At 34.2% G+C, this 57,671-nt stretch carries 60 protein-coding genes (2 of these 60 cut by a window edge); 48 read left to right on the top strand and 12 right to left on the bottom strand.

Features of this window, described 5'->3' with window-relative positions; all coding sequences use genetic code 11:
* Positions 1 to 6,256: the 5' portion of an alpha-2-macroglobulin family protein gene (locus tag IEV10_RS13250; RefSeq protein ID WP_188375217.1), read on the bottom strand. The gene continues 170 nt to the left of window position 1, outside the view; only the first 6,256 of its 6,426 coding nucleotides appear in the window; the start codon lies at positions 6,254 to 6,256; the stop codon falls past the left edge of the window.
* A gap of 174 nt (positions 6,257 to 6,430) precedes the next feature.
* On the opposite strand from IEV10_RS13250, the gene IEV10_RS13245 reads away from it, so the two are divergent.
* The 7 genes from IEV10_RS13245 to IEV10_RS13215 all read left to right on the top strand — a co-directional run bounded on the left by IEV10_RS13245 (position 6,431) and on the right by IEV10_RS13215 (position 16,647).
* Entirely contained in the window at positions 6,431 to 7,384 is a 954-nt protein-coding gene (locus IEV10_RS13245; protein ID WP_188375216.1) for a tetratricopeptide repeat protein, read from the top strand.
* Positions 7,385 to 7,496: 112 nt separating this feature from the next.
* Positions 7,497 to 8,171 carry a TetR/AcrR family transcriptional regulator gene (locus IEV10_RS13240; protein ID WP_188375215.1) on the top strand — a complete coding sequence of 225 codons (675 nt, stop codon included), beginning with the start codon at positions 7,497 to 7,499 and terminating at the stop codon, positions 8,169 to 8,171.
* A 5-nt stretch (positions 8,172 to 8,176) separates the two neighbouring features.
* A complete protein-coding gene (locus tag IEV10_RS13235; protein WP_188375214.1) occupies positions 8,177 to 9,838 on the top strand; it encodes a peptidase domain-containing ABC transporter in 1,662 nt (553 codons plus the stop codon).
* A 9-nt stretch (positions 9,839 to 9,847) separates the two neighbouring features.
* Positions 9,848 to 11,197: an HlyD family secretion protein gene (locus tag IEV10_RS13230; protein ID WP_188375213.1), complete on the top strand. Its 1,350-nt coding sequence runs from the start codon at positions 9,848 to 9,850 to the stop codon at positions 11,195 to 11,197.
* 3 nt (positions 11,198 to 11,200) lie between these two features.
* Positions 11,201 to 12,604 (top strand): TolC family protein, encoded by a 1,404-nt coding sequence (locus tag IEV10_RS13225; protein WP_188375212.1) that lies wholly within the window; start codon positions 11,201 to 11,203, stop codon positions 12,602 to 12,604.
* A gap of 66 nt (positions 12,605 to 12,670) precedes the next feature.
* Positions 12,671 to 14,023 (top strand): UDP-N-acetylmuramate--L-alanine ligase, encoded by a 1,353-nt coding sequence (locus tag IEV10_RS13220; protein WP_188375211.1) that lies wholly within the window; start codon positions 12,671 to 12,673, stop codon positions 14,021 to 14,023.
* 257 nt (positions 14,024 to 14,280) lie between these two features.
* Positions 14,281 to 16,647, top strand: a complete 2,367-nt coding sequence (locus IEV10_RS13215) for an NACHT domain-containing protein (RefSeq protein ID WP_229719720.1) — start codon at positions 14,281 to 14,283, stop codon at positions 16,645 to 16,647.
* A gap of 33 nt (positions 16,648 to 16,680) precedes the next feature.
* Here IEV10_RS13215 and IEV10_RS13210 read toward each other — a convergent pair whose 3' ends face one another.
* Genes IEV10_RS13210 through IEV10_RS13195 form a run of 4 tightly spaced genes read right to left on the bottom strand, consistent with a single transcriptional unit; the run spans position 16,681 to position 20,247 of the window.
* On the bottom strand, positions 16,681 to 18,525 hold the full coding sequence (locus IEV10_RS13210; RefSeq protein WP_188375209.1) for a PLP-dependent transferase: 1,845 nt from the start codon (positions 18,523 to 18,525) through the stop codon (positions 16,681 to 16,683).
* Positions 18,526 to 18,561: 36 nt separating this feature from the next.
* Positions 18,562 to 19,167, bottom strand: coding sequence for a hypothetical protein (locus IEV10_RS13205; RefSeq protein WP_188375208.1), 606 nt, complete (start codon positions 19,165 to 19,167; stop codon positions 18,562 to 18,564).
* Positions 19,168 to 19,187: 20 nt separating this feature from the next.
* A complete protein-coding gene (locus tag IEV10_RS13200) occupies positions 19,188 to 19,784 on the bottom strand; it encodes an FMN-binding negative transcriptional regulator (RefSeq protein ID WP_188375207.1) in 597 nt (198 codons plus the stop codon).
* A 19-nt stretch (positions 19,785 to 19,803) separates the two neighbouring features.
* Positions 19,804 to 20,247, bottom strand: coding sequence for a DUF1569 domain-containing protein (locus IEV10_RS13195; protein WP_188375206.1), 444 nt, complete (start codon positions 20,245 to 20,247; stop codon positions 19,804 to 19,806).
* A gap of 52 nt (positions 20,248 to 20,299) precedes the next feature.
* Here IEV10_RS13195 and radC point away from each other — a divergent pair, with 52 nt between their 5' ends.
* From radC to IEV10_RS13175, 4 genes are read left to right on the top strand one after another with little or no spacing between them, the layout of a single operon-like run.
* Positions 20,300 to 20,998, top strand: a complete 699-nt coding sequence (gene radC / locus IEV10_RS13190; protein ID WP_188375205.1) for a RadC family protein — start codon at positions 20,300 to 20,302, stop codon at positions 20,996 to 20,998.
* A 3-nt stretch (positions 20,999 to 21,001) separates the two neighbouring features.
* Positions 21,002 to 22,300 carry a polysaccharide deacetylase family protein gene (locus IEV10_RS13185; RefSeq protein WP_188375204.1) on the top strand — a complete coding sequence of 433 codons (1,299 nt, stop codon included), beginning with the start codon at positions 21,002 to 21,004 and terminating at the stop codon, positions 22,298 to 22,300.
* Complete coding sequence (locus IEV10_RS13180; RefSeq protein ID WP_188375203.1) at positions 22,293 to 22,979, top strand: YjjG family noncanonical pyrimidine nucleotidase; 687 nt, start codon at positions 22,293 to 22,295, stop codon at positions 22,977 to 22,979. The genes IEV10_RS13185 and IEV10_RS13180 overlap by 8 nt, the downstream gene beginning before the upstream one ends.
* A 51-nt stretch (positions 22,980 to 23,030) precedes the next feature.
* The gene (locus IEV10_RS13175) at positions 23,031 to 23,909 is read left to right on the top strand and encodes a cell envelope integrity TolA family protein (protein WP_188375202.1); all 879 of its coding nucleotides are present in this window, start codon (positions 23,031 to 23,033) and stop codon (positions 23,907 to 23,909) included.
* Here IEV10_RS13175 and IEV10_RS13170 read toward each other — a convergent pair.
* The 5 genes from IEV10_RS13170 to IEV10_RS13150 all read right to left on the bottom strand — a co-directional run bounded on the left by IEV10_RS13170 (position 23,906) and on the right by IEV10_RS13150 (position 31,721).
* Positions 23,906 to 25,183, bottom strand: coding sequence for a replication-associated recombination protein A (locus tag IEV10_RS13170; protein ID WP_188375201.1), 1,278 nt, complete (start codon positions 25,181 to 25,183; stop codon positions 23,906 to 23,908). The genes IEV10_RS13175 and IEV10_RS13170 overlap by 4 nt on opposite strands.
* A gap of 66 nt (positions 25,184 to 25,249) precedes the next feature.
* Positions 25,250 to 26,260 carry a hypothetical protein gene (locus IEV10_RS13165; RefSeq protein ID WP_188375200.1) on the bottom strand — a complete coding sequence of 337 codons (1,011 nt, stop codon included), beginning with the start codon at positions 26,258 to 26,260 and terminating at the stop codon, positions 25,250 to 25,252.
* An 11-nt stretch (positions 26,261 to 26,271) separates the two neighbouring features.
* Complete coding sequence (locus tag IEV10_RS13160; RefSeq protein ID WP_188375199.1) at positions 26,272 to 27,078, bottom strand: hypothetical protein; 807 nt, start codon at positions 27,076 to 27,078, stop codon at positions 26,272 to 26,274.
* Positions 27,079 to 27,086: 8 nt separating this feature from the next.
* Positions 27,087 to 28,604, bottom strand: coding sequence for a SusD/RagB family nutrient-binding outer membrane lipoprotein (locus tag IEV10_RS13155; RefSeq protein ID WP_188375198.1), 1,518 nt, complete (start codon positions 28,602 to 28,604; stop codon positions 27,087 to 27,089).
* A gap of 6 nt (positions 28,605 to 28,610) precedes the next feature.
* The gene (locus tag IEV10_RS13150; RefSeq protein WP_188375197.1) at positions 28,611 to 31,721 is read right to left on the bottom strand and encodes a SusC/RagA family TonB-linked outer membrane protein; all 3,111 of its coding nucleotides are present in this window, start codon (positions 31,719 to 31,721) and stop codon (positions 28,611 to 28,613) included.
* Between the two features lie 226 nt (positions 31,722 to 31,947).
* Here IEV10_RS13150 and IEV10_RS13145 point away from each other — a divergent pair, with 226 nt between their 5' ends.
* Positions 31,948 to 32,673, top strand: a complete 726-nt coding sequence (locus IEV10_RS13145) for a rhomboid family intramembrane serine protease (RefSeq protein WP_188375196.1) — start codon at positions 31,948 to 31,950, stop codon at positions 32,671 to 32,673.
* A gap of 5 nt (positions 32,674 to 32,678) precedes the next feature.
* On the opposite strand, the gene rlmB is transcribed toward IEV10_RS13145, so the two are convergent.
* Together rlmB and IEV10_RS13135 are read right to left on the bottom strand one after the other, a co-directional pair.
* The gene (rlmB, locus tag IEV10_RS13140) at positions 32,679 to 33,413 is read right to left on the bottom strand and encodes a 23S rRNA (guanosine(2251)-2'-O)-methyltransferase RlmB (RefSeq protein ID WP_188375195.1); all 735 of its coding nucleotides are present in this window, start codon (positions 33,411 to 33,413) and stop codon (positions 32,679 to 32,681) included.
* Positions 33,414 to 33,435: 22 nt separating this feature from the next.
* Positions 33,436 to 35,124, bottom strand: coding sequence for a POTRA domain-containing protein (locus IEV10_RS13135; RefSeq protein ID WP_229719719.1), 1,689 nt, complete (start codon positions 35,122 to 35,124; stop codon positions 33,436 to 33,438).
* Between the two features lie 181 nt (positions 35,125 to 35,305).
* Between IEV10_RS13135 and rpsL the strand changes: the two genes are divergently transcribed.
* The 36 genes from rpsL to IEV10_RS12955 form a co-directional block, all read left to right on the top strand.
* On the top strand, positions 35,306 to 35,680 hold the full coding sequence (gene rpsL / locus IEV10_RS13130) for a 30S ribosomal protein S12 (RefSeq protein WP_008269190.1): 375 nt from the start codon (positions 35,306 to 35,308) through the stop codon (positions 35,678 to 35,680).
* Positions 35,681 to 35,702: 22 nt separating this feature from the next.
* Complete coding sequence (gene rpsG, locus IEV10_RS13125; protein ID WP_188375194.1) at positions 35,703 to 36,179, top strand: 30S ribosomal protein S7; 477 nt, start codon at positions 35,703 to 35,705, stop codon at positions 36,177 to 36,179.
* A gap of 6 nt (positions 36,180 to 36,185) precedes the next feature.
* Positions 36,186 to 38,312, top strand: a complete 2,127-nt coding sequence (gene fusA, locus IEV10_RS13120) for an elongation factor G (RefSeq protein ID WP_188375193.1) — start codon at positions 36,186 to 36,188, stop codon at positions 38,310 to 38,312.
* 12 nt (positions 38,313 to 38,324) lie between these two features.
* Positions 38,325 to 38,630: a 30S ribosomal protein S10 gene (gene rpsJ, locus IEV10_RS13115; RefSeq protein WP_007650482.1), complete on the top strand. Its 306-nt coding sequence runs from the start codon at positions 38,325 to 38,327 to the stop codon at positions 38,628 to 38,630.
* 120 nt (positions 38,631 to 38,750) lie between these two features.
* The gene (gene rplC / locus IEV10_RS13110) at positions 38,751 to 39,368 is read left to right on the top strand and encodes a 50S ribosomal protein L3 (RefSeq protein ID WP_188375192.1); all 618 of its coding nucleotides are present in this window, start codon (positions 38,751 to 38,753) and stop codon (positions 39,366 to 39,368) included.
* Positions 39,368 to 39,997: a 50S ribosomal protein L4 gene (gene rplD / locus IEV10_RS13105; RefSeq protein ID WP_188375191.1), complete on the top strand. Its 630-nt coding sequence runs from the start codon at positions 39,368 to 39,370 to the stop codon at positions 39,995 to 39,997. Before rplC ends, rplD begins: the two co-directional genes overlap by 1 nt.
* A 6-nt stretch (positions 39,998 to 40,003) precedes the next feature.
* A complete protein-coding gene (rplW, locus tag IEV10_RS13100) occupies positions 40,004 to 40,294 on the top strand; it encodes a 50S ribosomal protein L23 (protein ID WP_188375190.1) in 291 nt (96 codons plus the stop codon).
* A gap of 10 nt (positions 40,295 to 40,304) precedes the next feature.
* Positions 40,305 to 41,132: a 50S ribosomal protein L2 gene (gene rplB, locus IEV10_RS13095; RefSeq protein WP_188375189.1), complete on the top strand. Its 828-nt coding sequence runs from the start codon at positions 40,305 to 40,307 to the stop codon at positions 41,130 to 41,132.
* A 13-nt stretch (positions 41,133 to 41,145) separates the two neighbouring features.
* The gene (gene rpsS, locus IEV10_RS13090) at positions 41,146 to 41,424 is read left to right on the top strand and encodes a 30S ribosomal protein S19 (protein ID WP_008269180.1); all 279 of its coding nucleotides are present in this window, start codon (positions 41,146 to 41,148) and stop codon (positions 41,422 to 41,424) included.
* A 5-nt stretch (positions 41,425 to 41,429) separates the two neighbouring features.
* Positions 41,430 to 41,837, top strand: a complete 408-nt coding sequence (gene rplV, locus IEV10_RS13085; protein WP_188375188.1) for a 50S ribosomal protein L22 — start codon at positions 41,430 to 41,432, stop codon at positions 41,835 to 41,837.
* 9 nt (positions 41,838 to 41,846) lie between these two features.
* Positions 41,847 to 42,569 (top strand): 30S ribosomal protein S3, encoded by a 723-nt coding sequence (rpsC, locus tag IEV10_RS13080; RefSeq protein ID WP_073085356.1) that lies wholly within the window; start codon positions 41,847 to 41,849, stop codon positions 42,567 to 42,569.
* Between the two features lie 22 nt (positions 42,570 to 42,591).
* Positions 42,592 to 43,011, top strand: coding sequence for a 50S ribosomal protein L16 (rplP, locus tag IEV10_RS13075; RefSeq protein WP_188375187.1), 420 nt, complete (start codon positions 42,592 to 42,594; stop codon positions 43,009 to 43,011).
* A gap of 11 nt (positions 43,012 to 43,022) precedes the next feature.
* On the top strand, positions 43,023 to 43,211 hold the full coding sequence (gene rpmC, locus IEV10_RS13070) for a 50S ribosomal protein L29 (RefSeq protein WP_188375186.1): 189 nt from the start codon (positions 43,023 to 43,025) through the stop codon (positions 43,209 to 43,211).
* A 17-nt stretch (positions 43,212 to 43,228) separates the two neighbouring features.
* Positions 43,229 to 43,486 carry a 30S ribosomal protein S17 gene (gene rpsQ, locus IEV10_RS13065; protein ID WP_006988541.1) on the top strand — a complete coding sequence of 86 codons (258 nt, stop codon included), beginning with the start codon at positions 43,229 to 43,231 and terminating at the stop codon, positions 43,484 to 43,486.
* 2 nt (positions 43,487 to 43,488) lie between these two features.
* Positions 43,489 to 43,857, top strand: a complete 369-nt coding sequence (gene rplN, locus IEV10_RS13060; protein ID WP_188375185.1) for a 50S ribosomal protein L14 — start codon at positions 43,489 to 43,491, stop codon at positions 43,855 to 43,857.
* A 13-nt stretch (positions 43,858 to 43,870) separates the two neighbouring features.
* Positions 43,871 to 44,182, top strand: coding sequence for a 50S ribosomal protein L24 (rplX, locus tag IEV10_RS13055; RefSeq protein ID WP_188375184.1), 312 nt, complete (start codon positions 43,871 to 43,873; stop codon positions 44,180 to 44,182).
* 2 nt (positions 44,183 to 44,184) lie between these two features.
* A complete protein-coding gene (gene rplE, locus IEV10_RS13050) occupies positions 44,185 to 44,736 on the top strand; it encodes a 50S ribosomal protein L5 (protein ID WP_188375183.1) in 552 nt (183 codons plus the stop codon).
* A 2-nt stretch (positions 44,737 to 44,738) separates the two neighbouring features.
* Positions 44,739 to 45,008 (top strand): 30S ribosomal protein S14, encoded by a 270-nt coding sequence (gene rpsN, locus IEV10_RS13045; RefSeq protein WP_188375182.1) that lies wholly within the window; start codon positions 44,739 to 44,741, stop codon positions 45,006 to 45,008.
* An 81-nt stretch (positions 45,009 to 45,089) separates the two neighbouring features.
* The gene (gene rpsH / locus IEV10_RS13040; protein WP_188375181.1) at positions 45,090 to 45,488 is read left to right on the top strand and encodes a 30S ribosomal protein S8; all 399 of its coding nucleotides are present in this window, start codon (positions 45,090 to 45,092) and stop codon (positions 45,486 to 45,488) included.
* Positions 45,489 to 45,501: 13 nt separating this feature from the next.
* A complete protein-coding gene (rplF, locus tag IEV10_RS13035; RefSeq protein ID WP_188375180.1) occupies positions 45,502 to 46,044 on the top strand; it encodes a 50S ribosomal protein L6 in 543 nt (180 codons plus the stop codon).
* A 10-nt stretch (positions 46,045 to 46,054) separates the two neighbouring features.
* The gene (rplR, locus tag IEV10_RS13030; RefSeq protein ID WP_188375179.1) at positions 46,055 to 46,411 is read left to right on the top strand and encodes a 50S ribosomal protein L18; all 357 of its coding nucleotides are present in this window, start codon (positions 46,055 to 46,057) and stop codon (positions 46,409 to 46,411) included.
* Between the two features lie 6 nt (positions 46,412 to 46,417).
* Complete coding sequence (gene rpsE, locus IEV10_RS13025) at positions 46,418 to 46,942, top strand: 30S ribosomal protein S5 (protein WP_188375178.1); 525 nt, start codon at positions 46,418 to 46,420, stop codon at positions 46,940 to 46,942.
* 13 nt (positions 46,943 to 46,955) lie between these two features.
* Positions 46,956 to 47,135, top strand: a complete 180-nt coding sequence (gene rpmD, locus IEV10_RS13020; protein WP_188375177.1) for a 50S ribosomal protein L30 — start codon at positions 46,956 to 46,958, stop codon at positions 47,133 to 47,135.
* Positions 47,136 to 47,151: 16 nt separating this feature from the next.
* Positions 47,152 to 47,604 (top strand): 50S ribosomal protein L15, encoded by a 453-nt coding sequence (gene rplO, locus IEV10_RS13015; protein WP_188375176.1) that lies wholly within the window; start codon positions 47,152 to 47,154, stop codon positions 47,602 to 47,604.
* An 11-nt stretch (positions 47,605 to 47,615) separates the two neighbouring features.
* Positions 47,616 to 48,962: a preprotein translocase subunit SecY gene (gene secY, locus IEV10_RS13010; RefSeq protein WP_188375175.1), complete on the top strand. Its 1,347-nt coding sequence runs from the start codon at positions 47,616 to 47,618 to the stop codon at positions 48,960 to 48,962.
* A gap of 10 nt (positions 48,963 to 48,972) precedes the next feature.
* Entirely contained in the window at positions 48,973 to 49,188 is a 216-nt protein-coding gene (gene infA / locus IEV10_RS13005) for a translation initiation factor IF-1 (RefSeq protein ID WP_007094967.1), read from the top strand.
* Between the two features lie 25 nt (positions 49,189 to 49,213).
* Positions 49,214 to 49,330, top strand: coding sequence for a type B 50S ribosomal protein L36 (gene ykgO, locus IEV10_RS13000; protein ID WP_008269159.1), 117 nt, complete (start codon positions 49,214 to 49,216; stop codon positions 49,328 to 49,330).
* Positions 49,331 to 49,434: 104 nt separating this feature from the next.
* Positions 49,435 to 49,809: a 30S ribosomal protein S13 gene (gene rpsM, locus IEV10_RS12995; RefSeq protein WP_188375174.1), complete on the top strand. Its 375-nt coding sequence runs from the start codon at positions 49,435 to 49,437 to the stop codon at positions 49,807 to 49,809.
* Positions 49,810 to 49,911: 102 nt separating this feature from the next.
* Positions 49,912 to 50,295, top strand: coding sequence for a 30S ribosomal protein S11 (gene rpsK / locus IEV10_RS12990; RefSeq protein WP_188375173.1), 384 nt, complete (start codon positions 49,912 to 49,914; stop codon positions 50,293 to 50,295).
* 191 nt (positions 50,296 to 50,486) lie between these two features.
* Positions 50,487 to 51,092 carry a 30S ribosomal protein S4 gene (gene rpsD / locus IEV10_RS12985; RefSeq protein WP_188375172.1) on the top strand — a complete coding sequence of 202 codons (606 nt, stop codon included), beginning with the start codon at positions 50,487 to 50,489 and terminating at the stop codon, positions 51,090 to 51,092.
* Between the two features lie 101 nt (positions 51,093 to 51,193).
* Positions 51,194 to 52,186: a DNA-directed RNA polymerase subunit alpha gene (locus tag IEV10_RS12980; RefSeq protein ID WP_087491748.1), complete on the top strand. Its 993-nt coding sequence runs from the start codon at positions 51,194 to 51,196 to the stop codon at positions 52,184 to 52,186.
* Positions 52,187 to 52,248: 62 nt separating this feature from the next.
* Positions 52,249 to 52,722, top strand: a complete 474-nt coding sequence (gene rplQ, locus IEV10_RS12975; RefSeq protein ID WP_188375171.1) for a 50S ribosomal protein L17 — start codon at positions 52,249 to 52,251, stop codon at positions 52,720 to 52,722.
* A 191-nt stretch (positions 52,723 to 52,913) separates the two neighbouring features.
* A complete protein-coding gene (carA, locus tag IEV10_RS12970; RefSeq protein ID WP_188375170.1) occupies positions 52,914 to 54,014 on the top strand; it encodes a glutamine-hydrolyzing carbamoyl-phosphate synthase small subunit in 1,101 nt (366 codons plus the stop codon).
* Positions 54,015 to 54,164: 150 nt separating this feature from the next.
* Positions 54,165 to 55,457 carry a phosphopyruvate hydratase gene (gene eno, locus IEV10_RS12965; RefSeq protein ID WP_188375169.1) on the top strand — a complete coding sequence of 431 codons (1,293 nt, stop codon included), beginning with the start codon at positions 54,165 to 54,167 and terminating at the stop codon, positions 55,455 to 55,457.
* Between the two features lie 179 nt (positions 55,458 to 55,636).
* Positions 55,637 to 56,923 carry a citrate synthase gene (locus IEV10_RS12960; protein WP_188375168.1) on the top strand — a complete coding sequence of 429 codons (1,287 nt, stop codon included), beginning with the start codon at positions 55,637 to 55,639 and terminating at the stop codon, positions 56,921 to 56,923.
* 69 nt (positions 56,924 to 56,992) lie between these two features.
* Positions 56,993 to 57,671: the 5' portion of a dimethylarginine dimethylaminohydrolase family protein gene (locus tag IEV10_RS12955; protein WP_188375167.1), read on the top strand. Its footprint extends 233 nt past the window's final position; only the first 679 of its 912 coding nucleotides appear in the window; the start codon lies at positions 56,993 to 56,995; the stop codon falls past the right edge of the window.

The following is a 57,671-nucleotide window of genomic DNA, read 5'->3' as shown; positions in this document are numbered from 1 at the left end:
CATCTTTTGTGCTCTCATAGTAACCTAAACCATCTTGCCACTTGTATTGCGATAGCACGTTGATAGGTTCAAAACCAGCGGCACGCATATCTTTAAGATGTAAGAATTCCATATCGCGATCACTTCGCAATTCTATCCTAACTTTAACCAAATCACCAACATTGAGTTTGGTGTCTTCTGTGATTTCTGAAATCTCTTCACCACGATCTGTATTTGTTTTTAAGAATAGTTTTTTCTCTAGTTTTAGTGGTGTTTCTGCTGAGGTTATTTTATCTAAATCTTCAAAATATTGCCAGTACATGGCACCCCAAGCGATACCTTCTCCTTTTTTAGATAGCGTGACTTTTGCTTGTTCAGCTTTTACATCATTTCCATTCCAAGAGGTTTTGAAATAGCCTGTGCCGGCTTCAACCTTTACATTTTCTAATTTTGAAGGTGTAATAACTTCATTTCCAACAGTCACATCTACAGCTTCTGTGACATCTAGCCATTCACTACCTTGAAGTAGCAAGGCATAAACTGCTTCAGCAGTCGCTTTAGTTGTTTCCCATTTATTGGTTTGCTTATTTTTAAGTAACCATATCTTAAGGTTGTCAATCGTTTCAGTATCGTTTTCAATTTCTGAAAAGGCTTCAATTAATAGTGCTTGTGTTTCTATTGGCGCTTGATGCCAATACCAAGATGCTGTATTGGCTTTCCAATACATACCCAATTCGTCTGAAGTAATACTATTCTCTTTTAAAGACTTCAGGATTTTACTAGAGGTTTTACTATCATTACTTCTATGCATAATTAATGCCATTAGACCTTTGGCATATAGTGAGCGACTCAACCAATACTTATGAATTTGACTTTTGTAGTAATCCATTATTTTGTTAACCTCATTAGAAGTTGTAATGTCTGGATAAAAACTACGCACATATAAATAGTGCATTTGTGTGTAGGATAAATGGTCTTTGTCTAAATCTACTTTAGAGCTATATTTTTTAAGGTTCTTATATTCTTTTACAAATTCTTTGTCCAAGTATTGAATGGCTTTTTCAACCATTTGAGATTTCTCGTCGCTTTGCGCTGTCGTAATGACTCCAAGTTGTTTTAAGTGGCCAAACCCAGAAATAATATGTTGGGTGATGTATCTATTATCTCTTCCACCATTAAACCAAGGCCAAGCACCAGAACTGTATTGATTGTTCTTTAGTTTGAGGATAGACGATTGTAACTCATTATTCATCTTGTTTAAATCGAATAATAGCGCTATGCGTTTTTTCTGCTCAATTTCGGATTGTGCATCACGGAGCCAAGGTGTTTCTTCTATTAATAATGATTTTAGCTCCTGGTTTTTTTCTAAACTAGAAATAAGTGCGTCAGTAGATTTCCATTGATTAAAGACAGCTTCAATTTTTGGATGAGACTTGGTAATGTGTTGTGCCAAAGCATTGGCGTAATAACGACTAAATGTTTGCTCACTACAGTCATAGGGATATTCCATTAAATAAGGCAACGCTTGCACAGCATACCAAGCGGGATTAGATGTAATTTCTAAAGTAAGCTTGTGATTTTTTAATGTGGTAGAAGTTGAAGACGCTAACTTATCTAAAGTAAATGTCTTTGTCTGATTAGAGCGCACCCACATTGGTAAGGTTTCCGTCACTAATAGTCTATTGGTTAATACAGGTAAGACGTTTTGTTCACCGTCGCTAAACTGAGTTTCATTTTCAAAATCGACACTTATTGCAGTGATTTTATATTGTATAGCTTGAAGATTATCAGGGATTTCTAATTTCCATGAAACTTGGGTGTTACCTTTTGCATCGACAGTAAACTCTTTTTCTATTAACTCTGTCATTAACGTGTAGCTTCGATTCTCTTCACCCTTTATTATTTGAATGATTTGTTTTCCAGTGACAGCATCAGTAAGCTCAAGTCGGGCAATACCTGGTAGTTTTTTATCTGTAAGATTAGCAATTTTAGTGCTAATTACAATCTCATCGCCTTGACGTAAAAAGCGAGGGGCGTTAGGTAACACCATTAATTCTTTTTGAGTCACAGCTTCGTATTGCGCTGTTGCACTCTCTAGAGTTTTGGTATGTGCTAATAACTGCAGTTTCCATTTAGTCAACGCTTCTGGCGCTTTAAAATTAAAACTCACATTACCGTCTTTATCCGTTTGCAACTGTGGAAAGAAAAACGCTGTTTCTTGAAGGTTTTTTCGGATTTGAACTAAAGCTTTTTTGGGGTTTATATTTGAATCTGATACTGAATTATTTCCAGTAACGTCTATCTCGCGAACAGGACCAGCAATATTCATTGCAAATGGAGCTTCTAAATCAACTTCTTCTTCAGCTTCTAGCATAGCATCAACCCTAACACTGCTAACAGAAGACTTTTTTCTTTTGCTTGTAGCATAACCAGTTATTACAACTTCATCTAAAGCTGCATCATTATTTGCAAGTATTACTCGTAAAAAATTGTTTTTGTCAACCCTGTATTCAATGGTTTTCATTCCTATAAAAGAGAATACGAGTACATTACCTTTCTTAGCTTCAATTTTAAACTCCCCATCAAAGTTTGTGGTTGTACCTGTTGTTGTTCCTTTTAGTAATATGTTTACTCCAGGTAATGCTTCACCTGTATACTCTGTAATAACTCCTTTTATTGTATCTCCTTTTATTGATGCATCAATTGATGCTGATACCTTAGATTCGATAGATTTTACGGCATTATAATAGTAACGACGCGATAATCTTTCGTTTCCAAAATAAAATCCAAACCAATTCCATGTATCAAAACCTTGATAAGTATAACTCTTGGTTGTCCTAAAATAATTTGCGTTTCTAAAATTGACTACACCATAACTTTGGGCGCCATTTTTATTAATTCTTGAGTAATAATTTGGTCTGTTGATAGGTGAGAAGCTCCAATCATGAGCTCTAAACTCATCTAAGGAAGCGTCGTACATGCTAGCTAAAACCTCTGCAGTTACTTTATCACTTTTTGGGCCTTTAATCTTGAAGCTCCATGTTTCGTCTTGTCCTGGTTGTAACTTATCTCTAAACGTATTAGTTTCAACTTGTAAATCTTTTTTGGGATAGGGGACATTTATGGTAACCGCACCTGATTTTAAATAATTTGCTTTAGAAAAACTGTAATGTACCACAAAACCTCCAACATCTTCTTTGTTAACTGGGATTTGTATTTGTTTTTTAGAATCACTTAATTCAAAGACTTGGGTTTCTACAATTTCGCCATGTTTTTCTGTGGTAATTGTAATATGACTATCTTTTATGGGTGTTCCAAAAGTGAGTTTAGCTATATCTCCAGCTTGGTACTCTGTCTTATCTATACTTACATCAAAGAGTTTGTTATCTGCCACTGTCTTGTCAGTGTCAGAATATAGAAATGTGTATGCCTGATCTTTTACATCTTCACCAAATTTATCTTTGGTCTCTAAAATGATAATATAAGTGCCAGATTTCCAATTTTTTATGCGTTTTATGACTATGTTTTTTGATACCTCAGTATCAAAATTGGTTTTGAAAATTTCTTTTCCTCTTTCCCAGTTTTGAGGATGGTTTTCGTTATTGTATGCCCAATTTGGAAATAGCTTTTTAAACTCAGATTTACTTAAGCTTTTATAATCTGGCGCAGACCATGGCCTTGGTCGTAATATATATTCGGGATGTTGAAGTTTGTATATTTTCAATGTTCCTTTTGCAGGGATAAACTCGCCGTTGAGGTTTTGGGTGCTAATACTTAGTTCTGTCTTTTTTTCAGATTTGTCAATTCGCTCTGGAGCTATTACACTAGCTGTTAGTGCATGATAACCTATACGTACAGTTGTACTTGTGCTTCGAGTTTCACCATTAATATCGGTAACTTCTGCTGTGATTTCGTAAGTAAAAATAGGTAGACTGTCTTTATCTGCTTTTTCGTCAGGGATAGCTTTAAAAGTGATTTCAAATTCGCCTTTGTTGTCTGTTTTTAATTCACCAAACGAAATCTCTTGGGCAGTAGAATTATAACTTGGTCTTCTCCAGTAATGCCAACGCGGAAACTGCACATTTCGTTTTACACGATAGACCACTTTCGCATCTGTGATATTACTTCCGGCAAAGGCAATAGCGTTTCCTTTTACAGTAACACTATCATTGACTTTATAGGTTTCTGTAACTGGTGAAAATTGTGTTTCAAATTTTGGACGTTTGTATTCTTCTACAGCAAAGTAGTGCGAAGAAAACCCTAAAACTTCTGAGATTGTATGTATTGAAAACTCTCCATTGAGGCCACTATTTGGTATAATAAATTCGCCATGAAAAGACCCATATTCGTTGGTTAAAAATTTAAGTTCTTCTAGTTTTTGACCATTAACATCGTATAATTCAGCATTAATAGTTTCATTAGATGCAACACTTGTTTTTTTATTCTCAGTTTTAGTAGCAATTCCTTTAAAATAAATAGTCTGACCAGGCCTATAGATGCTTCTATCTGTGATTATAAAAGTTCTATAAGTAATTTTCTTAGAATTATTTTCTCTATGGCGTCTGTTGATATAAGAGTGCCCAAATTCGGCAGTCTCCTTACCATAACGTACTGTTGTTACTACGTTATAGTGACTATTGTTAGTTTTAGAGAAAACGAAACGACCAAGATGATCTGTGGTAAAACTGGCTTTTCGTCTAGCATTTCTATCATAAGATATTGAATAAGATACTTCCACATCGGCACCAACAATAGGTTGTCCATTATTTCTATTGATAACTTGATAGCTAACTTTGTCTTTCTCTTGAGCCTCTAATAGTGCCATATTAGTCACTTGGATATGTGTGGTTGAAAAAACACCACGCTTGGTATGAGCAGCAATAAGAAATAATCCGTTTTCTAAAGCAGGAAGTACAATTTCTATACTATGGTTTTGGTAATCTTTTTCGTCTTTTAGTTGGCTTGTAAAAGATTTCTGAGGTTTAAGTTTTTTTAGAAATTTAGATTTGTCATCTTCACTATATAGTTTATTAAACTTTCTAAGTTTTGATTTACTAATCTTATAAATTTTAAAATCTAGAGTTTGAAGGTTTTTGTAATTCACTAAAATCAGAGAAGGCTTATTAAGTGGAATATGATTCTCAGTTTTGAGTCTCAGCATAGGATTGAGGATTTGCTCTCTTAATACATCACATTTTTGAGCACCATCACTATTAGGAAATTTCGTTATTGTGGCCTCACATATCTCTAAGGCATTTTTAATATTCCATCTCAAATCGTTTTCACTTTCTTCAGAGCTGGCAATGTACCTTTGACCAAGTTCTTGAAGTTGTTTGGCAATTTGGAAACTGTATAAACTAGAATTCTCATGGGAGTTTATTTTTTCTAACTCTTTAGAATAGGTGTCTACAAGTTTAGTTTCTACATTACTAAAAGTTGCATTTTGTTTTATAAAATTTAAACGCTTGATATTAGTTGAGATATAGGCTTTAGAAGTTTTATCTTTTTGATGAAAACGCAAAATATTTTGAAAGATTTTTAGCGCATTCAACTGAAGGTTGATAGAATCTTTTGAACTAATGTTTAAGTGCATAAACTCATCTGCAGATGCTATATATTTTGGCTGATTAATACTAAATTTATATACAGGCTGGTGAATACCATTTTCACTACTTTGATAAAATTCTAATGCGTTATGACTTAAAAAATCAAAAAGTGTTGGCCTATATAATTTAGAGTTCTCAACTTCATTTAGAAGTATCATGTACTTTTCTAAAGGCTCTTGCTGAAGTAATAATCCATTTTGCAAAGATTGTTTATAGTAGTGGTGAATTTCTGTAAATAAGGTTTGTAAATCCCATGTCCTAAAATCATCTCCGATACGTTCATCGGTTTTTGACCGATTTAAAAATATATAACGGTTATTATTATAATATTGCCAATAGAGTTTTGCTAATAAATTTTCTAAAATACGTTTAGTAACTATATCCTGTGATGCAATTTCTGTTTTAAAATTAGTTACGATTTTTAATTGCGCATCTTCTTCGAGAATTTGTAAGTATTTACTTTGGTATATTAGAGCTTTTACAATCTGTACAGAATTGTTTTTAGCTTTTGCTTTTTTATAAATATTGTTTACAACTTCAGAAGCTGATTTTGTTAATCCATCTCTTTCAAAACGTGCTACAGTAGCCCAATCTTCTTCATAGTTTTTATTTTGAGCTAAGATGAATGTGGAAAAGCAAATTAATATCAAGGTAATTATTGGGTGTTTCATGTTTAACAGTTTTACTGCAAAATACCTTCAAAAGGTATTCCAAAAAATGCAAATTAAGTCTATGTGTGACTTAGATGAGTGAAGTTAGCAATTTTATAAGTGAAACAGATGTAAGTAAAGAAAAATAATAGCGTCCATTTATAATAATACAAGTTGTATTTTTGTTAGCTGTATATGAAAAAAATAATTCTCTTTCTATTGTTTCCTATTGTAGCGTTTGGTCAAACAGATTTTGACCGTGTTCAGACACTTTTCAATAAAAAACAATACAAAAAAGCTGAAGCATTAATGAAAGCTTACGTGCTTAACAATACCGCTGATAAAAAAGGTATTGAGTTATTAGGAGATGCATATGGTTATCAAGAAAAGTGGGATGAAGCTATCGAGCAATACAAAAAACTTACGCAATTAGATGCTAAAAACGCCAACTACCATTACAAGTATGGTGGCGCCTTAGGGATGAAAGCTTTAAGCATTAGTAAGCTAAGAGCTTTAGGAATTATTGGAGATGTAAAAAAGGCATTTTTAAAAGCTGCTGAGTTAGATCCCAACCATATAGATACACGTTGGGCTTTGGTTGAACTATATATGTCATTACCAGGAATTGTAGGAGGAAGTAAAAAGAAATCATTGAAATATGCTAATGAATTAGAAGTATTATCTAAAGTAGATGGTTATTTAGCTAAAGGCTATATCTATGAATATGACGATGAGCCAGAGCTTGCAGAAAACTATTATAAAAAGGCTGTAGCAGTTGGAGGTTCTGTTACTTGTTTTGAGAAATTAGCAAATCTATACGAATCTCAAAACAAACCTCAAAAAGCTATTGAAACGATTGAAGCTTCTCAGAAAAAGCACAACCGCAATGCATTACACTATCAATTGGGTAAGGTCTCTGCAGACTATAACATTCAGTTAAATAAAGGAGAACAATGTTTACTTAAGTATATCAAAAACTATACTGCAGCTGATGGTGTACCTAAAGAATGGGCGTATTATAGATTAGCTCAAATTTACAAGCACAAGAATAACAAAGAAAAGGCATTATCATATATAGACAAAGCACTTACTATCCGTGCAGATTTTAAGCAAGCTTTAAAGGAAAAAGCTGCGATTTCAAGAAAATAACTAGGTTTTTTATCGAATTAATACCTTAAGCTGAGTCTTTAGCTTAAATATATGTTAATTATTCGCAAAATTGATAGTAATACTATTAAGTTTGCGTTTTAAATTATTGAATATGAAAAATCTACTCTCGACTATTAAGATTTCGGTTCCAGAAAAAATCTTTTTAAAAGATCCAGAATCTTCAGATTTAGGAAAGCGTATTATTGGCAATAGTATCCTTTTAATTGATGAAATTGGTTTTGACAATTTTACATTCAAAAAATTAGGAGCTAAAATTGGTTCTAACGAGAGTTCGATTTACCGTTATTTCGAAAGTAAGCACAAGCTTTTATTATATCTAACATCTTGGTATTGGGCTTGGATTGAGTATCAGCTGGTATTTTCTACATCAAATTTGCCTAACCCAACAGAAAAATTATTGAAAGCCATTGAGGTTGTGACTAGAACTATTAAGGAGGATAATGATTTCTTACACATTAATGAGGTTAAGCTGAATCAAATTATTATTAATGAATATTCGAAGTCTTACTTAACTAAAGAAGTTGATAGCGAAAACAAAGAAGGTTACTTCGTGGTTTATAAGCGTTTAATTACGCGACTTCGTGATATGATTTTAGCTATTAATGTAGACTATAAATACGCGTCAAGTATTTCTAGCACTATAGTCGAAGGTGCACTACACCAACATTTCTTAAAAGAACATTTTACATCAATTACCGATTGTAACGAAACCGTTACACCAACAAAATTTTTCCAAGAATTAACAATTAATGCTATAAAATCTTAAAAAAGATGAGTAACGAAATTCCTGTATTAACGCCATGGCAGCGGTTTTTAGGCTTGCTTAAACTTGAGCGTAAAGATTTATTTCAAGTCATATATTATGCCGTATTTGCTGGGTTAATCAACTTGACTTTGCCTTTAGGCATTCAAGCCATTATCAATTTAATTCAAGGTGCGCAAGTCAGCACATCATGGATAGTACTAGTTGTTTTAGTAACACTTGGTGTTGCTTTTGTAGGTGTCTTACAATTTATGCAAATGCGAATTATAGAAACAGTCCAACAGCGCTTATTTATGCGTGCTTCTTTTGAGTTTACGTATAGATTTCCTAAGATAAAAATGGACCAATTATACAATTACTATCCGCCAGAATTAGCTAACCGTTTCTTTGATGTTTTGGCAGTTCAGAAAGGTTTGGCAAAACTACTCATTGATGTGCCTGCTGCAGTTTTACAGATTTTGTTTGCACTGATTTTATTGTCATTCTATCATCCCTTTTTTATAGCCTTTGGTGTTTTGCTTATACTACTCATTTATGTGGTGTTTAAGTATACAATTCAACGTGGTATGAATACAAGTTTACTAGAGTCTCAGAAAAAATATATGGTGGCGCATTGGATTCAAGAAGTGGCACGATCTATCATGAGTTTCAAAATTTCAGGGAAAACATCTTTAGCTGTGGATAAAAACGATAAGCTTGTTGAAGGCTATTTGAAAGCCAGAGAAAGCCATTTTAAAATTCTGATAATTCAGTTTATTCAAATGATTGGTTTTAAAGTTTTAGTAACAGCAGGATTACTTATTATTGGTGGTTTACTGGTGCTTAATCAAGAGATGAACATTGGGCAATTCGTAGCCGCTGAAATTATTATTTTATTAGTCATAGCGTCTGTTGAAAAACTAATTCTTGGCCTTGAGTCTTTCTATGATGTTTTAACCTCTTTAGAAAAAATGGGTCAGGTAGTAGATAAGAAAATTGAATCGCAAGACGGAGAGTCTGTTAGCATTGATAAGGGCTTTAAAATTGAATTAGATAGTGTTTGTTACGAAGTGCCAAATCGAAATCAACCAATTTTAAGGAATGTGTCTTTCAATATCAATTCAAAAAGTAGAATTTTAATTAAAGGAGAAAGTGGTTCAGGAAAATCAACGCTTTTGAGAATTATTTCAGGACTTCTCAATCCAAGCAAAGGTCGCATCTTTTTAAATGATACTTCAATAAGTAATCTATCACTCAATAGCTACAGGTCTAACTTAGGTTTGGTGCTTAGTGACGAAACACCTTTTGAAGGCACAATTAAAGAAAATCTAACTCTTAGCGATGCATCAATAACAACAAGTACAATCGAAACGGTTTTAAAAGTTGTGGGTCTAACAGACTATCTTAAAGAGACAGAATTAGGTTTAGACACTATAATTTATCCTGAAGGTAAGCAAATTCCGTTTACGGTTTCCAAAAAGATAATGTTGGCAAGAGCTATTTTAAAACAACCTCATATGCTCATTTTAGAAGAGCCATTAGAGCATTTTGAAGTTGCAGAAACCCAACGAATAATTAATTACTTGACAGATGCTAAGCATCCTTGGTCATTAGTAGTTGTAAGCTTTAATGAAGCATGGGTTAGCAGTTGTTCTCAAGTCATTAACCTTCAAAAAGGTCAAATCATTTAAACACAAGTCATGTTAAATATATCTCGTAACGCTCTAAATAAAGAAGTAGATTTATCTAAGTTTAAATCTGCAAAACTCGTTTTTAATAAAGACTATTATAAACTTTGGCGTCGTTTTTTGGCTGGGTTTACTATAGTAGGTTTTATAGCGCTCTTTTTACCTTGGACTCAGAATATATCTGGCCGCGGTAAGGTCACTACATTAACGCCAGACCAGCGACCACAAACCATACAGTCACCAATTCCTGGAAGCATACAACAATGGTTCGTACGCGAAGGCGATGAAGTTAAAAAAGGGGATACCATCATGAAAATCGCAGAGATTAAAAGTGAATACTTTGATCCAAATTTGGTTCAGCGAACACAAAACCAACGTGATGCAAAGGCCTTTGCTGTTGAGTCTTATGCAGGTAAGGTAAAAGCACAAGATGTTCGTATTTCTGCTTTGTCAAGTGAAAGACGCTTAAAGCTTGAACAGGCGCAGAACAAAATATATCAGTCTCAATTAAAGGTCCAAGCAGACAGCATAGACTTGGAAGCAGCAAAGACCAATTTAAGAATCGCGCAGACTAAATACGACCGTGCTGAATCGTTATTTAAAGATGGTTTTACAGCACTTAAACGCGTTGAAGATGCTCGAGTAAAATTACAGGAAACAGAAGCCAAGCGTATCTCTCAAGAAGCTAAGTTATTAGCAAGTAAGAACGTCGTACTTAATGCAAAGATTGAGGTTTCTAAGCTTAAAGCAGAATATGCCGATAAGATATCAAAAGCGCAAAGCGAGAAATTTTCAGCACAATCCAATCAGTTTGATTCTGAGGCCCAAGTGCAAAAACTAGATAGCGACGTCTCTAATTATAGTATCAGAAATGGATTGTTATACATAACAGCACCTTACGATGGTTTTATAAATACAGCATTGCGCGGCGGTATTGGCCAAACGTTTAAAGAAGGCGAGGAGCTTGTTGGAATCATTCCTACTAATGTAGATTTGGCCGTTGAGACTTTTGTAGAGCCTATAGATTTACCATTAATCCACAAAGGTGAGAAAGTTCGCGTACAGTTCGATGGTTGGCCAGCAATTGTTTTTAGTGGTTGGCCAAATGTCTCTTATGGGACATATGGTGCAGAAGTTGTTGCGGTAGAACGTTTTATAAGTCCAAACGGTAAATTTAGAGTGCTACTTAAACCAGACTCAGAAGACCATCCATGGCCGAAAGATATACGTGCAGGTTCAGGTGCATTTACAATGGCATTATTAGACGATGTTCCGATTTGGTTCGAGCTATGGAGGCAACTTAATGGATTTCCACCAAATTATTATCAACCTATCGAAAATACAGACGCAAAAAAGAAATAATCAATGAAACATCTAATTTCATTTATTCTATTGGTTTTTACGCTCTCTGGATTTTCTCAATCAGATAGTCTGGTAAATGTGTTACGATTTGATGAGTATTTGGGCTATGTCAAAAAATTTCATCCTATAGTCAAACAAGCCAACCTAGTTATTGACGAAAGCCAAGCGAAACTATTAAAATCCCGAGGTGCATTTGATCCAAAAATTGATGTTGATTATGATAACAAACGACTTAAAGGTACAGAATATTGGGAACAACTCAATGGGACATTTAAAGTGCCAACATGGTTTGGTGTAGAACTAAAAGCATCTTTTGAAGAGAATACAGGCGATTTTTTAAATCCTGAAAATTTTATACCTGAAGGCGGTTTGTATTCTGCTGGTGTATCAGTCCCGGTTTTAAGAGGATTGCTAATTAATGATAGAATGGCATCATTAAAGCAAGCTAAACTGTTTAGAGAACAAGCCAAGGCTGATAGGGATATTTATGTCAATAATATTCTATTTGAAGCATCAAAGGTGTATTTTAAATGGTTAAAAGCATATAACGAATTAAAACTTTTCGAAAATTTCTTGACCAATGCGGAGTTGCGTTATCGTGGTGTCGTTCGAGGTGTAGAATTAGGCGAAAATGCACAGATTGATGCTACAGAAGCACGAATAGCACTCAACAGTAGAAAACTAAGTTTAGAACAATCACGTGTGCAGCTACTGAAAGCGTCTTTAGAATTATCAACTTTTCTGTGGTTGGATAATAATATTCCTGTAGAGTTGCAGCCAAATGTTATTCCAGATATTGATACAGAACCAATCGTTGATGCCACCTTTAATATCGATCAATTACAAAGCCAAGAATTAGCTATAGATGCACACCCAAAAATGCAATCTTTAGATTTTAAACGTCAAAGTTTGAATGTAGAAAAACGTTTAAAAGCTAATATGCTGTTGCCTCGTGTAGATTTAGAGTATAATTTTCTGACCGAAACTCCAGATATTGGACGCTCGTTTAATACACAAGATTACAAAGGTGGTTTAAAAATAAGTACACCTCTGTTTTTAAGAAAAGAACGTGGCGATTTAAAGTTAGCTAAGATAAAATTAAGCGATACAGAATTTGAAATTGATGCCACTCGTGTTCAGCTTCAAAATAAGATTAATGGCCTAAAGCAGGAGTTAGATTCTTATGTTACTCAAAACGAAATCACAGTACAAATGGTAGGGGACTACCAGCAAATGTTAATCGCCGAAGAACGTAAATTTCAATTAGGGGAAAGCTCTTTGTTTCTAGTCAATTCTCGGGAATCAAAACTTATCGAAGGTCAACTTAAAGCTATAGAGATTCAGAATAAATTTTTCAACACTAAAGCAAAGTTGTTTAATAGCTTAGCTGTTAATCCTGAGCTTTAGAACTTGAACTTCTATTTTCTAACCTTGGTAGTCTAGAGTCTCAAGTCTATAAATTATATTTGTTGTATGAACGTACATTTTATCGCCATCGGTGGTGCAGCAATGCACAATTTAGCTTTAGCGCTTCACAATAAAGGTTACAAAGTCACAGGAAGTGACGATACTATTTTTGACCCTTCAAAATCACGATTAGAAGCTAAAGGGTTGTTACCAGAAGTTTTTGGTTGGTTTCCTGAAAAAATCACATCAGATTTAGATGCTATTGTCTTAGGTATGCATGCCAAAGCGGATAATCCTGAGTTGCTAAAAGCACAGGACTTAGGTCTTAAGATTTATAGCTATCCTGAGTTTCTGTACGAGCAGTCCAAAGATAAAACACGTGTGGTTATTGGTGGAAGTCACGGAAAGACGACAATAACCTCCATGATTTTACATGTCATGCATTATCACGATAGAGATGTCGATTATATGGTCGGTGCACAACTTGAAGGCTTTGATGTTATGGTAAAACTCACCGAAGATAATGATTTTATAGTTTTAGAAGGCGATGAATACTTAAGTTCTCCGATAGATAGACGGCCAAAATTTCATTTGTACAAACCTAATATTGCATTATTAAGCGGCATTGCTTGGGACCATATTAATGTGTTCCCGACCTATGAGAATTATGTGGAGCAGTTTAGCATTTTTGTAGACTCAATTGTTCGTGGCGGAAGTATTAATTATAATGAAGAAGATGCTGAAGTAAAACGTGTGGTAGAAGTGTCAGAGAACCAGATTAGAAAAATACCATACCAAACACCCCAATATGAAGTTGAAAACGGAGAAACACTTTTAGATACGTCTGAAGGTCCTATGCCAATTGAAGTCTTTGGCGCACATAACTTAAATAATTTGGCTGGTGCGAAATGGATTTGCCAGCATATGGGCATTGACGAGGATGATTTTTACGAAGCCATTTCTACATTTAAAGGCGCGAATAAACGTTTAGAAAAAATAGCCGAATCTAATACATCTGTGGCTTATAAAGATTTTGCACACTCACCAAGTAAAGTAAAGGCCACAACAGAGGCTGTAAAAGCGCAATACCAAGACAAAGAATTATTGGCCTGTTTAGAATTACACACCTATTCTAGCCTTAATGCGGCGTTTTTAAAGGAGTACAAAGGCGCACTAGACGCAGCAGATAAAGCCGTTGTGTTTTACTCACCACACGCCGTTGAAATTAAAAAACTCGAAGAAGTCTCTCACCAACAAATTGCTGATGCTTTTGAACGCGACGATTTAATAATCTACACCAATCCTCAAGATTTTAAAGCCTATTTATTCTCACAGAATTTTGAAAATAAAGCGCTGCTCTTAATGAGTTCTGGTAATTATGGTGGTCTGGATTTTGATGAGGTGACAAAACTGTTTTAAGTTTTGTTATTTTGATTTTGTCTTAAGATTTCATTGTCATTCCGAACTCCAGTTTGTAGATAGGCAGGTGATGAGCTATCCAATTATAGTTTTACAATCAAATTGGATAAAAATTGCAATGAATAATTAGAGTCAAAATCGATTAATTTTAGTTTAATTGAAGGGCAGTTTTTAAATACTTCTTTAAAGCATTTAAATTTAATATATTTGGTTAGTATCCAAATATTTAATATGAAAACAGAATTATGAATTATAGATTGAGTGATGAAGATTTTAAGCAAAAATTAAAGAGTTTAGACGAAAAAAAACTTAGACTTATTTTAATACAATTATTTGAAAAGCTAAATTTTCAAGAGATAGATCATCATCATGGAACTACTGAATTTGGAAAAGATATTGTCTTTTATGAAAAAGATACCTTCGGTAATAAGGTTTGGTATGCTTGTGTGGTAAAATCAGGAAACATTACACAATCTACTTTGGGTGAAGTCCATAGGCAGGTTAGAGAGTGTTTTAAAAGCAAATATCCAAGTACATCATTTGGTAGAGTTCAGATTAACAAAGTAATGGTGATTTGTAGTGGTGTATTTTCTGGTAATACTAAAACTCTAATAGCAGAAGAAATTGATGAGTCAAATAAATCAGACGTAACATTTTGGTCTCAAAATCAATTAAGTGATTATTTTAAAGATAAAGGATTAACTAATCTTGTAGTAAACAAAAACCAAAATGTACTTCTGACTAAATTCAATGAGCAAATGCTCACCGATGTGTTGCAGAACAAATCCTTAAAGTTTTTACAAACTGATTTTGATATAAATATTGATAATTTTGGTGAATTTGAGTTATCTGTAAAAGCTAGGAGTACTAAATTCGAAAAAGATAGGGAGAAATATTTAGAAGGACATACGACTAAACTGCCGGTGAGATTCTTGCCTGATACTAAGAAAATTATTGAAAATAGACGGTCATTATTTCTGCATGGTATCGCAACCTCAGGGAAAACCACAATACTAAAAAAAATAGGCAAAGATTTTATATTGTCAAAACCAAATTCAATAGCTTTCTACATTGAACTTAATAAATTGAATAATGACTCGATAACACCAGTGTCTAATTACATAGATGATTTTTATTATAATTTAACAAAACACAGTTTTGATATAGCTGATTATGATAACCAAGACATTTTATTTTTACTTGATGGACTAGATGAAGTTCAGAACCTAGATCTTAGAAAAAAAATCATAAATGAAATTAAAGCTTTCGCTATTTCAGATTACAATATTCAAATCATTTTATCTTCTAGAACCTCTGATATTGTTAAAAATGATTTGGAGCTTGATTCAATTTTTGATCAGTTTGAATTAATGTCTTTGAACCTAGGAGAGTTAGTGAAAGTTGGTGAAAAAATTATACCTGATGGTCAACAAGCAGAGTCATTTGTTGCAATGGTTACTAAGGGTGAGATTGTTAATGCATTTCCTAAAACACCCTTAACAACAATATTATTAGCAATTTTATTTAAAGAAGATAAGATTGACCCGAAGGATTTGCCAAGGAACATTACTGAACTTTACGAAAAATTTATGGATTTATTCTTGGATAAATGGGATAAAGAAAGAGGTGTATCTCAACAATATAAATTAAAAGAGAGGTTATATGTATTGAAGGAAATTGCAGGTAAAATGCATTACAATAACACAAAAGAAATTAGTAGAGAAGAATTACTTAAGTTTTTAAAGAAATTAAAGGTTGAAAGACCTGTAGAAATTTTAAAAAACCCAGAAGAATTTTTGGAGAATATTGGAACTAATTCTAACATATTAATTTACAATAACGAAACTAATAAATTTAGATTTTTCCACTTGACCATTCAGGAATATTTGTCGTCTTTGGCATATAGTTCTAAAAATGAAATTTATCTAGCTGATAATATTTTAGATGAGTGGTGGTTAAATCCAAGTATTTTTTATGCCGGCAAGGTGCCGGAAAATGCAAGTTTAGTTTCTCAGATTGCAAAATTGAAACAATATCCAACAGATACATTAGATAAATCAACTTATATTATACATGCGTCTAAGGTTTTAAAAGCAGCTCATTTAATTAGTAATTCGGAGCGAAAATATATGCTTAAGTCTATGTTGGGTCTGTTTGACAAAATGACTAAAGAATTAATATTATCCTTGATTGGTGAAAAAGACCCAAAATATTACAAAAGAACTATTTTGGATTTGATTCTTTGGGCTAGATCATTTTACATGGATTATTTCAGTTCAAATCAATTTCATGATTGTTTAAAAGAAATTTGGCTCGAAATATCAGATGATAATTCTATTACTTTTACCGATATAACTCGGTACTGTATAACCTATGATTTATCTATATCTGAGAGGAATGCAGATTTCTTACTTGAATTTATTTTGGCTGACGATTCTCTAAACCCAAGATGGTCAAAAATTATAGATGTAGATATTAGTGTTAAAAATCTAAAGTATGATAGAAAGGGTAAACCAATTTTGAAACTTAGACAAAGCGCAGTTAGAAACAAAAAATATATAGCAAAACAATTTAATGAGCGTATTTCAAAACATTATAAATCTATAACAAGTATAGATGAATAGATATATAATAATGTTGGATTTTATTAGGTCTAACTAAATCCCTCCAACAAACTCTAAAAACACCTCTTTATGACGTTCTAAATCCATATGACCAGAAAGTGCGACACGAGCAATGTAATCTTTATCGCCTTCTTTAGTAGTACCCTGTGTTGAGGTTGCTGGGATGGTCCAATAACAACCTTTTAATTGTCCATAGCTGACACAGTACTTACTCTCACTTGGGATTCTGGTAATCATTAAATTAATGAGCTTATGATTTAGTTGTCGCTTGTAAGTTTCTCGTTCTTCATCAGTATTCCCTTTTGTCGGTAGGTCTAAAGAAAAAACAGATGGTGTAAACCCACGCTTTGCCAATTCTTCTGATACAAAATTGATTTTAGCTTCAGGTAATTTTTTACTTATAAAGTTTACAAACGCTCTAGTATTCTTATAAGCTGCTTCAACTCTTTGATTCATAGATGGCATTTGCTCCGCTAAAATCGCATACTGAAAATCGGTAGCTTCATTATCACAAAGGGATAAATGAATAGCAATCCTCTCCATAAGACGTTCAGTGTTTTTATTACCTACACAATAGCCAGCGGTGCATTTTCCTCCACTCGGAAACTTAGAGCCACTTGCATAAGAGATGGCTTTTCCTGTTGCTAACAGTTCTCCTTCAGCTAAAAACTGAATGTTTGGACAAAAGGTTTGGTCTAATATAAAAACAGGTAAAGTAGCATTAGCACCAGAGGATGTTTTTCGGACTTTGGTTAAAACTGCTTTTAGCTCCTCTAAGTCAGGAACTTCAACTCTTGGGTTAGTCGGAATTTCTGCAATGATATATGGAATGGCATCTTGGGCTGCAATAGTATCCAAAACAGTTTTTAGACTGCTTACCATATCATTGTCGCCATCCACTTCTAAGTCTACAATAGCTACATTGTGATTACAAGCAGCAACACGTCTGGCTTGGTCGTTTGTACCGCCGTAACAATTAGTTGGTACAATAAATTTTATGGCTTTGCCATGGTGGTTTTGTTGGGCATCGTCAATCAATCCCATCATAATTGCATATTGTATAGATAATCCGCTTGAACCAACTAATGGTTTTCCTGTGGTTGCAGTAATGGTTTTGATAGATTTTAAAACCTCTTGCTTATTAGCTTCACGATTGCTGTTTTGAGTTTCCAAAGTTGAGTTTTTAACTAAAGCTTTTAAAGCCACCAAGGTGTTTTGCGGTGTCATGGCAATACTTTCTCGACGTCTTACATGCTGAATTTCAGAAATGTAGCTTTGGTTTTGTTTGCCATTAATTAAAATAACACTGCCTAAATTTTCATAAAGATTTATATAAAAATCAATATTTGGATTGAGTAGGTTAGTAGTAATAGTGTCTTCATTAGACACATAAATTACTCGACCATTAAATTCAGGTATAGCTTCCGCATTCTGAATTTGTTTTATTTTAAAACTATACCCGTAAACGCGTTTTAAAAGTTCGGCATTAAAGTTATTAGGTAATTTCTCTTTGTAGGCAATTAATGTGTTTTTGTTGTCGAGTAAATTCTTTCTTAGAACTGCCAGAATTGGCATGGTCTGCGACGAAAAATTAATTACATATTCGGATTGAATTCCATGGATTTGTGCAATTGCCCATTCAAACACTGAAGACAAAGGATGGCCTAGCCTAATATAGTCATATGCGGTAGGTAAGGTTTGAAGTATTGATGCTTCAAAGTTATTGGCATTATATAGCTTTTCAAATTCTGTTATAAATTCTGTTTTGGCTAACTTTTCGTTGTAGATATCTAGACGATGCGTAGTTAAATCGAGCCAATCAGTTGGCATATTATCTAATACGGCTTTTAGGTAGTTTATTATATTTTGGTTTTGCATTAAGTCAATCTTAAAATATCTATCAAAGGTAAAGTTTTAATCTTCTACTTGACTAGCAAATTGCTCAGACATTTCCTGTAACTCATAAAATTTTTCTTCAGTTTCAGTAAGAAAATGAAATGTTACAAGTTTGTCATTTACTTTTGAATAAATACTTTTTTGTAATGCAATAGTGTCGTTATCACTTGTTGTAAAGCTATAATTGATATATTTTTCATGATATTCACCAAATACATCTTCATAATAATTGTCAATAGAGCAGTTTAAAATAGTATTTTTTTTTCTCATTGATACAATTTCGTTTAGAAGGCAATAGTTGTAAATATTTTTATCATTTAACATAGGTGTTCCTAATGTATCATTATCATAAAAGACAATTAGTTTATTTAATGGAGAGTTATTATCAATAATGCCAAGAACAAATTTACCTGATGATTGCTTTAAAGTTGCTGAATCTAAAATAATGCCTTTAGTGCTTCTTTTTGCCCCATAAATTGAATACTTATTTTGATAAAATACTTTTGAACTTTTGGTTACTGAATCATTTGACGTTGAGTGAATATTAACTGAATTCCATTTTTTTTTATTACAAGAGGAGACAAATAATATTATAATTAGAACTTTAAATAAATTCGATTTCATTCTTTAATTAAATGTTTAATTTATGATGCGAACACGTTATCTAAAAACTGTTTTATACTTTCTTGGTTGGTTTTTATCAACGCTTCTCGTGCTGCTCTAGTATCTCTTGGGTTTTTGTCTTGAGAGAGCTTAAACTTGCCTTCCCAATTGGTAATTTCTATTTCAAACATCTCAATATAATTTAGATTTCTATCTAGTCTTGGATTATCTGGTTCAAGAACGTACTTGTGGTCAGGCGCTTCTAAGAATTCAGTCATGGTTATTAGTGACTGTTTTAAAGCTGCTTTACTTTCAATAGCTTTTACTTTGCCCTTGAGATGTACTTTAATATAATTCCATGTAGGTAATTGTGTTGTCGTATATACACTTGGAGAGATGTAACATTCAGGGCCAGCAAATATGATGGTGACATCATTATTGTCTTTCAATAGCTGGGCTTGAGGATTATAAATATCTATATGCCCAATAAGCTTGTTGCCTTCTAATATTAAAGGTAAATGGGTAATAAGTGGTTGGTTATCTTTTACAGAAATTACCGTAGCAAGTGGGTAGGTTTTAATCACTTCAATCATGTGATTGATGTCATTATCTTGATGATGTTTTGGAGGGTACTTCATAATTTACCGGCATTTGAGTCTATACACCAAATTGCCTTAAATGGTGATCTAAATGCTTGTATTGCATTTTGCCCCATTGGTCTTTAGTAAGCTTTCCAAATGCAGGATGAGGTTGCCAGTCTTCTCTTTCGCGTTGCGCATTCAATTCGTTAATAAGAGTCATAATTTCTGTTTTTTCAGTTTCAAAATTTTTGTCATCAGTAATTTTAAAACCTGGTGCTGTTGGCATATTTTTTCGCCATAGCTTATCACTGTACATTGATTTCTTAAATAATAGATTAACCAACCAGTTAGGTTTTACACCATAGTCTTCTTTTTCTAGAATAATATTTAATGGCATTTGGCAATGATAAAGCATTTGTCCAGGGTTCATTTTTCCCCATTGTGCTTTTGTATCTTCGTTTAGATTATTTATTCGCGTCGAGATTTCGTTATATACGCCGTTTTCAAAAAATGATTTCATAATAATTGAATTTTAATTGATTCTGAAATTTACAATTTTTTATCTTTAGTGCATGTCAGAAAAGCCGACTTCATTTTCAATTAAAAACTGGTCACAAGATGATCAACCTCGTGAAAAACTCAGGGATAAAGGAAAGTCTACCTTAAGTGATGCAGAATTAGTTGCGATACTTATTGGTTCAGGTAGTAAAGAAGAAAGTGCTGTAGATTTATGCAAGCGAATTTTGGCTAGTGTAGATAATAATCTTAATACTTTGGGTAAATTATCTCTAAAGCAATTGCAATCTTTTAAAGGCATTGGTGAGGCAAAAGCTATTACCATAGCTGCAGCTCTAGAATTAGGACGACGACGTAAATTAGAAGATGCTGTAAAACAAGAAAAAATAAAGAGCAGTAGAGACGTATATGATATTATGCAACCAATACTAGGAGAGTTGTCTCATGAAGAGTTTTGGATTCTGTACTTAAATAACTCCAATAAAGTTATGCATAAACAACAACTTAGTAAAGGTGGAATTACTGGCACTTTAGTTGATGTGCGATTGGTATTAAAACAGGCTCTTGAGGTTGGAGCTCTTGCTTTGATTTTATGTCACAATCACCCGTCAGGAACTTTAAAACCAAGTGAAGCTGATAAAAATATTACCCAAAAAATGAAAACAGCTGCGTTGAGTCTAGATATAAAAGTTCTAGATCATTTGATTATAACAGAAAAAGCATACTTTAGTTTTGCTGATGAAAATATATTGTAATAGATGCTCCTAGTTTACACACATAAAATTACGCCTAGATTAACATATACATTTAAGCATTTATGTAAGCGTATTTTGGGAGTAGAAGTGTCTTTTACATCAAAAATTGAAGATTTTATTGCACACGATTCAATAAAAATGTCATATGCTAAACAACCATTAAGTAATGAGATATTTGTAAGGAGTCATAGCCTGCTTTTTGAACAAGGCTTATCTGATATAGATATCGTTGTTAATGATTGGGATGATACAAAAGGGTTTTTTGCAACTGGAGAACGTAGTAATTTACCTTACGATATTTTCGCTGCTTCTTTTTATTTGTTGAGTCGTTATGAGGAGTATTTGCCTCATGTCAATGATGATTATGGACGGTTTTTAGCAACAGAAAGTTTAGCTAAAAAGGAAGGTTTTCTAGATATGCCGATTGTAGATATTTGGGCTTTTAAATTAAAAACTGTTTTGCAAGAGCGTTTTCCTAATTATCAATTTCCTTCTCGTAAGTATAATGTGGCACCTATTATTGATGTTCCAAGTGCGTATAAATATAAATATAAAGGATTACTAAGAACTATTGGTGGCGTTTTAGGAGATGTTTTTAGACTTAAATTTAGACAATTTTATGAGCGAGTTTCTGTTTTGTCAGGATTTAAAAAAGATCCGTTCGATACTTTTAATTGGATAATAAATAGGCAAAAAAGTGTATCCTTTAAGTTTACATTTTTCTTTTTAATTGGTGCTTACTCTACCTACGATAAAAACATAAGTATTAATAAAAAACAATTTGTATCGTTAATAAAATCTGTAGGTGATTATTGCAATATAGGCTTAAAAGCTTCATATTTTGCATTAGAGGATTTAAAAATTCTAAAAAAAGAAAAACAAAAACTAGAGAGTATAACAAATGTAAATTTACTTGCTATCAGAAATTCGCACTCCAAGCTTAATCTTCCAACGACATATAGAAATGCGGTTGAGTTAGAAATACCTCAAGAGCATACTATGGGTTATATTAATGAGTTGGGTTTTAGAGCAGGAACATGTACACCATTTTTGTTTTATGATTTAGACTACGAAGTACAAACTCCATTACAAATTCATCCGTATCATTTTATGGATTTTGCCTTGTTAAAATATGAGTCTTTACTAGATAAGAAGGAAAACCTATTACGTTTTATAGAAAACATTAAACAGGTAGACGGTACATTTAGTCCTGTATTTCATAACTATTCTGTTAGTAATGATAATGCTTGGAGAGGTTTCAGAGAGCTCTTTAACCTTACTTTAAATTCAGTAAATGAGTAATACAATTAAGCATATTTTTTTTGACTTAGACCACACCTTGTGGGACTTTGATAAAAACTCTGGTTTAACTTTCGAGAAAATTTTTGATATACATCATATAGATGTAGGCTTAAAAGATTTTTTGAATGTCTATGAGCCAATAAATTTTCAGTATTGGAAATTGTACAGAGAAGAAAAGGTTACAAAAGCTGAGTTGAGATATGGTAGATTAAAAGATGCTTTTGATAAGATAGGTGTGTCGATTTCTAACGAGTTAATACATGTATTGTCTGAAGATTACATTACGTATTTATCTTCATTTAATCATGTTTTCGATGGTACACATGATGTACTAAACTATCTTAGCAAGAAATATGAGTTGCATATTATAACTAATGGTTTTGAAGAAGCTCAGGAAAACAAAATGAAAGCTTCAAACCTCAAGCAGTATTTTGCAACAATTACTAATTCGGAAATGGTGGGTGTAAAAAAACCAAACCCTAAGATTTTTAATTTTGCATTAGATTTGGCAAATGCACGAGCAGAAAATAGTATAATGATTGGGGATAATCTCGAGGCCGACATTCAGGGAGCCATTGATGTGGGTATAGATGCGATTCATTTTGATTATTCAAATACCAATAAGACGAATAAATTTAAGCAAATAACTCATCTGGCAAGGCTAAAAGAGTTGTTTTAGATTATAATTAGAAAACAAGAACTATATTTACACGTATTTAAACACATAAAAATGTTCAAAAAGTTAGTTTTAATTTTAACGATTCTAGGTATAAGTTGTAAAGGTTTTGCGCAGAAAGATATAAACAATTATAAGTATGTGGTTGTGCCTTTACAGTTTGAATTTTCTGACGGTAAAGACAAATATAGGACTAGTACATTAGTACGCTATTTATTTAAAAAGGAGAATTTTGAAGTATATTTTGACGAGGAAGAACTGCCAGAGGATTTGTTTAGGAATCGGTGTTTGGGGATGTATGTTGATGTGATAAAATTACCTGGAATATTTAAGAATAAGATTCAAATAGAGTTAAAAGATTGTAAGGGCAAACAAATATTTCTATCAGATATTGGAACAACTAAAGTGAAAGAATATGCTAAAGCATATCCTATAGCTATTCGAGAAGCATTCAAAAGTATAGAATTCTTAAATTATAAATACGATGCTTCTTCTAAAGTTACATTAGAAAAAGAAGCTGAAATCCATGCTAAGATTGAAAACACTAAAGAAAGTAATAAAGAAGCTGAGAATGCCAAAGCAGAGGTAGAGAGGCTAAAGAAAGAGGTAGAAGCTCTAAAGCGTCAAAGAGTATTAGAAAAAACTAAAGCGGAAACTGATGCTGCTAGTAAGAAGATTGAAGCAGAAAGCATTAAAAAGGGAAAAATGCTTAAAGAGAAATCTGAGGTAAAATCAGATTTACTTTATGCTCAGCCTATCGAAAAAGGATTTCAACTTGTTGACGCATCTCCTAAAATTATTATGATTCTTTATAAAACTGCCGCTCCTAATGTATATGCTGTTAAAGGTAAAAATGCTATTGTTTTTAAGGAAGGTGATAAATGGTTTTATTCAGAAAACGATACCAAAAAAGAACTGAACATTAAATTTTAATAACCGTATTTTTCTTTCCAGAGTTGTTTTAAAAATTGACGTTGTGCATTTTCTCTTGGGTTATTACCTGGGTCATATAATTTGGTATTACTGATTTCTTTGGGTAAAAACTCTTGGTCTGCAAAGTTGTTTTCGTAGTTGTGCGAATATTTATAATTATCTCCGTATCCAATCTCTTTCATGAGTTTTGTTGGGGCATTTCTAATAGATAAAGGCACAGATAAGTCGCCCGTTTCTTTAACTAATTGTTGTGCCTTACCGATGGCTTGGTAAGCAGCGTTACTTTTTGGAGAACTTGCTAGATATGTAGCACATTGACTTAGAATTATTCTAGATTCTGGATTGCCAATAACAGATACAGCTTGAAATGTGTTATTAGCAATAACTAAAGCAGTTGGGTTAGCATTGCCAACATCTTCACTGGCTAAGATTAATAACCTACGCGCAATAAATTTTACATCCTCACCACCTTCAATCATTCTAGCTAGGTAGTATACAGCTGCATTTGGGTCGCTACCTCTTATAGATTTTATAAATGCCGAAATAATATCGTAATGCTGCTCTCCAGTTTTATCGTAACGCGCGGTATTGGTTTGTACTTGTTTTAAAACAGCCTCATTAGTGATTGTAATCTTATCTTGGTCGTATGATGTGACTATGAGCTCAAAAATATTAAGTAATTTTCTAGCGTCTCCACCTGAAAGTCTAAGCAAAGCTTCAGTTTCCTTGAGTTTTATTTTCTTTTTTGAAAGCAGCTCATCTTCATTCATTGCGCGTTTTAATAAGGCTTCTAGATCATCCTTACTAAAAGAATTTAGGATATAAACTTGACATCGAGAAAGTAGGGCAGGAATGACCTCAAAACTTGGATTTTCAGTTGTAGCGCCAATTAATGTTACCCAACCTTTTTCAACAGCCTCTAATAAAGAGTCTTGTTGAGATTTACTGAATCTATGGATTTCATCAATAAACAAAATAGGGTTCTTAGCTGTAAATAAACCGCCACTTTTTTTTGCCTTATCAATGACTTCACGAATATCCTTAACACCAGAATTAATGGCACTTAACTTAAAAAATGGACGTTCAGATTCATTTGCAATAATATTGGCTAAAGTAGTTTTACCAATACCTGGTGGTCCCCATAAAATAAGAGAAGGTATAACACCGCTTTTTATTTGCTGAAAGAGCGCGCCATCTTTTCCAATTAAATGAGTCTGACTAATATACTCATTAAGAGTTTTAGGACGTAAACGTTCTGCTAAAGGAGTATTCATAGGTTAAATAATCTAAAAAAAAGCCACTCATTTGAGTGGCTTTTAAAATAGTAAATTTTGAATTTATTATTCCATATTTGCCTTCAAAATACGTTTTTCATCTAAAGATATTTTATTGCTAGCAAATCTTCCTTGAGCAACAATATTATTACTAGAATCTGTGATGGTATAATTATTACCGCTTTTAACAATTGTATATGACGTAATTGCACTACCATTGCCTTGATTTAATCCGCCATTGTTTGATGGGAATAAAGAAGAAAGGTCAACCGATTCTACAAAAACCCCTGATTTTATAAAGCTAAGTGTAACAGGAATATCTAAATCTTCAGGGATGAAAGTTTCCCAAAGACTAGCATCTAAAACATATGTCCCATCTGGGTCAGAACCAGAAATTGTTATTTCCTCAGGACAACTGCCATAACTAAAATCAGTAAAAGCGCCTTCGTAGTATAACTCTAAATCAAAATCTATATCACTACAAGGATCTGCTGAATAAGATCCGTCCCATTCAAATCTAGAAATTAGGTTATCACTAATTAAATTTTCTATATTGATAGTAATTATTTCATCAATACTTGCGGCCATTTCAGAAGTAGCGCTTAACCTAAGTTTTATAATCTTTGTTGGATTCGCAATATCTTCAACCAAAGTATTTATATCTATACTAAAGTTCTCGGTGAAAGGGTCAAATGTGGCAACATATCCTGAGCCGCCTAAGTATCCAAAATTAAACCAGCCAGAATCAAACCATGTTGGGTATGGTACAAATATATCATCAAGATCTATTGGGCTATAACCATTGCCAGAATTAGGGTCTCCAATAGCTACAGCAGTAGGTATTGGATTTTCGTTCTCATCTAAAACGTCAATCCTGATATCAATTTTTGTAGAGACAGGATATTCTACAGTAAAATTAAATGTAGCTGTTTCTCCTTCAGTAACTGTAACTGTTGAGTTATCTATTGTTAAACTAGGTTTTCCAGTTCTTTCAATACTATCTTTATCATCGCAAGACATAACTACAATGCTAGCTAAAAGAAAAAATGTAAATAGTTTTAAAAATTTAGTATTCATAGTTATCTTTTTTAATTAGGAATTAAGTCAAAACTCATGCCTGAAGCCGCAGCTTCAACGTCCATGTTATTAATTTGTATAGTTCCATTTGGTAATAATACACCTGAACCAGAAACTACATTTGAAAAATCACCAAGTGTTCCTATTATAGTTATGGTATCATCAGCATTTAATACAAAATCCCATGAAAATACTCCATTAAAATTTGGTAAATTGTCTGCTCGATAAGTGTCACATTCTAATGCAACAATGTTTACAGATTCACCATCTCCATTTGAGGAACCATTAACTGTGTTAGCTGCTGTGAAGGAGCCAACCAAAGGAGGAGCACAACGTTCAAAAAGAATTTCTACAGTTGCAAATTGTTCACCTGCAGAAACACCTTCGACTTCAGATATAAGATTAATCATAACACTTTTCTGTTCATCAAAAGGAAGATTTTCAGGGAAGATAGTGTAATCTAAAGTAGTAGTAGCAACCTCTCTACCGGCAGGAATTGTAAATGAATCTGATGTATTATTTATTTGAAATTCTGTTCCTAATATGGCATTTGTTGTAGCATCTAATTCGTATCTCACTGTAATATCTTCATCAGAATATAAACCGTTAGGGCCACTCGAAAGAGTAACAAAAACACTTTCATTAATTGGGGTAGTGTCAGCAGGTAAAAAAACATAGCTGTCACTTGTTCTGTCAAATCCTACCACAAATGGAAGATTTGCAAATTCGTTTTCAATCTCTTGACGGTCATCATCAGAGCATGATAAAGCTAAGATAAGAGATAGTATAAGTATTGATATTGATTTTATTTTTTTCATAGTTTTTCTTAATTAATGTCCCAAAATATAGGAGTATTGAATGCAGTATCAATACTTTGATTAAAAGGTGTAACATTAGCAGTATTTCCGGCATACTCAGATGTTGGATATAATAACCTTACAGGTCTATTAGGCCTATTAGTTATATCTGGTAAAGGCATATTGCTTGGGAATCCAGTTCTTGAAAATTCTATCCAAGTCTCTATTCCGTTAGTACCTCCAAGATCAATCCATTTTTGGGTAATTATGGCTTCAATTTTATTGGTTGTACCATCCCATCCTATTCCACTTATATTATCTGAATCTACTAAGTAACTTCCTATGTTACTACCTAGCCTATCGAAAGATGATGTAATAGCATCTTGAAATAAAGCTTTTGCATTTCCAGAAGAAAGAATTCCCTTAAAGACGGCTTCAGATTGTAAAAATAAGGATTCAGAAGCTGTCATAATGTACCCATCTTGAGATGGGGAATTTAATAATCCAGGTCCAAAACTCGATGGTAACCCACTTCCGCCTTGTGTATTACCTTCAATGGATGTTTGCGCACCTCTTAGAGCATATAGTCTACTTAAGCGGTTATCCATAACACCAGTACTAGTACCATTTAGATATTCAACTAAGAATGTTGTAGGTCCAGTAGCTCTATTTCCAAAAGTTATATTTCCCGCATTTCCAAATTGTCCAGCAGCATAACCATAAGTGTTTGGAAAAGGGCTCATTTGTTCAGAGGTATCTGCATAACCTGGATTAATTGTTACATCATCACCTACACCTAAAAACATAACTGATGATTGATTAAGACTAGCTATTTGTTGGTTAAGAAATGTATTTACATCTGCATTGTTTTGAGCATAATCGTACATTCTAACAATTAATCTAAGCTTTATGGTATTGGCAAACCTTATCCATTTGTCCATATCTCCATTCATCATAACGTCATTTGTTCCCATATCTATTACCGAATTGACATCAGTATTTGATATCTGGTCAATAGCATCATTTAGGTCATTTATCAAGCTAATGTATACATCTACCTGATTATCATAAGCTGGAAATAAATTACCACCACGTTGATGTAATTCTGAAAATGGAATGTCACCATATAAGTCGACTAAGTACTGAAAATAAAATGCTCTTGAGATTTTAGAAGCCCCTTTGTAATAATCATAATTACCTTCATTTTGGTTATTGATTATAAAGGTAAAGTTACCAGTACGCGTCATTAAGTTGTCCCAAATTGCGGAATAAAAATCTGTGGTAAATTGGTATTGAAATTCTGTAAAATATGGTGCTTGCACCTGTTGTGCATTACCAGACCAGGTTGCTACCATTAAGTTACCTAAACCATTCATTGTTGAAATAAATGTCGCAGCGTTTACAGTCTGCGCTCCTGGCATTATTACTTCTGGTGCTAAATCATCAATTACAACACCATTAGGGTCTTCATTTACCAATACATCTTCACAGCTGATAAATACGACTGATACTACTAAGGTCAATAATATATGTTTTATAGTTTTCATAGCTATTTAGAAATTTAGTTTTACATTAAAGTTATAAAATTTTGTCGGCGGCGTTTGAGCATAACCTCCAATACCTGAACCAATTTCTGGGTCATTATAACCTCTATTTTCTTTTGGTAATACTACTAATAAATTTCTTCCACTGACACCGATAGAAAGTCCATTAATGAATGTATTTTCTAACCATTTCGATGGAAAAACATAACTCAAAGATACTTCTCTCAACTTAAATGCTGTAGCGTCTAATACGAAATTCTCATCCACTCCTGTAAAATCACCACTCTGAACAAACGATTGGTATTGCGCATAAGGAGTAGGACCTCCGTAAGATGGTCCTGTTAGTACAGTAGTATTGGTTACACCAGAACCAGCAACTGAAGAGTTTGGAAATATAAAATGTCCACGTCCATTTTCGGCAGTAATAAAACTACGCCCTTGCCCCGTTAAATTATTATAAATGCCTGAATAGAATACGTGTCCTGTTCTGTAGTCTGCTGTAGCACTTAGAGTAAATCCTTTATATTTTATCTGACCTCCAAAATTCAAGATATAATCTGGGGTAGTTCTACCAAGCACTTTTAAATCAGTTGCGACTTGAGGTGAGCCATCAGAGTTTAATAAAACTCGCCCTTGATCATCTCGTTCATAAGCTGACCCTCTAATTAATGGAAATTCTTGACCTCTTATTGCATATATTCCAGGAGAGCCTGAACCAATGATATCAGAATCTTCAGTAATTTTTGTAGCAACAGTTCGTTGAGACGCATAGCCAAAATTTAAATTTACTTCTAAATCGTCTGTTTTTATTGGTGTTAAACCTAAGTCTAATTCGAAGGCATTAGTTTCTGTCTGTCCAACATTAACTCCAGCAGAGGAAACACTTGTAGCACTTGATACTGATGCATTTAATATTTGGTTATCATTAGTGTAAAAAGAATAACTACCATCCAAAGTAATTCTTGGGATTCCACCGCGCTTTAAAAGCTCTAAGTTTAGATTAGCTTCAAATGTATTTATAAACTCAGGTTCAATATTAGCATCGAAAGTAGATGAAGGAATAATAAATGAGTTTATGCCCGAAGGGAAAGGAAATGATGCAGGTCTAAATCCTGTGTCAAATAAATCATGTTCATCTAGAGCTGAAATATTTGCTACTCTAACATATCCGGTAGAAAATTTTGCTTTATGCAAGAAATCAGATTTTATTTCTGGAAATGCTTTTGTTGGAATAAAAGCAGCTCCCGCCGACCAATAAAAGAAATCTATTCCATTTATGTCTCTACCAGGAGACTGTAGTCTTGAGTCCCATTCTTGACGACCAGTTAGATTTAAAAATAAAAAGTCTTTATAGCTAAGGTCAATATTTGCAAATACTGCTTGTTGGCTGTATTTTGTATTACCGTCAGTTACAACCGTACCTGTAGAGATATTATCTACAGTATATAATCCTGGTAAAGTTAACTGCTCTCCATAGGTTTGCAAAAAAGAACTTTCCCTTTGTGTGGCGTTGAATCCTATGAGAGATTTCAACTCAATATCATCAGTAAGCTGATAATTAAAATTAGTAATTAAATCAGTATATAAACGAGTACTATTTGATTTAAGCACAGAAAGAGATGACTGTATATCTCGTGCATCACCAGTAATTGTGTAATTGGCAATGTAATCGTTATTGTACCTAACTCTATCGTTTCTAAAGGTTACAACATTGCTTCTTAATACAGTACTGATGTTATCATTGAATTGATAGCTTATTTCAGCACTTAAATCTGAACGTTTGCTATCAGAATTACTTCTTTGATTATCTCTAACCCAATAAGGGCTATTACCAAAAGCTGTCCAGTGATCGCCATTATCACCTGAACTGAATACCCTTGGGTCAACATCACTAGGTATTTGAGCTAAATTTGAATATACACCGCTTAATGATTGTGTCCCTGTGCCATCGAAAATTGAAGAAGCAACTGATTGATTTTCATTGGTAAACCGTGCGATACCGGATACTTTAAATTTGCCAAAAGTCTTTCCTGCACTAAGAGAAAAGAAATCCTTAGTAAAATCATCTCTCTCTATGATTCCTTCGGTGTCACGCCTATTAGCAGTCAATGAAAAATATCCATCTCTATCACCTCCAGATAAACTTATAGTGCTTTGAGTTGTTAGACCTGTTTGGAAAAAACGATCCATATTATCTTCTATAAATTCATATGTACCAGTTCTAAAATCGTTAACTGTAGGAAACGGAAGTCCTACAGGTTGTAAAGAGCCATCATATTCTGGACCCCAAGATCCTTGGTCAAATGCATCTATTTCACCCCAATATCCTTTACCATACCGGTCTTGTAGATTAGGTAAGAATGCAATATCTTCAAAGGTTACAGTTCCTGTATATGTGATATTAAGCTTTCCTTGATTTCTTTCTCCTTTTTTTGTAGTTACAACAATTACTCCATTACCACCTCTAGATCCATAAAGTGCGGCACCATTAGGACCTTTTAATACGTTTATGGATTCAATAACTTCGGGGTCTAAATCAGATAAAGTATTTGCAGTTGATATCACATTATCTATAACTACTAAAGCACTATTAGATCCAGATAGAGACCTGGTTCCTCTTAAGATTATATCTGTATTCGGGTTTACTCCTGTATTTGTTGTATTAATCTGTAAACCAGATACTTTTCCGGCTAATGCTTGTACTGCGTCAGGGTTGTTTGCTGCAACAATCTCATTAGCTTTAACATTCTCATAGGCAGTAGTAATCTCATCAGGTTTACGTTTAATACCAACAGCAGTGATAACAACTTCTTCAAGTGCTTCACTATCTTCTTCCATTTTGACATCTATTCTAGTAGATTCAGAAACAGTTATTTCCTGAGTTTTCATTCCGAGATAACTGAATACAATAATGTCTCCAGTTTTGGCATTTATAGTATAATTACCGTCGAAATCTGTTTGAGTTCCAGTGGTGGTATTTTTAATTAATACATTAACACCAAGTATAGGAACGCCAGATACATCAGTAACTGTACCTGAGATTTCTTTCTCTTGAGCATTAGAAAATTGAAATACCAATGAGAATAATAATATAAATATTCTCGTAAAATTTGTTTTCATATAAGTGATTGATTTAGTTATATTCATCAAATTTTACATTTTTTTATTGTTTTTGCAAAGAAAATCTTAATTCATTTTTAATTTTATACTAATGAATTGTTAATTATTACTTTGATTATAATTCTTTCGATTTGGTAATAGACTATATTGAGTTAATTATGACTGACAATATTTCATTAAAACATTACTTGGTTAGAATTTTGACAAACTACTATTAAATTTGTGTATGAGTCAGCAACAATTTAAATATTCAACCTCAGTAATAGTCTACCCGTTACTATTAGTTTTTTCTATTTGGTTGGTGTTTTGGTATCAAGTTCGTATAGATTCTGGTATAAGACATTTTGGTATATATCCTAATAAGCCTGAAGGTCTTTTAGGAATATTTACAAGTCCATTTCTTCACTCAAGCTTAAGTCATTTATATAATAATTCTATTCCGCTTTTAGTCTTGTCAATGGCGCTATTTTACTTTTACAATAAAATAGCATGGCGTATATTGTTTTATGGTGTTATAATTTCGGGCTTTCTGACTTGGCTTATAGGTAAGTCTGGTAATCATATAGGTGCAAGTGGTGTGATTTATCTGCTAGTGAGCTTTATCTTCTTCAAGGGTATTTTTGCAAAGCACTATAGATTAATTGCATTGTCGTTAATTATTATTTTTTTATATGGTAGTGCGATTTGGTATGTGTTTCCTATAAAAGAAGGCATGTCATGGGAAGGCCATTTAGGAGGTCTTATTACAGGTTTTGTTTTTGCACTATTGTTTAGAAGTCATATCGCTAAGCCTGAAAGATATATTTGGGAAACTGAGACTTATAATGAAGCCGATGATCCATTTATGAAACATTTTGATGAAGATGGTAATTTTATTGAAATTCTCGATAATGAAATCCCTGAATCTGAAATTGAAATAAAATATACTTTTAAAAAGAGTGAAGAAGAATGATTAGTCTACTGGCGTTGTCTAACAACTTCATATAAGAAAGCACCACAAGCTACAGATACATTAAGAGATTCTATCTCTCCTAAGATTGGAAGTTTAGCTTGTTCATCAGCTGCTTTTAAAACAGAAGGATTTATCCCACGACCTTCTGAACCCATGATAATTGCGCAAGGTTCATTTAGGGAAACATCATAAATAAAATTTTTAGCTTTTTCGGTTGCAGCAATGACTTTTATGCCAGAAGCTTGCATATAAAATACAGCATCTTTAATGTGGTCTACTTTACAAATAGGAATTTTAAATACAGCACCAGCACTGGTTTTAATAGCGTCGCCATTTATTGGAGCTCCACCTTTTTTCTGAATAATTATTCCAGAGACACCTGTGCATTCTGCGGTACGAACTATAGCTCCAAAATTACGAACATCACTCAATTGATCTAATAGAAGAAATAATGGTGTTTTTCCAGATTCAATAGTATTGATGACTAAATCTTCAATATTATGAAAAGCCACTGGTGATATTTGAGCAACAGCACCTTGATGATTGCCTTTAGATAAACGATTCAACTTTTCAACTGGCACATATGATACATTAATTCTTGCTTGTCGTATAACTTGTTCAAGTTCCTGAAAAAGTTCGCCTCTCATTCCTTTCTGAAGAAAAATTTTATCAATTTGTTCACCAGAATTTACAGCCTCAATGATTGCCCGTAATCCAAATACTGTTGTTTCGTTTTTCATTTTGCAAAAGTATTAAACCAAGTCAGAATGTAGCAGTTAAACTCACATGAATTTTAGAATCTGATAATCTAAAGGGAATATTTTCTGTTTTACCGCTAGAGTAATTAAGCTTAAATAGCCCAGCTTTGGTTAAAAGGCCCAATCCAAACCCGAAGCCAAAAAGTTTGTTTTTTGTATTTGTAATATCGTTTTCAAAATATGCGGCATCAATTACAGAGTGTACATAGATACTGTTACTCAATCGGTATCTATATTCAGTATTTATAACACCAAAAAGATTGGCAACCAGGCTATTCTCTTCAAAACCTCTAATTGAGTTTATGCCTCCAAAACGATACAGTTCATTATCCAAATAATTGTCCGAGCTTAAAGATGCACCTGTAAGTCTTAAAAAAACACTATTTCTGTTATTAAGGTTAAAGATTTTGTAAGTTTCTAGCGTAAATGCAGTCTGTTGTTGCTCAATATTGTTTTGCGTTCTATTTCCGAAATTAGAATTGATATTAAACCAAAAATTAATAGGAAATAAAGGATCGTAATATTGTGACTTGATATAATTATAACCAATTTGATAATAGTTAGAAGTGTAATCATCTAATAATGTCGAATTAGTGTCAAGTAAATCACTAGAAACAGAACCCTTTATACCAGCACTGATTCTATGATTTGCATTTATCTGATAGTTTATTCGTGCTTGCTGTGTGGTAGTAGAAAATGTAGAATCTTTTCTAAAGATATTTAATCCAACATCTAGTCCTATTGGAGAGCCAAATATATAAGGCGCATTTATTTTTACATCAAAAGTCTGCTGGTCTATCTCATCACTTTTATAAAAGAGCCTCAAAGATTCTCCAAAGTTTAAATTATTTACGAGTCTTAAATCTACGTAACCATCAAAGTCAATTTTATTAGTATTCTCATTAGTTCCAAATCCTAAATAGCCATCAAAATTATTACTCTTTGTTTTTTCGGTATATAAGTAAAGTATGGTAGAATCGTTTGTGAATAATACTTCAGGCGCTTTAATCTCTTTTGCAAAACGCAACTCTTGTAACCTTTCGGTTTTTGCTTTTATGTCTTCAAGATTAAAAGACTGACTAGCTTTAAGTTTTAGAAATCGTTTTACATAGGATTGTGGAAATTTCTCATAACCTTTAATGACAATTTTATCAATGCGTCTTTTTTGATTTGTTTTAATATGTAAATCTGCAGAAATTAAATCTTCATTTTCCTTTCTTAAGTTTTTAAGTTTTAAGCTTGAAAACGGATCACCTTGTTCGGCTATTCTTTTATTGAGAAAGTCTAAGGTGGTTTCAAGTTTTTCAATATCAACTTCAAAATAATTAGAATCTATTTTAACTTCGGAAAATTGGAGTAATTCAGGATTAAATTCAGAACTAAAAAAGACTTTAATAGTATTAATCTTTTGTCCTATATATAATGTGGCATTAAAAAGAGAGTCATTTTGTTTAATAATGTCTTTAATTTTTGTGTCTATAAAGCCACGACGAATTAGCTTTTCTTTTAAGGTATAAACTTCAGTTTCTAGAGAGATATAATTAGGGAAACGCTTTATGTAGCCAACGGAATCTATTTCCTTTGTAGCGGCTTTAGATTCGCCACTAGCTATAAGTTTTATGCTTTGTCCAATAGAGCGGTTAGTATTTGTTAGAAATACGATAAAAAAAACAAACAATAACCGTTTTTTCATACAGGATATATTGAAAACAATTTCTATTAGACAACGTAAAAATACATTTAATTGTATAGTCAAAAATTTAATATAGAATTTTCTTTGTAAAATTAATTGACAACTATTTGAATAATAAAGATATATTTCTACCTTTGCAGCCCTCAAAAGAGAGGGTTAACAAAAATTTATATAGAAATATATGCCAACAATTTCACAATTAGTACGAAAAGGAAGAGCCAAAATAACCAAGAAGAGTAAATCGGCTGCTTTAGATTCGTGTCCTCAGAGACGTGGTGTATGTACTCGTGTTTATACAACGACACCTAAGAAACCAAACTCAGCAATGCGTAAGGTAGCAAGGGTTCGTTTAACAAACGGAAACGAGGTTAATGCATACATCGGTGGAGAAGGTCACAACTTACAAGAGCACTCGATAGTATTGGTTAGAGGTGGAAGGGTAAAAGATTTGCCAGGTGTTAGATATCACATCGTTCGTGGTGCTTTGGATACAGCAGGTGTTGCTGGAAGGACTCAACGTAGATCTAAGTATGGTGCAAAACGCCCTAAGAAGTAATTAAAAACTTTAAGAAGAAGACATGAGAAAAAGACAAGCGAAAAAAAGGCCTCTTTTACCAGACCCAAAGTTTAACGATCAGTTAGTAACGCGTTTCGTTAACATGATGATGTGGGATGGAAAGAAGTCTGTGGCGTTTAAAGTGTTTTACGATGCAATAGATATCGTAGAAGAAAAGAAAACAGATGACGAAAAAACAGCATTAGAAACATGGAAAGATGCTTTATCTAACGTTATGCCTCACGTAGAAGTACGTAGTCGTAGAGTAGGTGGTGCAACATTTCAAATTCCAATGCAAATTCGTCCAGACCGTAAAGTTTCTACAGCAATGAAGTGGCTAATAGGTTATGCTCGAAAAAGAAACGAGAAATCTATGGCACAACGTTTAGCATCAGAAATTTTAGCAGCTGCTAAAGAAGAAGGTGCAGCTGTTAAGAAAAGAGTAGATACTCACAAAATGGCTGAAGCAAACAAAGCATTCTCACACTTTAGATTTTAATAAGAAATGGCAAGAGATTTAAAATTTACAAGAAATATAGGTATTGCAGCACATATTGATGCTGGAAAAACTACGACTACAGAGCGTATCCTTTATTATACAGGTGTGTCTCACAAAATAGGTGAAGTACATGATGGTGCTGCAACAATGGACTGGATGGAGCAAGAGCAAGAGAGGGGTATTACAATTACATCTGCTGCTACAACTTGTGAGTGGAAGTTCCCAACTAACAATGGGCAACCAACTCCTGAGACTAAAGGGTATCACTTCAATATAATAGATACTCCTGGTCACGTTGATTTTACGGTTGAGGTAAACCGTTCTTTACGTGTATTAGATGGTTTAGTATTCTTATTTAGTGCTGTTGATGGTGTTGAGCCACAATCAGAAACTAACTGGAGACTAGCTGATAACTATAAAGTACCTCGTATTGGTTTCGTAAATAAAATGGACCGTCAAGGGTCTAACTTTATGAATGTTTGCCAGCAGGTTAAAGATATGTTAGGGTCTAATGCGGTGCCAATTGTAATGAACATTGGTGATGAAGCAGATTTTAAAGGTATTGTTGATTTAGTGAAGAACCGTGCCATTGTTTGGCATGATGAGACTCAAGGGTCAACTTTCGATATTATTGATATTCCAGAAGAATTAAAAGCAGAAGCAGCTGAATTAAGAGGCAAACTTATTGAAGAGGTTGCTGCTTATGACGAAAATTTATTAGAAAAATTCATGGAAGATGAAGATTCTATTACAGAAGACGAAGTGCATGCTGCACTTAGAGCTGCTGTTATGGATATGTCTATCATTCCTATGATTTGTGGTTCTGCATTCAAAAATAAAGGTGTACAATTCTTATTAGATGCTGTATGTCGTTATTTGCCTTCTCCAGTAGATAAAGAAGGTATCACAGGTGTGAATCCTGAAACAGAGCAAGAAGAAATTCGTAAGCCAGATGTTAAAGAACCATTTGCTGCTTTAGCATTTAAAATTGCTACAGATCCTTTTGTTGGTCGTTTAGCATTCTTTAGAGCTTACTCTGGTCGTTTAGATGCAGGTTCATATATATTAAACAATCGTTCAGGTAAAAAAGAACGTATCTCTCGTATCTATCAAATGCACTCTAATAAGCAAAATGCTATTGAGTACATCGAAGCAGGTGATATTGGAGCAGCAGTAGGGTTTAAAGATATCAAGACAGGTGATACTATGTCTGATGAAAAACATCCTATTGTATTAGAATCTATGGATTTCCCGGATCCAGTAATTGGTATTGCGGTTGAGCCTAAGACTAAGGCAGATGTAGATAAGTTAGGTTTGTCTTTAGCGAAATTAGCTGAAGAAGATCCAACGTTTACAGTGCGTACAGACGAAGCGTCAGGTCAGACTATCATTTCTGGTATGGGTGAGCTTCACTTAGATATTATTGTAGATCGTTTAAGACGTGAGTTCAAAGTTGAGGTTAACCAAGGTCAACCACAAGTAGAGTACAAAGAAGCTATAACAAGAGCTGCAGATCATAGAGAAGTTTACAAAAAACAATCTGGTGGTCGTGGTAAGTTTGCAGATATTGTATTTACAGTTGAGCCAGCTGATGAAGGTCAAGTAGGTCTTCAGTTTGAGTCTATTATTAAAGGTGGTAATGTTCCTAAAGAATTTATCCCTTCAATTGAAAAAGGATTCAAACAAGCAATGATTAACGGTCCATTAGCAGGTTACGAAGTAGATGCTATGAAAGTGACATTAAAAGATGGGTCTTACCATGATGTAGATTCTGATCAGTTATCATTCGAATTGGCTGCTAAATTAGGATTTAAAGCTGCTGCAAAAGCCGCAAAAGCTGTAATTATGGAGCCAATCATGAAACTTGAAGTTATCACTCCCGAAGAAAATATGGGTGATATCGTAGGTGACTTAAACCGTCGTCGTGGTCAAGTAAGTGATATGGGTGATAGAGCTGGTGCTAAAACTGTGAAAGCTACAGTGCCATTATCTGAAATGTTTGGTTATGTAACTACATTAAGAACATTATCTTCAGGTAGAGCGACATCAACTATGGAATTCTCTCATTATGCGGAGACTCCTCAAAATATATCAGAAGAAGTAATCAAAGCAGCTAAAGGCGTAGAAGCTTAAAACTAAAAGAAAATGAGTCAGAAAATTAGAATAAAATTAAAGTCTTACGATCATAATTTAGTTGACAAGTCTGCTGATAAGATTGTAAAAACAGTAAAGAGTACTGGTGCTGTTGTAACGGGTCCAATTCCATTACCAACGCACAAGAAAATTTTCACGGTGTTACGTTCACCACACGTAAATAAGAAGTCAAGAGAACAATTTCAATTAAGCTCTTATAAGAGGTTATTAGATATCTACTCTTCATCTTCTAAGACGATTGATGCCTTAATGAAGCTTGAATTACCAAGTGGCGTTGAAGTAGAAATCAAAGTGTAATTTGAACTAAACATGTCCTGAGCTGCGAGCAAGGGAAAAACGGAAAAAATACAATTCAAGGCTGAAACGTATTTTCAGCCTTGAATTTTAAATAAGAATTAATAATTAAATAAATTAAATATGTCTGGGTTAATTGGAAAAAAAATCGGTATGACCAGCATCTTCGACGAGAATGGAAAAAACATTCCATGTACAGTTATCGAAGCTGGCCCATGTATCGTTACCCAAGTCAGAACTGAAGAAGTGGACGGTTATAGTGCACTACAATTAGGTTTCGATGACGCGACAGAAAAAAGCGCTACTAAAGCAGACTTAGGTCATGCTAAAAAAGCGGGTACTTCTGTAAAGCGCAAAGTTGCTGAATTCAAAGGTTTTGATGAGGAGTACAAGTTAGGTGATGCAATCACAGTAGAGCACTTTATTGAAGGAGAATTTGTTGATGTAGCAGGTACTTCAAAAGGTAAAGGTTTTCAAGGTGTTGTAAAGCGTCATAATTTTGGTGGTGTAGGTCAAGCAACGCATGGTCAACACAACCGTTTAAGAGCTCCTGGTTCTATTGGTGCAGCTTCTTATCCTGCGAGAGTATTCAAAGGAATGAAGATGGCCGGAAGAATGGGTGGTGAAACAGTTAAAGTTCAAAATTTAAGAGTTTATAAAGTCGTTCCAGAAAAGAACTTACTTGTAGTTAAAGGTTGTGTCCCTGGACATAAAAACTCTTATGTAATTATTCAGAAGTAATGAAGGTAGCAGTTTTAGATATAAACGGAAAAGATACGGGTAGAAAAGCTGAGCTTTCTAAAGGCGTATTCGCTATTGAACCAAACAACCACGCTGTATATTTAGATGTTAAGCAATACTTGGCTAATCAAAGACAAGGAACGCATAAAGCTAAAGAGCGTGCAGAAATTGCTGGTAGTACACGTAAGATTAAAAAACAAAAAGGAACAGGTACAGCACGTGCTGGTTCTATTAAGTCTGGTGTATTTAAAGGTGGTGGACGTATGTTTGGACCAAGACCAAGAAATTACGGGTTTAAACTTAACAAAAACGTTAAGCGTTTGGCACGTAAATCTGCACTAAGCATAAAGGCAAATCAAGACTCAATTGTTGTGTTAGAGGACTTTAGTTTCGAAACACCACAAACTAAGAATTTTGTTAATGTGTTGAAAGCCTTAGAGGTAGAAAACAAAAAAACACTGTTTGTGTTGGGTGGCTCAAATAATAATGTATATTTGTCGTCGCGCAATTTAAAACGCTCTGAAGTTATAACTTCTTCAGAATTAAGCACTTACAAAATAATGAACGCTAATAAAGTTGTTCTTTTAGAAGGTGCATTAGAAGGAATTGAAACGAATTTAAGTAAATAGAACACGATGAGTATCTTAATAAAACCGATAATCACTGAAAAAGCAACCATGCAAAGCGAGGTGCTTAATGCATATGCATTTGAGGTGAATACAAAGGCGAACAAGGTAGAAATCAAAAAAGCAGTTGAAGCTGCTTATGGAGTTTCTGTTGAAAAAGTTCGCACAATAAATGTCCGTCCAGATCGCAAGACTAAGTATACAAAAACTGGTGTGCAACATGGTAAAACAAATGCTGTTAAAAAGGCAATTGTACAACTGGCGGAAGGTGAAACAATAGATTTATACGCTAACATGTAATTAGACATCAATGTCAGTAAGAAAATTAAAACCGATTACATCAGCCCAGCGATTTAGAGTAGTTAATGGATTTGACGCCATTACTACTGATAAGCCGGAGAAAAGCTTGCTTGCTCCGAAAAAAAGGTCTGGTGGTAGAAACAGTCAAGGAAAAATGACCATGCGCTATATTGGTGGTGGTCACAAGAAAAAGTATCGTATTATCGATTTTAAACGTAACAAAACTGGAATTCCAGCAGAAGTTAAGTCTATCGAGTACGATCCAAACAGAACAGCATTTATTGCCCTATTAAACTACCAAGATGGTGAGAAGCGTTACGTTATCGCTCAAAATGGTTTACAAGTAGGTCAAAAAATTGTTTCTGGTGAAACAGGTGTAGCTCCAGAAATTGGAAATGCAATGCCATTAAGTGAAATACCATTAGGTACTATTATCTCTTGTATTGAGTTACGTCCAGGTCAAGGTGCTGTTATGGCACGTAGCGCTGGAGCGTTTGCACAATTAATGGCAAGAGACGGTAAGTTTGCTACTGTTAAATTGCCATCTGGTGAAACAAGAATGATTCTTGTAAACGCTATGGCAACTATAGGTGTAGTTTCTAACTCAGACCATCAATTACTAGTATCTGGTAAAGCAGGTAGAAGTAGATGGTTAGGAAGACGTCCAAGAACTAGACCGGTAGTAATGAATCCAGTTGATCACCCAATGGGTGGTGGTGAAGGTAAATCTTCAGGAGGACACCCAAGATCAAGAAATGGTATTCCTGCTAAAGGTTATAGAACACGTTCTAAGACCAAAGCGAGTAATAAGTACATTGTAGAACGTAGAAAGAAATAATTAAGAAAGTAGTATGGCACGTTCATTAAAAAAAGGACCTTACATCCATTATAAATTAGAAAAGAAAGTTGCAGAAAATGTAGCTTCAAATAAAAAGACAGTTATCAAAACTTGGTCTAGAGCATCTATGATTTCTCCAGATTTCGTTGGTCAAACCATAGCTGTACATAATGGTCGTCAATTTGTTCCAGTATATGTTACTGAGAACATGGTAGGTCATAAGTTAGGAGAATTTTCACCAACAAGATCATTCCGTGGTCATGCAGGTGCAAAAAATAAAGGTAAAAAATAAGAATCATGGGAAGTCGTAAAAAACAAATGGCAGATGCCATTAAGGCAGAGAAAAAGCAAGTTGCTTTTGCTAAGCTAAATAACTGTCCTACATCACCACGTAAAATGCGCTTAGTAGCAGATTTAGTGAGAGGTAAAAAGGCAGAGCAAGCTCTTCAGATTCTTAGATTTAGCCCAAAAGAGGCATCACGTCGTCTAGAGAAATTGTTATTGTCTGCAATCGCAAACTGGCAAGCTAAAAATGAAGACGCTGATATTGAGGAAGCTAATTTATTTATAAAAGAAATTAGAGTAGATGGTGGTACAATGTTAAAAAGACTGCGTCCAGCACCTCAAGGTAGAGCACATAGAATTAGAAAAAGATCTAACCATGTAACAGTTGTGGTAGATTCATTAAACAAAACACAAAGCTAAGATAGAGATATGGGACAAAAGACAAATCCAATCGGAAATCGTTTAGGTATTATCAGAGGATGGGAATCTAACTGGTACGGTGGTAATGACTATGGAGACAAGTTAGCCGAAGACGATAAGATTAGAAAGTATGTTCACGCTCGTTTATCAAAAGCAAGTGTGTCTAGAGTAATTATTGAGCGTACGCTTAAACTTGTAACCGTTACTATTACTACTGCAAGACCTGGTATTATTATCGGTAAAGGCGGTCAGGAAGTAGACAAGTTAAAAGAAGAGCTTAAAAAAATTACAGGAAAAGAAGTTCAGTTGAACATCTTTGAAATTAAGAGACCTGAGTTAGATGCGTATCTAGTAGGAGCTTCTGTAGCTCGTCAGATTGAAAGTAGAATTTCATACAGACGTGCAATTAAGATGGCTATTGCTGCGGCAATGCGTATGAATGCTGAAGGAATCAAAATCCAAATTAGTGGTCGTTTAAATGGTGCTGAAATGGCACGTTCTGAGCACTACAAAGAAGGACGTATTCCGTTATCTACATTTAGAGCAGATATCGATTACGCTTTAGTTGAAGCACATACTACTTATGGTAGATTAGGTGTTAAGGTTTGGATTATGAAAGGTGAAGTTTATGGGAAAAGAGAACTTTCTCCATTAGTAGGCCTTTCTAAACAAAAAGGAAAAGGTGGACGTGGCGGTGCCAAAAAAGGCGGAAACCAACGTCGTAGAAAGTAATTTTTTAAAGTAAAGAAGGAAAATGTTACAGCCTAAAAGAACAAAATTTCGTAAGCAGCAAAAAGGACGTATGAAAGGAAACTCTGGAAGAGGTCACTTGTTATCAAATGGAACTTTCGGTATCAAAGCCCTAGATTCTACGTTCATTACTGCACGTCAAATAGAAGCAGCGCGTATTGCAGCTACTCGTTACATGAAGAGAGAAGGATCGTTATGGATTAAAATATTTCCAGACAAGCCTATCACAAAGAAACCTCTTGAAGTACGTATGGGTAAAGGTAAAGGTGCTGTAGAATATTGGGCAGCAGTTGTAAAACCAGGTCGTGTTTTATTTGAAGTAAGTGGAGTGCCATTAGACGTAGCTCAAGAAGCATTACGTTTAGCAGCACAAAAACTTCCAGTTAAAACTAAGTTTATCATAGCTAGAGATTACGAAGCTTAATAAAAAGTATTATGAAGCAATCAGAAATTAAAAAGCTATCTACAGCTGAGTTACAAGAGAAACTTGGTGAGACAAAAAAGAGTTATACAGACCTTAAAATGGCACATGCTATATCTCCTCTAGAGAATCCTATTCAGTTACGTAACGTAAGACGTACCGTAGCTCGTATAGCAACAGAGTTAACTAATAGACAAGACTAATTGTATTCTGCTGAAAGATGGAAAAAAGAAATTTAAGAAAAGAACGTATAGGAGTAGTGACTAGCAATAAAATGCAAAAGTCAATCGTAGTTGCCGAAGTAAAAAAGGTAAAGCACCCTATGTATGGAAAATTCGTTTTGAAAACAAAGAAATATGTTGCTCATGACGAAACAAACGACTGCAATATCGGAGATACTGTAAAGATCATGGAAACAAGACCTTTAAGTAAGTCTAAATGTTGGAGATTAGTAGAAATAATTGAAAGAGCGAAGTAATTATGGTACAACAAGAATCAAGATTAAAAGTAGCTGACAACACAGGAGCAAAGGAAGTATTAACTATCCGTGTTCTTGGAGGTACAAAAAGACGTTACGCATCAGTTGGAGACAAAATTGTAGTTTCAGTAAAAGCTGCAACACCTAATGGTAACATCAAAAAAGGAGCTGTTTCTACAGCGGTTGTTGTACGTACTGCAAAAGAAGTTAGACGTCCTGATGGATCTTATATCCGTTTTGATGATAACGCATGTGTACTTTTAAACCCAACGGGTGAAATGAGAGGAACACGTGTTTTTGGACCAGTAGCAAGAGAGCTTCGTGATAAACAATTCATGAAAATTGTATCATTAGCACCTGAGGTGCTTTAATACATTAAGAAAAATGATAAAGCTTAAAATAAAAACTGGAGATACTGTAAAAGTAATAGCTGGAGACCATAAAGGTTCTGAAGGTAAAGTGCTTAAAGTATTAAAGGAAAAGAATAAAGCCATCGTAGAAGGTGTGAACATGGTAAAGAAACACACTAAGCCAAGTGCACAAAGTCCTCAAGGTGGTATCATAGAGAAAGAAGCAGCTATCCACGTATCAAATTTATCTTTATTAACAGGTAAAGGAGAAACGACACGAGTAGGTTACAAAATGGATGGCGATAATAAAGTGAGATTTTCTAAAAAATCTAATGAAGTAATTTAGTTATGGCTTACGTTGCAAGATTAAAACAAGAGTACAAGGACAGAGTTGTTACTGCTCTTACAGAAGAATTTGGTTACAAAAATGTAATGCAAGTGCCTAAACTTACTAAGATAGTTATCTCTAGAGGTGTTGGTGCTGCTGTAGCAGATAAGAAATTAGTTGACCACGCGGTCGAAGAATTAACTAAAATTTCTGGTCAAAAAGCGATTCCTACATTATCAAAAAAGGATGTAGCATCTTTTAAGTTACGTAAAGGTATGCCAATTGGCGCTATGGTAACATTAAGAGGTGAACAAATGTATGAATTCTTAGACCGCTTAGTAACTTCAGCTTTACCACGAGTAAGAGATTTTAACGGTATTAAAGCTAATGGTTTTGATGGTCGTGGAAATTACAACTTAGGTATTACAGAGCAAATCATCTTCCCAGAGATTGATATTGATAAAATCAACAGAATTTCTGGTATGGATATTACGTTTGTAACATCTGCTGATACTGATAAGGAAGCAAAATCACTTTTAACAGAACTAGGATTACCTTTTAAAAAGAACTAATTATGGCTAAAGAATCAATGAAAGCCCGCGAGGTAAAGCGTGCAAAAATGGTTGCTAAATATGCAGAGAAACGTAAAGCTTTAAAAGAAGCTGGAGATTACGAAGCATTACAAAAGTTACCTAAGAATGCTTCACCAATTCGTAAGCATAACCGTTGTAAACTTACTGGTAGACCAAAAGGTTATATGAGACAGTTTGGAATTTCTCGTGTTATGTTTAGAGAAATGGCTAACAAAGGTTTAATTCCAGGTGTCAAAAAAGCAAGCTGGTAAACAATAAAGAATTATAAATTGGATTCAGGTTTGGTATAGAAAAGTTCAATTACCAAAAACCGATTCCGCAAATTAATAACTATGTATACAGATCCAATAGCGGATTATCTTACGCGAGTTAGAAATGCAGTAAAAGCTAACCACCGAGTGGTAGAGATTCCTGCGTCTAACTTAAAGAAAGAGATAACTAAAATATTATTCGACCAAGGATATATTTTAAGTTACAAATTCGACGACTCAACTGTACAAGGAACAATCAAGATTGCACTTAAGTACAACAAGGACACAAAAGAGTCTGTCATCAAAAAAATTCAAAGAATCAGTACACCAGGTTTACGTAAGTATGCTGGCGCTAACGAAATGCCAAGAATCTTAAATGGTTTAGGTATTGCAATTGTTTCTACTTCTCATGGAGTTATGACTGGTAAACAAGCGCAAAGAGAAAACGTTGGTGGCGAAGTATTATGTTACGTATACTAAAAAACAGGAAGATATGTCAAGAATAGGTAAAAATCCAATTTCAATTCCTGAAGGCGTAACAGTAGATGTTAACGATAACGTAATTACTGTAAAAGGTAAATTAGGTGAGTTAACTCAAGATTACACAGGTGTTGATATCAAAATAGAAGACGCTACTTTAACATTAGAACGTCATTCTGAAAAGAAAGAACACAAATCAAAACATGGTTTGTATAGAGCCTTAATCGCTAATATGATTGAGGGTGTGTCTAAAGGCTTTACTAAAGAGTTAGAATTGGTAGGTGTAGGTTACAGAGCATCTAACCAAGGACAGAAGTTAGATTTAGCTTTAGGTTTTTCACACAATATAATTATGGATATTGCTCCAGAAGTTAAAATTGAAACAGTTTCTGAAAAGGGTAAAAATCCAATCGTAAAATTAACGTCACATGACAAGCAATTGGTAGGGCAAGTAGCGGCAAAAATCCGCGGCTTCCGTAAGCCAGAGCCTTACAAAGGAAAAGGTGTCAAGTTTGTTGGTGAAGAAATCAGAAGAAAAGCAGGTAAATCAGCTTAATAGTAAGGTTATGGCATTAACAAAGAACGAAAGAAGACAACGAATAAAAAACAGAATACGTAAGATTGTATCTGGTACTGAAGCTAGACCAAGATTATCTGTTTTTAGAAGTAATAAAGAAATTTATGCTCAAATTGTAGATGACGTGACTGGTAAAACTATCGCAGCTGCATCTTCAAGAGATAAAGACGTAAGTGGTGCAAAAGGTAATAAAACCGAAGTTGCTGCTTTAGTTGGTAAGGCAATTGCTGAAAAAGCATTAAAAGCTGGTGTTGAGACTATTTCTTTTGATAGAGGTGGATACTTATACCACGGTAGAGTAAAATCATTAGCAGAAGGTGCTAGAGAAGCAGGACTTAAATTTTAAGACATTATGTATCAAAAATATAAAAACGCAGAGCTTGTAAAACCAGGAGGTTTAGATTTAAAAGACCGTTTGGTAGGCGTACAACGTGTTACTAAAGTAACTAAAGGTGGTAGAGCATTTGGTTTTTCTGCTATAGTAGTAGTAGGTGATGAAGCAGGTGTTGTAGGACAAGGTTTAGGGAAATCTAAAGATGTAGCTACAGCAATTGCAAAGGCCGTAGAAGATGCTAAGAAAAACTTGGTAAGAATACCTATCATTAAAGGAACTTTACCTCACGAACAAAAAGGTAAATATGGTGGAGCGAGAGTAAATATTATTCCAGCTGCTCCTGGTACCGGTGTTATTGCTGGTGGTGCTGTAAGAACAGTTCTTGAAGCCGTAGGTGTACATGATGTATTATCTAAGTCTCAAGGATCATCTAACCCTCATAACGTAGTAAAAGCAACTTTTGACGCATTATTACAATTAAGAGATGCAGGTTCTATCGCTAAAGAAAGAGGTATTTCACTTGAAAAAGTATTTAACGGATAATCATTAGGACAAGATGGCAAAGATTAAAGTAAAGAAAGTTAGAAGTGCAATTAACCGTACAAAAAGACAGAAGCTTACATTAGAAGCTTTAGGCTTAAAGAAAATCGGTCAAGTTGTAGAGCACGATGCCACACCAAACATCCTTGGTATGGTTAAGAAAGTAGAACACTTAGTTTCTGTAGAGGAAGCTTAAAAAATATAACTTAATAATGGATTTAAGTAATTTAAAACCTGCAGAAGGTTCAGTAAAAAAACAAGGAAAACGCGTTGGTCGTGGTCAAGGTTCTGGAAAAGGTGGAACTGCAACAAGAGGTCACAAAGGTGCTAAGTCACGTTCTGGTTATTCTAAGAAATTAGGGTTCGAAGGTGGTCAAATGCCATTACAACGTCGTGTACCTAAGTTTGGTTTTACTAATATCAACAGAGTAGAGTATCAAGGTGTAAACTTAGATACATTACAAGAGTTAGTAGAAGCTAAGAAGATTAAAGACACTGTAGATTTTGATACTCTAGTAGAATTAAGATTAGCTGGAAAAAATGAGCTAGTTAAAATTTTAGGAAGAGGAGAATTAAAAGCAAAATTAACAGTTAAAGCTCATAAATTTACTGCGTCAGCAAAAGCTGCTATAGAAGCTGCTGGTGGTGAAGCTGTAACTTTATAAGATAATATAGAATGAAAATAATAGAAACATTAAAAAACGTCTGGAAGATTACTGAGCTTAAGGATAGAATAATCTTAACCTTAGGGTTATTATTAGTATATCGTTTTGGTGCTCAAGTAACATTACCAGGTATAGATGCAACTCAATTATCTGATTTCTCAGGAAATTTTGATGGCGGTATTGGTGCCATATTAAACATGTTTACTGGAGGTGCTTTTTCTAAAGCCTCTGTGTTTGCATTAGGTATTATGCCATACATATCGGCTTCGATTGTAGTTCAGTTAATGGGAATTGCTATCCCTTATTTACAAAAGCTACAAAAAGAAGGAGAAAGTGGTCGTAAGAAAATCAACCAAATTACGCGTTGGTTAACTATTGCTATTTGTTTGGTGCAAGCACCAGGATACTTAGTAAGCTTACCATCATTAGGTGTTCCAACGTCAGCATTTTTATTAGGTACAGGAGGCATCTTCTATTTCTCATCAATAGTAATATTAGTTACTGGCTGTATCTTTGCGATGTGGTTGGGAGAAAAGATTACTGACAAAGGTATTGGTAATGGTATTTCATTATTAATTATGGTTGGTATTATTGCAACATTACCTTTAGCATTTTTCCAAAATGCTGTATCTCGATTAGAAGGTAATGGAGGATTAATGCTTATTCTTATAGAGATTGTAATATGGTTCTTAATCATATTAGCATCTGTATTATTAGTAATGGCTGTACGTAAAATACAAGTACAATACGCTCGTAGAACTGCTTCTGGTGGTTTTGAGAAAAACGTATTTGGATCTCGTCAGTTCTTACCATTAAAACTTAATGCTTCTGGTGTAATGCCAATTATATTTGCTCAAGCGATTATGTTTGTTCCAAGTTTAATAGGTGGTTCATCATGGTTAAAAGAAACTGACGCAGGTCAGTGGATGCAAGCTAATTTTTCAGATCCATTTGGGTTCTGGTATAATGTATTGTTTGCGTTTTTAATCATCGTTTTTACATATTTCTATACAGCTATTACGGTTCCTACGAACAAAATGGCAGACGATTTAAAACGTAGTGGTGGTTTTATACCAGGGATTCGTCCAGGTAGTGAAACTTCAGAATATTTAGATAAGATTATGTCTCAGATTACTTTACCAGGATCTATTTTCTTAGCACTTATTGCTGTGTTCCCAGCATTTGTTGTAAAGCTAATGGGAATTCAGGGTAGTTGGGCTTTATTCTTTGGAGGTACATCACTATTAATTATGGTTGGAGTTGCAATAGACACGATGCAGCAAATAAATTCTTATTTGTTGAACAAGCACTATGACGGTTTGATGAAATCAGGTAAAAATAGAAAAGCAGTAGCATAATATTTATACAATGGCAAAACAAGCAGCAATAGAGCAAGACGGTACAATTATAGAAGCATTATCAAATGCGATGTTCCGTGTAGAATTAGAAAACGGTCATATTGTGACTGCACACATTTCTGGTAAAATGCGCATGCATTACATTAAGTTGTTACCAGGTGATAAAGTAAAATTAGAAATGAGTCCTTATGATTTAACTAAGGCTCGTATAACTTATAGATACTAATACTAGTATTTAAAAATCAAAACAGATGAAAGTAAGAGCATCAGTTAAAAAAAGAAGTGCCGATTGTAAATTGGTACGTAGAAAAGGAAGACTTTACGTAATTAACAAAAAGAATCCTAGATTCAAACAAAGACAAGGTTAAAAAAGACACTAGTCATTAGTCATTAGTAGTTAGATGAATCTGTTTGAAATAGCAATGTTTAGGATTCTAACAACTAAAAGCTAACAGCTAAAAACTAAAACAATATGGCAAGAATTGCAGGTGTAGACATACCAAAACAAAAAAGAGGAGTTATCTCTTTAACTTATATCTATGGAATAGGTAGAAGTCGTGCAAAAGAAATTTTAGAAACTGCTAAAGTTGATGAAAGCACAAAAGTACAAGATTGGACAGATGCCGAAATCGGAGCAATCCGTGAAGCTGTAGGAACTTTCAAAATTGAAGGTGAATTACGTTCTGAAACTCAATTAAACATTAAGCGTTTAATGGATATCGGATGTTACAGAGGTATCCGTCACAGAGCGGGTCTTCCATTAAGAGGACAACGTACTAAGAACAACTCTCGTACAAGAAAAGGTAGACGTAAAACGGTTGCTAACAAAAAGAAAGTAACTAAATAATAAAAAGACATTAGTCATTAGTAATTAGGTTAGATGAATCTGTTAGAAATGTAAAAGTTTAGGATTCTCAAAACTAAAAGCTAACACTAGAAACTAAAAAATATGGCAAAGTCAAGTACAAAAAAGCGTAAAGTAATAGTTGATGCAGTAGGAGAAGCTCACATCACAGCATCTTTTAATAACATCATTGTTTCTTTAACAAATAAAAAAGGTGACGTAATTTCTTGGTCATCAGCTGGTAAAATGGGATTTAGAGGTTCTAAAAAGAACACACCTTATGCTGCTCAATTAGCTGCAGAAGATGCTGCTGGAGTTGCTAAAGAAGCTGGTTTAAAGAAAGTAAAAGTATATGTAAAAGGTCCTGGTAATGGTAGAGAATCTGCTATCAGATCTATACATAATGCAGGTATCGAAGTAACAGAAATTATTGATGTTACACCAATGCCGCATAACGGATGTCGTCCACCAAAAAGACGTAGAGTATAATTATATACTACAGCATCATTAAGGTGTTGAAAATCACTAAATAAACTAATTTCAATTACTATGTTGGGATTAGTTTATTTTGTGTAAATTTGCAAACTGAAAAATAATAACAAGTATCAACGAGAGGCAAACGGTTTAGAAGGATAAGCTTAAGACCTTAATTCTACAATCACTCTCAAAACAAATTTAAAATGGCAAGATATACTGGTCCTAAAACTAAAATAGCTCGTAAATTCGGTCAAGCTATCTTCGGAGACGATAAAGCCTTCGAAAAACGTAACTATCCTCCAGGACAACACGGAAACAACCGTCGTCGTGGAAAAAAATCTGAATACGCAATCCAATTAGCAGAAAAGCAAAAAGCGAAGTACACTTATGGAATCTTAGAGCGTCAATTTAGAAACATGTTCAAAAAGGCAACTGCTGCACAAGGTATTACTGGTGAAGTATTGTTGCAATTATGTGAATCTCGTTTAGATAACGTTGTTTACAGAATGGGTATCGCTCCAACACGTAGTGGTGCACGTCAATTAGTTTCTCACAGACATATTACAGTAAACGGTGAAAAGGTAAACATTCCTTCTTACCAATTAAAAGCTGGTGATGTTGTAGGTGTAAGAGAAAAATCTAAGTCCTTAGAAGCAATCACTAATTCATTAGCTAACTCTAGCAATGTATATGAGTGGATTACTTTTAATAATGATACAAAAGAGGGTACTTATGTTTCTGTACCTGCACGTATCCAAATACCAGAGCAAATCAACGAACAATTTATCGTTGAACTTTACTCTAAATAATACTATTAATTAATCATATTGGTATTTAGCCAAAGGGTTTACTAGATGTTCTTCAAACTTATAAACCGCGCAACTAGATAACAATTAAAACGAAGAAAAATATGGCAATATTAAATTTTCAGAAGCCGGATAAAGTCATCATGATTGATTCTAATGAATTCGAAGGTAAATTCGAGTTTAGACCATTAGAGCCAGGTTATGGATTAACGGTAGGTAATGCTTTAAGACGTGTGTTATTATCGTCTTTAGAAGGCTTTGCAATAACATCGGTAAGAATTGAAGGTGTAGATCACGAGTTTTCTACAATTTCAGGTGTCGTTGAAGATGTTACTGAAATGATTTTGAACTTAAAGCAAGTAAACTTTAAGCGTCAAATTGATGAAGTTGATAACGAAACTGTTACAATTTCTATTTCTGGTCAAGAGCAAATTACTGCAGGAGATTTTCAAAAGTTTATCTCTGGTTTCCAAGTATTAAATACAGATTTAGTCATCTGTAACTTAGATCCAAAGGTTAACATTAATATGGAAATTACAATTGAAAAAGGTAGAGGTTATGTGCCAGCAGAAGAAAACAAAAAAGCATCTGCGCCAATTGGTACCATCTTTACAGATTCAATTTACACACCAATAAAAAATGTAAAATACGGAATCGAAAACTTCCGTGTGGAGCAAAAAACGGATTACGAAAAATTAGTTTTCGAAATTCAAACAGACGGTTCAATTCATCCAAAAGATGCATTAACTGAAGCAGCAAAAATATTAATTCACCACTTCATGTTATTCTCTGATGAGCGTATTACATTAGAAGCTGATGAAATTGCACAGACTGAGACTTATGATGAAGAGTCACTTCACATGAGACAACTATTGAAAACGAAGTTAGTTGATATGGATCTTTCTGTACGTGCACTTAACTGTTTAAAAGCTGCAGAAGTAGATACTTTGGGAGACTTAGTATCGTTCAATAAAAACGATTTAATGAAATTCAGAAACTTTGGTAAGAAGTCTTTAACAGAGCTTGAAGAGCTTGTAAATGTTAAGGGTCTTAACTTTGGTATGGATTTAAGTAAATACAAATTAGATAAAGATTAATTAATCATATTTTGCTCCCACGTGTAATAGTGGTTTGGTAGCAAGATGATAAAACAAAAGTCATGAGACACGGAAAAAAATTCAATCATTTAGGTCGTAAAACGGCGCACAGAAAAGCAATGTTAGCTAATATGGCTTGTTCTTTAATAGAGCACAAGCGTATTAACACAACTGTTGCAAAAGCAAAAGCTTTAAAGCAGTATGTTGAGCCAATGATTACGAAGTCAAAAGAAGATACAACGCACAACAGACGTTTAGTGTTTTCTAAGTTAAGACAAAAAGAAGCTGTAACAGAATTATTTAGAGATGTTGCTGCTAAGGTAGGTGATCGTCCAGGTGGTTACACAAGAATCATCAAACTAGGTAATAGACTTGGTGATAATGCTGATATGGCAATGATTGAGTTAGTAGATTACAACGAGCTTTACAATGCAGGTAAGACTGCTAAGAAAACAACTCGTAGAAGTAGAAGAGGTGGTAAGAAAGCTGTTGCGACACCACCAGTAGAAACTAAAGCTACTAACGAAGAAGAATAAAAATGCAAGCAAGAAAGCAAATAGATTGTAAGTTCAATATTGATATAACTTCTATTCGGCTTTCTTCATTTTACAAACCTCGATTATCGAGTGTTAATAAGCATTGATAACTATAAAGGATAAACTGTTTCAGTTTATCCTTTTTTTTTGGAATTTTGTAAAACTAAAAAGAGACTAACACAACACAACGCATGAAGTACAAACAAAGAAAAAAAGCACTTATTCTACTTGCAGACGGCACTATCTTTTACGGAAAGTCAATTGGTAAAGAAGGTACTGCATTTGGTGAGGTTTGTTTTAACACTGGTACAACAGGTTACCAAGAAATTTTCACAGACCCATCTTATTTTGGACAATTAATGGTGACGACCAATGCGCATATTGGTAATTACGGAACTAAAGATTCTGAGGTAGAATCAGACTCTGTAAAAATTGCAGGATTGATTTGTAAAAATTTCAGTTTTGAGTATTCTCGTCCAGGAGCAGATAGATCCTTAGAAGCGTTCTTTGAAGACAATAATACCTTAGCCATTTCTGATGTAGATACCAGAGGTTTGGTAAGTTATATTAGAGATAACGGTGCTATGAATGCAGTGATTTCTACCGAAGTAGATAATATTGAAGGCTTAAAGAAACAACTCGCAGAGCAACCAAGCATGCATGGTTTAGAGTTGGCTTCAAAGGTATCTACAAAAGAACCTTATTTCTATGGTGATGAAAATGCAACCTATAAGATTGCTGCCTTAGATATAGGTATTAAAAAAAATATTTTACGCAATTTAGCACAACGCGATGCTTATATCAAAGTGTTTCCTTATAACGCAAAATTCGAAGAATTAGAAGCATTCAATCCTGATGGTTATTTCTTATCAAACGGACCTGGCGATCCAGAACCTTTGGTAGAAGCACAGGAAGTAGCAAAAGAAATCATGGCTAAAAACAAACCTTTATTTGGTATCTGTTTAGGACATCAAGTGATTGCGTTGGCAAACGGTATTTCTACTTATAAAATGCATAATGGACATCGAGGGATCAATCATCCGGTAAAAAACCTATTAACTGGTAAAGGAGAAATCACTTCTCAAAATCATGGTTTTGCCATTAATAGAGAAGAAACGGAAGCCAATACTAATATAGAAATCACGCACGTACATCTTAACGATAATACTGTAGCGGGAATTCGTGTTAAGGATAAAAATTGCTTTTCGGTGCAATACCATCCAGAAGCAAGTCCTGGTCCAAACGACTCAACATATCTTTTCGATGAGTTTATCGAAAACCTAAAAAAATAATCATGAAAAAATGGCAACAAAACCAAAATTTTGTTGCCATTTTTTAGTTGCGAAAACATTTTCGTAATTATTAATCGTAATAATAAACCACGGCAATAGTTATAGCTAGCTATTTTCGTAAATTTGAAATTCATTAAAATTAAAACAACAATGAGCATTATCATTAACATTCACGCAAGACAAATTTTAGACTCAAGAGGTAATCCAACTGTAGAAGTAGATGTTGTTACAGAAAACGGCGTTATGGGCCGTGCAGCTGTACCATCAGGCGCATCAACAGGTGAGCATGAGGCTGTAGAGCTTAGAGATGGTGGCGACAACTATATGGGTAAAGGTGTTTTAAAAGCGGTTGACAATGTCAATGCCATAATCGCTCAAGAGTTATTGGGTGTTTCTGTGTTTGAGCAAAATGCTATCGATCAATTAATGATTGATTTAGATGGTACACCAAACAAATCAAAATTAGGTGCTAATGCTATTTTAGGTGTGTCTTTGGCTGTTGCTAAAGCTGCGGCTAACGAGTTAAATATGCCATTGTACAGATATGTTGGTGGTGTTTCTGCAAATACCTTACCAGTACCAATGATGAATATCATCAACGGTGGTTCTCATAGTGATGCACCAATTGCATTTCAAGAGTTTATGGTTATGCCAGTAAAGGCAAAAGACTTTACACATGCTATGCAAATGGGAACAGAGATTTTCCATAATCTGAAGAAGGTATTGCATGACCGTAATTTAAGTACTGCTGTAGGTGATGAAGGTGGTTTTGCACCAAACTTAGCTGGCGGAACAGAAGATGCCTTAGAGACCATAGCAAAAGCTGTTGCCAATGCAGGATACAATCTAGGTGATGATGTGATGATTGCTTTAGATTGTGCTGCGGCAGAATTCTATAAAGACGGCAAATACGATTACACCATTTTTGAAGGCGAATCAGGACAAGTAAGAACAAGCCAAGAACAAGCCGATTACTTGGCAGAATTAGCTTCTAAATATCCAATCATTTCTATTGAAGATGGTATGGACGAAAACGATTGGGAAGGTTGGAAATACTTAACCGATAAGATTGGTGACAAGGTTCAGCTGGTAGGAGACGATTTATTTGTAACTAATGTGGAGCGTTTAGGACGTGGTATTTCTGAAGGCATTGCCAATTCTATTTTAATAAAAGTAAATCAAATTGGTACTCTAACCGAAACCATTTCTGCAGTAAATATGGCACATAATGCAGGTTATACATCAGTGATGTCTCACCGTTCTGGAGAAACTGAAGACAATACCATTGCAGATTTAGCTGTAGCCTTAAACACAGGTCAGATTAAAACAGGTTCTGCATCACGTAGCGACCGTATGGCAAAATACAATCAGTTATTACGCATTGAAGAAGAATTAGGAGAAGTGGCTTACTTTCCTCAAAACAATGCTTTTAAAATACAGTAAGTTTTTAATTTACATAACGACTAGTTAAAGCGATTGCCCAATTAAGGTAATCGCTTTTATTTTCAATAGAAAATAAGAATATCACAATTGTTAAAACGATTGTAAATACACTTTCGAAATCGATGTAGTTTTCGTAATTTCGTAATCCTTAAAAAATCAAGTAAAAACCAACATTAGATATGTCAGACAAAGCGATATTGGAGGTCAATGGAGAGAAACATGAGTTTCCATTAATTACCGGAACAGAAAATGAAGTTGCTATAGATGTTAAAGCCCTTAGAGGAAGCACAAAAGGCGTGATTACGCTAGATCCAGGTTATAAAAACACAGGAAGTTGCGAGAGTGCTATTACTTTTTTAGATGGCGAAAAAGGCATTTTAAGATATCGTGGGTATTCTATTGAGGAGTTAGCTGAAAAAGCAGACTTCCTTGAGGTGGCGTACTTGTTGATTTTTGGTGAGCTACCTAATCAAGAACAATTAGATAAGTTTCATGCAGATATCAAATCGCATTCAATTGTAGATGACGATGTAAAGAAAATTTTGGATGCCTTTCCAAAAGCGGCACATCCAATGGGTGTCTTATCGTCTTTGACTAGTGCACTGACAGCATTTAACCCATCCTCGGTCAATGTAGATTCTGAAGAAGACATGTACAATGCTATTGTACGTATTTTAGGGAAGTTCCCAGTATTGGTGGCATGGACAATGCGCAAAAAGCATGGTTTACCATTAGAGTATGGCGATGACAGTTTAGGTTATGTAGAGAATGTTCTAAAGATGATGTTTAAGAGTCCTAACAAAGACTACGAGCAGAACGACATTCTTGTAAACGCTTTAGATAAGTTACTCATCTTACACGCCGATCATGAGCAAAACTGTTCGACATCTACGGTAAGAATCACAGGGTCTTCGCACGCGGGATTATTTGTATCCTTATCTGCAGGTATTTCTGCACTTTGGGGACCATTACATGGAGGTGCCAACCAAGCCGTATTAGAAATGCTTGAAGCGATTAAAGAAGATGGTGGCGATACCAAAAAATATATGGCTAAGGCCAAAGATAAGAGCGATCCTTTCCGTTTAATGGGCTTTGGTCACCGTGTTTATAAAAACTTTGACCCAAGAGCTAAAATCATAAAGGTAGCAGCCGATGAAGTCCTCGGTGATTTAGGTGTTGAAGATCCAATTTTAGATATTGCTAAAGGTTTAGAAAAAGAAGCCTTAGAAGATCCATACTTTGTAGACCGTAAATTATATCCAAATGTAGATTTCTATTCTGGAATTATTTACCGTGCTATGGGTATTCCTGTGGAGATGTTTACGGTAATGTTTGCCTTAGGACGCTTACCAGGTTGGATTGCACAATGGAAAGAAATGCGCATGCGCAAAGAACCAATTGGTCGTCCACGTCAATTATACACTGGCGAAACACTAAGACCGTTTACGTCAATAGAAAACAGATAAAAGCAACAAAAGAGCTTCATAAGACATTATGAAGCTTTTTTATGCCTTGTAGTCAACATTAGCACCAGCATGAAACTCAACATACAAAACGAAACTTCAAGACTCAAAGCCGTTATTTTAGGGACAGCCAAAAGTAATGGCCCAACACCAAAAGCCGAAGATTGTTACGATCCAAAGAGTAAGCAACACGTATTGGCAGGTACCTATCCTAAGGAAAAAGATATGATACCAGAAATGGAGGCCGTGGCTAAGGTGTTGAGAAAATATGATGTTACGGTGTATCGCCCTGAAATTATAAAGGATTACAACCAGATTTTTGCCCGTGATATCTCTTTTGTCATAGAGGATAAGCTGATCATTTCTAATATTTTACCAGACCGTGATCAGGAGATACATGCTACGGAATACGTGTGGTCTACTGTTGGTAATGAGAACATTATTAAACTGCCAGAAGAATGCCATGTCGAAGGTGGCGATGTGATGCCTTGGAACGATTATATTTTTATTGGGACCTATACTGGCGAAGATTACCCAGATTATATCACAGCACGCACGAATATTGAAGCGGTTAATGCCTTGGCAGAATTATTCCCAAATAAAAAAGTAAAAGCTTTTGAACTGCGTAAATCTAATACCGACCCAAAAGAGAATGCTTTACATTTAGACTGTTGTTTTCAACCGATTGGTAAGGATAAAGCCATTATCCATAAAAACGGCTTTTTAATTGAGGAAGAATACCAATGGTTGG

It is taken from the genome of Winogradskyella haliclonae, assembly GCF_014635865.1.
Classification (GTDB): Bacteria; Bacteroidota; Bacteroidia; order Flavobacteriales; family Flavobacteriaceae; genus Winogradskyella; species Winogradskyella haliclonae.
The sequence above is the reverse complement of the archived record's forward strand: the minus strand, read 5'-3'. Positions and strand labels throughout refer to the sequence as shown.

Coding starts and splice junctions, on each gene's coding strand:
- IEV10_RS12980 (WP_087491748.1), top strand. CDS start 51,194: ATGGCAATATTAAATTTTCAGAAGCCGGATAAAGTCATCATGATTGAT.
- IEV10_RS13195 (WP_188375206.1), bottom strand. CDS start 20,247: ATGAAATCATTTTTTGAAAACGGCGTATATAACGAAATCTCGACGCGA.
- rpsN (WP_188375182.1), top strand. CDS start 44,739: ATGGCTAAAGAATCAATGAAAGCCCGCGAGGTAAAGCGTGCAAAAATG.
- rplV (WP_188375188.1), top strand. CDS start 41,430: ATGGGAAGTCGTAAAAAACAAATGGCAGATGCCATTAAGGCAGAGAAA.
- rplN (WP_188375185.1), top strand. CDS start 43,489: ATGGTACAACAAGAATCAAGATTAAAAGTAGCTGACAACACAGGAGCA.
- rpmD (WP_188375177.1), top strand. CDS start 46,956: ATGGCAAAGATTAAAGTAAAGAAAGTTAGAAGTGCAATTAACCGTACA.
- rplW (WP_188375190.1), top strand. CDS start 40,004: ATGAGTATCTTAATAAAACCGATAATCACTGAAAAAGCAACCATGCAA.
- IEV10_RS13205 (WP_188375208.1), bottom strand. CDS start 19,167: ATGAAATCGAATTTATTTAAAGTTCTAATTATAATATTATTTGTCTCC.
- rpsM (WP_188375174.1), top strand. CDS start 49,435: ATGGCAAGAATTGCAGGTGTAGACATACCAAAACAAAAAAGAGGAGTT.
- carA (WP_188375170.1), top strand. CDS start 52,914: ATGAAGTACAAACAAAGAAAAAAAGCACTTATTCTACTTGCAGACGGC.
- IEV10_RS13180 (WP_188375203.1), top strand. CDS start 22,293: ATGAGTAATACAATTAAGCATATTTTTTTTGACTTAGACCACACCTTG.
- IEV10_RS13245 (WP_188375216.1), top strand. CDS start 6,431: ATGAAAAAAATAATTCTCTTTCTATTGTTTCCTATTGTAGCGTTTGGT.
- ykgO (WP_008269159.1), top strand. CDS start 49,214: ATGAAAGTAAGAGCATCAGTTAAAAAAAGAAGTGCCGATTGTAAATTG.
- infA (WP_007094967.1), top strand. CDS start 48,973: ATGGCAAAACAAGCAGCAATAGAGCAAGACGGTACAATTATAGAAGCA.
- rplP (WP_188375187.1), top strand. CDS start 42,592: ATGTTACAGCCTAAAAGAACAAAATTTCGTAAGCAGCAAAAAGGACGT.
- radC (WP_188375205.1), top strand. CDS start 20,300: ATGTCAGAAAAGCCGACTTCATTTTCAATTAAAAACTGGTCACAAGAT.
- rpmC (WP_188375186.1), top strand. CDS start 43,023: ATGAAGCAATCAGAAATTAAAAAGCTATCTACAGCTGAGTTACAAGAG.
- eno (WP_188375169.1), top strand. CDS start 54,165: ATGAGCATTATCATTAACATTCACGCAAGACAAATTTTAGACTCAAGA.
- rpsS (WP_008269180.1), top strand. CDS start 41,146: ATGGCACGTTCATTAAAAAAAGGACCTTACATCCATTATAAATTAGAA.
- IEV10_RS13160 (WP_188375199.1), bottom strand. CDS start 27,078: ATGAAAAAAATAAAATCAATATCAATACTTATACTATCTCTTATCTTA.
- IEV10_RS13225 (WP_188375212.1), top strand. CDS start 11,201: ATGAAACATCTAATTTCATTTATTCTATTGGTTTTTACGCTCTCTGGA.
- IEV10_RS13175 (WP_188375202.1), top strand. CDS start 23,031: ATGTTCAAAAAGTTAGTTTTAATTTTAACGATTCTAGGTATAAGTTGT.
- rplO (WP_188375176.1), top strand. CDS start 47,152: ATGGATTTAAGTAATTTAAAACCTGCAGAAGGTTCAGTAAAAAAACAA.
- rpsH (WP_188375181.1), top strand. CDS start 45,090: ATGTATACAGATCCAATAGCGGATTATCTTACGCGAGTTAGAAATGCA.
- rpsD (WP_188375172.1), top strand. CDS start 50,487: ATGGCAAGATATACTGGTCCTAAAACTAAAATAGCTCGTAAATTCGGT.
- rpsK (WP_188375173.1), top strand. CDS start 49,912: ATGGCAAAGTCAAGTACAAAAAAGCGTAAAGTAATAGTTGATGCAGTA.
- rplX (WP_188375184.1), top strand. CDS start 43,871: ATGATAAAGCTTAAAATAAAAACTGGAGATACTGTAAAAGTAATAGCT.
- rplB (WP_188375189.1), top strand. CDS start 40,305: ATGTCAGTAAGAAAATTAAAACCGATTACATCAGCCCAGCGATTTAGA.
- rplD (WP_188375191.1), top strand. CDS start 39,368: ATGAAGGTAGCAGTTTTAGATATAAACGGAAAAGATACGGGTAGAAAA.
- rpsL (WP_008269190.1), top strand. CDS start 35,306: ATGCCAACAATTTCACAATTAGTACGAAAAGGAAGAGCCAAAATAACC.
- IEV10_RS13135 (WP_229719719.1), bottom strand. CDS start 35,124: ATGAAAAAACGGTTATTGTTTGTTTTTTTTATCGTATTTCTAACAAAT.
- IEV10_RS13150 (WP_188375197.1), bottom strand. CDS start 31,721: ATGAAAACAAATTTTACGAGAATATTTATATTATTATTCTCATTGGTA.
- IEV10_RS13200 (WP_188375207.1), bottom strand. CDS start 19,784: ATGAAGTACCCTCCAAAACATCATCAAGATAATGACATCAATCACATG.
- IEV10_RS13230 (WP_188375213.1), top strand. CDS start 9,848: ATGTTAAATATATCTCGTAACGCTCTAAATAAAGAAGTAGATTTATCT.
- rpsE (WP_188375178.1), top strand. CDS start 46,418: ATGTATCAAAAATATAAAAACGCAGAGCTTGTAAAACCAGGAGGTTTA.
- rpsC (WP_073085356.1), top strand. CDS start 41,847: ATGGGACAAAAGACAAATCCAATCGGAAATCGTTTAGGTATTATCAGA.
- IEV10_RS13170 (WP_188375201.1), bottom strand. CDS start 25,183: ATGAATACTCCTTTAGCAGAACGTTTACGTCCTAAAACTCTTAATGAG.
- rpsQ (WP_006988541.1), top strand. CDS start 43,229: ATGGAAAAAAGAAATTTAAGAAAAGAACGTATAGGAGTAGTGACTAGC.
- rplF (WP_188375180.1), top strand. CDS start 45,502: ATGTCAAGAATAGGTAAAAATCCAATTTCAATTCCTGAAGGCGTAACA.
- IEV10_RS13220 (WP_188375211.1), top strand. CDS start 12,671: ATGAACGTACATTTTATCGCCATCGGTGGTGCAGCAATGCACAATTTA.
- rplC (WP_188375192.1), top strand. CDS start 38,751: ATGTCTGGGTTAATTGGAAAAAAAATCGGTATGACCAGCATCTTCGAC.
- IEV10_RS13235 (WP_188375214.1), top strand. CDS start 8,177: ATGAGTAACGAAATTCCTGTATTAACGCCATGGCAGCGGTTTTTAGGC.
- IEV10_RS13210 (WP_188375209.1), bottom strand. CDS start 18,525: ATGCAAAACCAAAATATAATAAACTACCTAAAAGCCGTATTAGATAAT.
- IEV10_RS13185 (WP_188375204.1), top strand. CDS start 21,002: ATGCTCCTAGTTTACACACATAAAATTACGCCTAGATTAACATATACA.
- rpsG (WP_188375194.1), top strand. CDS start 35,703: ATGAGAAAAAGACAAGCGAAAAAAAGGCCTCTTTTACCAGACCCAAAG.
- rplE (WP_188375183.1), top strand. CDS start 44,185: ATGGCTTACGTTGCAAGATTAAAACAAGAGTACAAGGACAGAGTTGTT.
- IEV10_RS13165 (WP_188375200.1), bottom strand. CDS start 26,260: ATGAATACTAAATTTTTAAAACTATTTACATTTTTTCTTTTAGCTAGC.
- IEV10_RS13240 (WP_188375215.1), top strand. CDS start 7,497: ATGAAAAATCTACTCTCGACTATTAAGATTTCGGTTCCAGAAAAAATC.
- secY (WP_188375175.1), top strand. CDS start 47,616: ATGAAAATAATAGAAACATTAAAAAACGTCTGGAAGATTACTGAGCTT.
- rlmB (WP_188375195.1), bottom strand. CDS start 33,413: ATGAAAAACGAAACAACAGTATTTGGATTACGGGCAATCATTGAGGCT.
- IEV10_RS12960 (WP_188375168.1), top strand. CDS start 55,637: ATGTCAGACAAAGCGATATTGGAGGTCAATGGAGAGAAACATGAGTTT.
- rplR (WP_188375179.1), top strand. CDS start 46,055: ATGGCATTAACAAAGAACGAAAGAAGACAACGAATAAAAAACAGAATA.
- IEV10_RS13155 (WP_188375198.1), bottom strand. CDS start 28,604: ATGAAAACTATAAAACATATATTATTGACCTTAGTAGTATCAGTCGTA.
- IEV10_RS13145 (WP_188375196.1), top strand. CDS start 31,948: ATGAGTCAGCAACAATTTAAATATTCAACCTCAGTAATAGTCTACCCG.
- rplQ (WP_188375171.1), top strand. CDS start 52,249: ATGAGACACGGAAAAAAATTCAATCATTTAGGTCGTAAAACGGCGCAC.
- rpsJ (WP_007650482.1), top strand. CDS start 38,325: ATGAGTCAGAAAATTAGAATAAAATTAAAGTCTTACGATCATAATTTA.
- fusA (WP_188375193.1), top strand. CDS start 36,186: ATGGCAAGAGATTTAAAATTTACAAGAAATATAGGTATTGCAGCACAT.